The organism is Acinetobacter towneri, assembly GCF_001758345.1.
Lineage (GTDB): Bacteria > Pseudomonadota > Gammaproteobacteria > Pseudomonadales > Moraxellaceae > Acinetobacter > Acinetobacter towneri_A.
In genome coordinates, this window is record NZ_MKQS01000022.1 from 1 (window position 1) to 41,491 (window position 41,491).

Consider the following 41,491-nt stretch of genomic DNA (forward strand, 5'->3'; position numbering starts at 1 on the left):
TCGCTGAGTTTGGCTTGATAGCGGTAGCAGGTTTCACTAATGCCAAATGCTTTACAAGCCAAACGAATACTAATGGCATGCTGGGCAACTGCCTGTTGTGCCATCTTACGCCGGCAAGATGGCTTTACCCTTGCGCAGCAGTGCTGCTCATTGCCATCGCTTCCTGGATGATTTCGGCCTTTAATCGCTCTTCCGCATACATCTTTTTAAGTCTGGTATTTTCGGCTTCTAGCTCTTTCAGTCGAGCCATTAATGATGTATCCATACCACCATATTTGGCACGCCATTTATAAAAGGTATCATTACTCATGCCGTGTTCACGGCAAAGGGTCGCTACAGGTGTGCCAGATTCTGCCTGTTTCAAGATGGACATGATCTGACTGTCAGTAAATTTAGATGTTTTCATGCAGAATCTCCTGCTCGTATCTTAAGAGAAAATTCTACTTTTAGATCCTATTATTTTTAGGGGGGATTACCCTGCCACATCAGTGGCAACCCGATCAAAATCAAAAAATAGGTTTGAGGTTCAGCACACGCTTACACTTAAGCTTATAAATCATAGTATGTAAATTGACCAGAAAAAGAGTAAGACATAAAAAAAGCCTCTCAAAATGAGAGGCTTTTTGTTCTGAAAATCAATTAACGATTATTCTCGTCTTCTTGAGATTCTTCAAATTTAGAATCGTTGTCAAAGCCACCTGCAGATTGACCACCGAAGCCACCTTGACCACCGAAGCCGCCACCTTGACCACCGAAGCCGCCGCCTTGACCACCGAAGCCACCTTGACCACCGAACCCACCTTGACCACCAAAGCCACCTTGACCGCCGAAGCCACCTTGACCGCCAAAGCCACCACTTTGACCACCGAAGCCACCACCTTGACCACCGAAGCCTGCGCTTTGACCGCCTGCTGGAGCACCCGCTGGACGTGGGTTACGTGCAGGAACAACTGTAGAAATTGCGTGTTTGTAAACCATTTGGCTTACTGTGTTTTTCAATAAAACAACATATTGGTCAAAAGATTCAATGTGACCTTGTAGTTTAATACCGTTCACAAGGAAGATGGAAACAGGAATACGTTCTTTACGGAGAGAATTTAAGAACGGATCTTGTAAAGTTTGACCTTTAGACATGTTATAACTCCAAAAATAATTAAAAATCAGCGCAAAAACTATCTTTATTTTTCAATTAAAAATTATAAAAAAGACAGTGTGTAAATTTTGCTTTATCCGTACCAGTTTCGCAAGTCTTCTTGAGCCTGCTTTATCGTAAAATATGTGTGAAATTTATGCGATTCTTGCAACGATCTGAGCCAAGTATATTGACGTTTCGCGAGTTGTCGTGTTGCGAATAGCGCCTTATCCTCCATTTCCTGCATTTTTTCGCGACTTTCATCACCTTTTTGCAAAAACTCTAAAGCTTGACGATAGCCAACTGAACGCATAGAGGGTAAATTAGCATCTAAATCGTAATTTTCAATAAGATGTCGCACCTCATTCAAAAAACCCATTTCCCACATAATCTCTAAGCGTTTTTGAATACGCTGATGTAATTCTACCCGATCAGGCATCAAAGCGTGGTTATGAAAAGTGTAACGATATGGTACATTTTTGGGTTGTTCTGCCTGAAGCAGGGTAATTGGCGTTCCTGTTAATTTATAAACTTCTAGTGCACGAATAATACGTTGTTTATCTGACMCCTTAAATTTTTCMCCCGCCAGTGCATCTACTGCACATAACTCTGCATAGACCGCTTCCCAACCTTCGCGTGCAGCTTTATCTTCAATTTCTGCACGGACGTCGTAATTGGCACTGGGTAAATTGGAAGATAGTCCTTCAAGCAAAGCTTTAAAATACAGCATAGTTCCACCCACTAAAATTGGGGTTTTGCCACGTGCGTGCATATCATCAATTAAGGCGCAGGCATCTTCCACAAACTGCGCAGCAGAATAAACTTCAAGCGGGCTAATAATATCAATCAAATGATGCGGATAACGCGCCTGTTCCACTTTAGTTGGTTTGGCTGTACCAATGTCCATATCTCGATAAACCAGCGCAGAATCGACTGAAATTAGCTCAAAATGACCTAATTCATAGAGTTCACATGCCAAAGCAGTTTTACCACTTGCAGTTGGTCCCATTAAATTGATGACCGGCAATTGTTTTGACATGTAACACTACTCTCCTCGAGCAAAAAGTTTATCTAATTGAGCCAATGGAAAAGCACGCCATGTTGGACGACCATGATTACATTGGCTGGCAAATTCAGTTTGTTCCATTTGACGTAACAAGGCATTCATTTCAGAAAGACTCAGCATCCGATGTGCACGCACCGCGCTATGACACGCCATACCCGCCAAAATATGATCACGTTTTTGCAGTAATGCCTGCGCTTCATCATTTGGGTCTAAATCATTCAGTAATTCAGGAATCAACTCTGCAAAATCTGCTTTATGCAAAATGGCTGGCACACCGCGCACAATGACTTGCTCATCGCCATATTGGTCAACATCCAAACCTAAACGTGCCAATTGTGGTTTTAAATCATCTACGCGCATGGCCTGCATACGACTAATGCTGATGACTTTGGGAATGAGCAATTGCTGCGAAGTCCAAAACTCTGGTTTATCCCACGCAGCTTTCATCTGCTGTAAAACGATACGTTCATGCGCAGCGTGCATATCTACAATAATCAAGCCTTCACTGTTTTGCGCCAAAATGTAAATACCATGCAGTTGCGCAATTGCGATGCCGAGTGGATGCTCATCCACCGCAGGTGATGTGGTTGTTTGTGCAAGATTAGCTGAGTCTTGATCCAGTTCACGTAAAGGCGCGAGATAGTTTTTTAAAGCATTGTTGAGCTGTTGCGAACCTTGATAATTACTCTGCACAGGTCGGTTATATTGAACTGTCTGCGGTTGGCTCTGATTAAAATCAGTAAGTAGCTCATTTCCCGCTTGTAAGTCAGACTGCGTAATGTGCGCATCAACTGAATATTCTTCGGAATTGTGAGGGTTCGCTTCGGTATGTTTGTGCAGCAAAAATTGTTCCTGATAACGCGGTTGCACTACATAAGGCGCAGCTTGTTCTACAGGATCGACTTTCATGGCTGTGGCTAAATCTGCTGTTGCAGTCTGAAATTGCGCCAAGGTTTCTTTGGCATAATGTCGTACAAATTCATGCACTTCCCGCTGATTTAGAAAGCGAATTTCATGCTTGGTCGGATGCACATTGACATCAATATTTTCAGGCTCAACTTCTAAAAACAGCAAATACGCAGCATGTTGATGTCCATGCAAAATACCTTCGTATGCCATACGCAACGCATGCGAGATAGTCTTGTCTTTTACAATACGTCCATTTACATACACATACTGCAAGTCGGCTTGTGAACGTGCATCGGAAGGGTGTCCCACCCAACCCGATAAGCGCATGGTGACACTGTCAGCATCAATCCAATAAGCATTTTCAACAAAGTTTCGCCCTAAAAGTTGCTGCACGCGCTGAAAACGCAATTCGCCACTATCTGCAATGGGTAGATTCAGTTTGATACTGTCGTTGTGTTCTAGCACAAAACGAATATCAAAATGTGTCAACGCCAAACGACGGACAATTTCTTCAATATGTCCAAATTCTGTACCTGCTTTTTTCAGAAACTTACGTCGTGCAGGCACATTAAAAAATAAATCCTGCACCCGAATATGTGTGCCTTTTGGTGCAGCGACAGCTTGAATTTGTTGGTGATCAAAAGCAGTACCATTGACTTCAACCTGATAGCCTACACCATCTTCAGTTTGGCTACTAACCAAAGTCAAACGCGATACAGCAGCAATTGAAGCCAACGCCTCACCACGAAAGCCTAAACTAACAATAGCGTGTAAATCATCGGCCGTTTGAATTTTACTGGTCGCGTGACGAGTCACCGCCAGAGGTAAATCTTCGGCATGAATTCCACGACCATTATCAATAATTTCAATGAGTGTACTACCGCCTTGAGCCACACGAATAATCAACTCGGTTGCCCCTGCATCTATCGAGTTTTCGAGTAACTCTTTGACCACAGAGGCAGGGCGCTCAATCACTTCACCCGCAGCAATTTGGTTGGCTAAGGCAGGTTCAAGCGTGTGGATCCGACGTAGTAACACATCATTAGGCATGATTAAATTTTTGCTCCAAAGCTTGTTGTAATACAGCCGAAGATGAAGTTAGGGTGGCGGTACGGCTGAATTCATCTTCCGATTTTTTAATTGCAATGATCAGATCTGCAGGTGGAATTTCATCACCACCTTTTGATGGCCATTCAAATAAAAACAAGGCATTTGGGGTTTCTAAATAATCACGGATGCCCATGAGCTCTAATTCATAAGGATCATTTAAGCGATATAAATCAAAATGAAAAATATCTTGTCCTTGTATTTGATAAGGTTCCACCAAGGTGTAAGTTGGGCTTTTAACCGCGCCCTGATGCCCCAAATGCTGTAGAAAATAACGCGATAAAGTGGTTTTTCCTGCGCCTAAATCACCAATTAAATAAATCACACCCGACCGAAAATGCGTTGCCAAAACCTGCGCCAGATTTTGGGTATCTTGCTCATTATTTAAAGCCAAATTAAATGAATACTGCATAACGCTCACGACATGATTCAAAAGACCAATTATGATAGCATCGCACTGCTTTAAAGCCTATGTACTGATGGATAAATCTGTGTAAATGTGGACAATTTATAACAAGTTTAGACAAGGCAATGAATCAATATTGTTAAGCTTAGCACCCGAACTGCTTAGGCTATTTTCAATATGATGAAAAAGAAACTCTCCCACCTGAATATGAGCAATTTGTAGATGACGTTAACTCATTCCAACACCTTTGTTCCACCTATGCTCGATGGTGTGAGCGCCAGCAAATTACATTTACCCAAATTAAGCACACAACCTGACTCAATTTTTCATTATTTATGTACTCAGTTTGCCCATATTTCTATACAGGAATGGCAACAACGCTTTGAGGATGGTTTGGTTTATGATGCAGAAGGTAAGCGTTTAAATTTAGACACACCTTATAGCGCGCATCAGGATATTTATTATTATCGCTTTTTAGCGCATGAATTTGCTGTACCTTTTCAGCATCAAATTTTATTTGAAAATGAACACTTATTGGTTGTAGATAAACCGCATTTTTTGACCATGAGCCCTACGGGACAATATGTGCAAGAAACCTTATTAGTACGCTTAAAAAAACAAACACAGAATGAGCAGCTCACGCCTATTCATCGTTTAGACCGTGAAACTGCAGGTGTAGTACTCTTTTCAAAACAACGTGAAACTCGGGCGGTATATCAGCAATTATTTGCAGAACGTCAGGTGCAAAAAACCTACCATGCCATTGCGCCTTATCAAGCAGATTTATCCCTACCATGTACCGTGCAATTACGCATGGAAAAAGGCAAACCTTTTTATTTGATGCACGTCGTGGCAGGAACACCAAACAGCAAAACAGAAATTCGTTTGCTTGAACATAATCAGACTTGGGCAAAATATGAATTAAAGCCTACAACAGGCAAGCAACACCAACTACGTGTGCATTTAAATAGCTTGGGTATTGCGATTAAAAACGACCCGTTTTATCCCATTTTAAAGCACAAACAAGCAGATGATTTTTCTGCACCGCTACAACTGCTTGCTAAGCATTTAAGTTTTTTTGACCCGATTAGCCAGCAACAATTCCACTTTAGCGCACAGCAAGAACTGACATTGTAATATGTTTGTCATTACAAATTAATGGATTTTCGTTGTAGTCATATTGAAATTACAAATGAATTGTTTACAATATTGCTAAAATTTAAATCTATTTCCTTATATTAAAAATTATGAGAAAAACTGAAGTCTACCAAGTACGCTTGGACTCTCAAGAGAAAAAACAGGCCTTTGCTGTGTTTAAACAGTTGGGGATTACGCCTGCACAAGCAGTACGTTTGTTTTTTAAGCAAGTCGTGCTGACTAAATCAATCCCCTTTTCAATTGAAAATCAGAATATTAATCTGGAACAATTGATTAAGTTACGCAAATTAAAGCAAGAGCAAAAAGCAACGCTAGTAGATGTAAATCCAAATACTGAAGCAGCTGTAACTGGCAATAATAGTGTGGAAGATTTTGAACTCGATGATGAACATTTAGACTTGTTTGATGAACTCAATGCTATTTTGGGTGAAACTGACAAAAATTAACAGTGTTGCATTTTTAAACAATTCTTTAAAAATTTACTTTAAAAACTTAGCTATGCTTCATGCAAGGACAATAAAAAGCATGGAGTATCGTATGATTGTAAAACGCGCCACTTTAGAAGACTTAGACCAACTTGCTGTATTGTTCGATGAGTATCGTCAGTTTTATGGTGCATCCTCGAATCTAAACCTTTCAGCAGCATTCTTAAAACAGCGTTTTGAAAATCAGGAAAGTGTGATTTTCATTCATATCAAAGATCAAAAAATCACTGGATTTGTATTGCTTTATTTAGGCTTTTCTTCAGTTGCCTGTTCGACCTACTATATTTTAGATGATGTTTATGTCACCCCTGTTTTTAGACGACAAGGCTCGGCCAAACAACTCATTGATACTGCAATTTTATTTGCACGACATGAAAATGCGCTGCGCATTAGTCTTGAAACACAAAAAAGTAATTACCAATCCCACCAATTGTATGAAAAGATGGGCTTTGTCAAAGATGATGAATTCCAAACTTACCACTGTTTTTTAAAATAGTCACCTGACCTAACGATTGCGGCTTTAGACAAAAGATTAAATTTAGCCTAGCGCAAGCGATTGATAAAAACTCAGCAGAAATTCATTTATTCCATACGGCTTTTTGCCAACTCGACTTGTTCAGTGCTTAAATACATCCATTCACCTACATCTAAAGCCAAATCATTCAAGTTTAATGTACCGACTTGCTGACGATGTAATTTTTCAACTTTATTGCCCACCGCTGCCAGCATCCGCTTAACTTGGTGATAAATGCCTTGATGAATGGTCATCTGCAATTCATGTTCTGCCAATTGCTGTACCTCTGTTGCAGCAAATATCCCAGATTCATCGCGCAATGCGACGCCCTGCTCAAGTTGCTGAATTTGTGTTGCATTAATCGGGTCTGCGGTGTGCATAGCATATACTTTTGCTACGTGTTTTTTAGGATGGGTCAATGCTTGTAGAAACTGCCCATCATCCGTCAGCAATAACAGCCCTGTTGTATCCTGATCTAAACGTCCGACACACTGCAAACCGCGATTCAGCAATACATAATCAAACAAGTCAAACACACTAAAATGATGGGTCGCCTGATGCGAACACTCATAGCCTTGTGGTTTATGTAAGGCGATATAGACCTTTTCGCGATATTGATAATTTTGCCCATACACCGAAAATTGCAAAACCGTTTCAGGTGCAATTTTTATTGTGAATTTAGGATTGGTTTGGGTTTCGCCCATAATGGTGACTGCACCATTTTTAATGAGTTGCTGGCAATGTTTACGTGATCCAAAGCCTTGTGATTGCAACATTTTTTCCAACAACATGATGAGCGACCTAATGATAAAAAGTATAAGTACATTTGCTGTAGCTATTCTAAACCAAATACACCGTAAATTCTGAGCACATTGCGTACATTGTCCGTTTGCAATTGAAAACCGTTACAATAGCTAAACTTTTCCAGGTTCCCCTTTATAAATCACAATGCTCTCTCAATTAGACCTTAACCTAATGGTGCTGATCGTCCTACTAGCTTGCGGTGTTTTCAGCCAAAATACTGCTGTGACCATTGCTGCAGCAGTATTGATTGTTTTTAGAATTACCCCGCTCAGTGAATTTTTCCCACTCTTGCAACAGCATGGCTTAAATCTGGGCATTATCATTCTAACCATTGGTGTACTGACACCCATTGCCAGTGGCAAGCTTCCAGGTGAAGCAATTCTAAAATCATTCCTGAGTTGGAAGTCTTTACTTGCGATTGTAATTGGTGTTTTTGTGGCATGGTTGGGTGGACGTGGAGTAAAACTCATGACCAATCAACCTGATGTGGTGGCAGGCTTATTGATTGGTACAGTCGCAGGTGTTGCTGTGCTACGAGGTGTGCCTGTTGGCCCACTGATTGCTGCAGGGATTCTCACATTGTTTATTGGCTATTCTTAACATTGATTTGGGTCGCTCGGTTTAGATGATTATATTTAGATTAACCGTCTTATATCACCCAATTTCAATAAATGCAGGGTCACTGAGTGTAGTCAAGAAAAACCTGCTTGAACAAGACTAACTCCGCGCTCAGCACGTAGGTTGGGCACAATCGGTGGCAATTTGCCAATATGCAATGCTGCCATAAAACCCGTAGCAACAATCCAAAATCCTTTGTCAGCCTACATACCAAACTCACTACGCTCTACCATAATTGTCGCAAGGCAAGGTCAGCAAGAACATCTCACTGATTTTAATCAAGATTTAGATGAGCTCTGTGTTTTTAGGGATTCATTCGCAGCCACTTTACAATGCGGATATTAGTACATCTAACTTGAATAATACTGCGTGCGTTTTTGGGAAAATTTCTCTAATTGCTTCAAAAAGCCTTCAAAATAACTCTTTTCTTTTTCTTCGCTACGATAACCCGCATACAAAGTACGACGTAATCCTCCCGCAGCAACACAGTCTAAACGACGTGAAGTCACCCAGCCTTTTTGCTCATATTCATTCACCACCCAATCTGGTAATGCACCAATCCCTCGCCCACTCGCCACCAGTTGAATCAACATTTGGGTTAAATCTGTGGTGCGAATTCCTTTAGGCTGAATATTGGCTGGAATGAATAGCTTAGACATAATATCTAAACGATGTTTATCGACAGGATAAGTAATTAGGGTTTCTTCTGCCAACTCCTGCACAGTAATGCGCTCGGCACGTACTAAAGGATGGGTATTTGACAACACCAAACGCGATTCATATTCAAAAATTGGAAAATATTCGATTCCTTTTAAGGCAATCGGATCTGCAGTAATCAATAAATCAAATTCTGCGGTTTGCAATAATTCATGCGGATTGGCTTCAAAACCTGAAGCAAAATCTAAGTCTACATCTGGGTATTGCTGTCGATATTGATTCAGTAGCGGCATCAACCAGTCAAAACAACTATGACATTCCGAAGAAAAAATAATCCGTCCCGTTTGCCCATGCACAATGCGGGTAATATCGGTTTGGGTAATTTGAATTTGTGGCAAGACGTCATCGGCCAGTTTCAATAAACGCTGCCCGACATTTGAAAATGTCACAGGGCGACTACGGCGATTCACCACTTCTACACCATACCAATGATCTAACTCTTTGAGTTGATGAGAAATGGCAGATGGCGTCAGACATAAATCATTGGCGGCAGCAACCAAAGAACCATGTTCACGCAGGGCTGACAGCGTTTTTAAGTGGCGAATTTCAAGCATTGCTTGTTCCTAGTTTTCAACTTATTGACTACATGTTTAGACCTAGGTCGTATTTTTATTTTGCCAAATAAAAAAACAAAGCCAAACATGATTCAATTTAATAATGAATTAATTTAATCTTAGCATGGAAATAATGAGTTTTCTTCATCTTTATTTTTATTCGATGATATTTACTACGAAATCAATACAATTCCATAAAAATAGTATGGCATTCAGTATGCAGATTAGTGTGTCAAACCGTAAATTTTTAGAGTCATCATTCACATTGTCACAATAGATAAATAAATACTGAAATTAATTCGCTGTTGTATTATTATTTGTATTAAATTTCATTAAAAACAACCAGTAACACGCACTTGGCAGTAAGACCATTAGAATAGTAATGATATCACGATACATCTTCCACCACTCGCTCGAAACCGTACCTGTATGTGCCCATCCCAGTAACATAAAAAAGGGGCTGGCGAAAACAAAAGCACTGATACAAATCGTCAATAAATTCAAAGCGTGGTAACGGTTTAAAAGTAGAGAAAGTAAAAAAGTGAATGGCACAATTAAAATGCAATACACTAAATACACAAGCAAATGCCCAAAAAAAACCACCGAAATAGCGTATAAGCTATATTCACGATTCACCACGATGAAAAACAGCGCTATACAAAAAAGTAATGGCAAAGGGGCAAGAAACAAAGCCTTCGCTATCGTATTTTTTGAATATTGCATACACCCTCCCTTTGCTTGCCTAGTTCAGATATTAGCTTATTCCAACAACTTCTCTCCACAATGTGGGCAGTATTTATAAGGCTCCTGTTCTAAACGCAGCTCTTCTTCACGACGTTCACGAATTAACTGCAATAAAATATCTTGGGTTTGTTCAGTGGTTAAACCGACTTGTTTGCGTAAATCTTCAATTTTTTCCTGATCATTTAACAAATCAATCTCACTATTTTGCAATAGCTCTCTAAATTTCAACCCTAAATGCTGCTTGCGTTGTTCAAGTTCGTTGGCTAAACCTGTGGCTAAAATACCTGCAGGCAATGCTGCCAAACCGACACCCAATACCGTAATTAACGCACCTAAAATTCTGCCCCAAGGCGTAATTGGTGTGACATCGCCATAACCAACAGTGGTTAAGGTCACTACTGCCCACCACATCGAAGCAGGAATCGAGCTAAAGGCTTCAGGTTGTGCCTTACTTTCCACGACATAGACACCTGCTGCAGACATTACGATCATAATAGAGAGAATAAAAATAACTGCCTGAAATGACCCTTTTTCCCGCTCGATCACTCTTAATAGAATTTGCAAAGATACAAAGTAACGTGTCAATTTTAACAAACGCAGCAAACGTAAAATTCTGAGGAAACGTAAATCTAGATGTACGAAGAAGTTAATATAAGCAGGTAAAATTGCCAATAAATCTATAATTGCTCCACCACTGGTCAGCCATTTTCCCCGCTGCTTCCATGGCGAAACAAAGGGATCTTTTTCGGCAATACTCCAAATCCGCAGCAAATATTCAAGCGTAAACACCGCAATGGAAAAGTTTTCAAAATGGTCAAAAAATACCTGATAGGCAAGATAGACATCATTCACTGACTCTAAAATAACCGCACTGGCATTACCTAAAATCAGTAAAATTAAAAAATAGTTAATGCAACGACTAAACCATGTTTCATAATCATCGTCGTGTAAGTTGTTATAGACAAATTTTCGTAAGGTGTACCACGGTGTAAATGCCATACCGAATATTATATTTAAGGCTTACAGTGATGGCAGTTTAACCGAAGTTTTTCGTCAATCGAAATTATTTTATGTACTGTTTTACTGTGCAAAAGACCACTCCGCAAAAGCCTGTAGTCTTTACAGCCATCCTCAACTACTGAATAAACAACAGTGCCAAGCGCACTTGGTCATAGCCCATGCGTGGACTAGTCGCTTCAACAATCGGGCGCAGTTTAATTGCGCCATCATCGCTGAAGTGCTCTGCATTTTGACGTTTCATTAAACGCTTATAAATTTTACGAACTTCTTCCACCACTTCTTCACCTGGATGTGCCACTGAAATATCCAGATTTTGTTCTTTTTGCAAACGTGCCAAATGGTTGATAATGGTTGCAGGAGTTAAACCACGCTCTACTGCAATATCCTGAATATCATAGCCTTCTTCAAATAGAGCACGGGTTTCATCCAATGTAGCAGTTGCATAGTTGGTTTTGCCACCTTTGGCAATTTTCTTTTCATTGCGCAAAATTTCGGTTTCGTTCAACGTGCCACCACAATGTCGAATAAATGCATTATGTTGTGGTGTTAAATCCATCAGCGCATAGTGTGTTTCAGCTTCTTCAGACAATTCCTGAAAACGGCGGTCTGCCTTAATCGACAAACTGTCGAGTTCCAAAGCTTGGCTATTAAAGCCCAATAAACGCAAACCGCTTAACGATTTTAATCGTGACAACGCCACATAACCCTGCCCTTTTTCAAAAGTATGGCTAAGATTGATTTCTGCCGCTTCTAAGGTCATACCTTGTGATTTGTGGATGGTAATTGCCCATGCCAAACGCAGCGGAATTTGCTGGAAACTGGCAATGGTTTTGCCTGCATCATTATCCACCGACCAAGTTTCAGGCTCGACCAACAATACTGTGCCATCGGTCAATTTTACTTTAGGTAAAATGCCGTGATCATCATCTTCTTCAAAGCCAATCACTTCGCCCAAACTGCCGTTGATATAGCCCATATCGAAGTTGTTTTTAACAAACATCACTTTGGCATGTTTTTTTAGATTTAAAATTTCAGGCGCACGTACGGATGATTTCAGCGTTTCAATCAACTTTTCATTGCCATCACACACGGCATCAAACTGCTTGCTCTCAGTTTCAATTTCATTCAGATGCTTAAAGTTGATATTGTCCACGTCCATATTGTGCGTATATAAACGTGTGAAAGTGTCGCCAATATCTTGATGGCGGGTGTGCTCCAAAGCCTGAATATGTTGATGATCAATACTTTGTGCACGAATTGCATTGAGAATGTCATTTAAATAATCGTCGCCCTGACGGTGCTGCTCAGTTAAATAACAGACTCGAAATTTAGCTTCGACCCACGCCTCTGACATAAAACAGAACTTGTCACGATTGCGCTCATCGTTTTTCCCCACAGGCGGTAACTGGAAAAAATCTCCCGCGACAATCACCTGAATACCACCAAAAACGTCATCACTGTCTTTAAAATATTTTAAAACCTGATTAACCAAATTCAGTTGCTTGGCATGCAACATCGAAATTTCATCAATAATGAGCACTTGCGCATTTTCTAAATGTTCTTTCAGATATTTGCGCTCTTTCATATTTTTCAGGTCAGCATCGGACAAAAAATCTTTAATACCAATGCCTGCCCACGTGTGAATGGTCATGCCATTCATGTGTGTTGCAGCAATGCCAGTAGATGCAGTGATGGCTACAGGTACTTTACGCGCTTTTAAATAATTGATGTATTGATTCAGGGTATAGGTTTTACCCGCACCAGCCGAGCCTGTTAAAAAGACATTTTCGCCTGCTTTTAAAAGTTTAAGTGCAGTTTCCTGTTTCATAAGACCTATACCATTGCTGAACGGCTATAGCCTAACGAGTTTTTGCCCAAAAGTTAAGGCTCAAGTCTGCGAATACGACAACTGTTTTCTTATGCTTTAGCTGGCAATTGTGGATTCAGCCATGCAATAAACTGCTCTGCAATGGTTACCAGCAACTGTTCCGCTTTTTGATTATTCGGATATTCCAACTGATCAAATTCAAGCTGTCCTTGCCGAAAATGACAACCCAAGGTCAATTGCTGCGCATAATGTGGCGATGCCATGTGAAACGCCACATATTGCCCTTCACTCATTAGCTTGGCATAGCTCAGTGCCAAACAGTGTTTAAAGTTTTGTGATTCTTCAATAATACGGTCTAGATGAGTCATTTCTTCAAAGCACCAACCTGAAAACTTCAGCATCGGCATAGGGCTTTTGGCCTGCCATGCACAGCATTGAATTTCCTCTTTTAATTTGGCCATCAGCTCTGCTTTGTAGACCTGTTGATGCCAACGCACCGCCTGATGAAACAGCCCCAACCAACTCAGACTTTTAGGAATATGCGTATGCGCTGCAAAATATTCTAGTAAATAGTCGCGCACATAACTGTCAAACACTGAAACTCGCGTATGCTGCGCCCGTAAATAAAAACGCTGCCGAAAATCATCAGGTTGAAGCTGATAACGCTGTAATACTGTATAAAAGTCACGCTGCTGCTGACTCTCGGGCTGAATATAATCCAACAAAGCGGGTGGTAAATCCTGTGTGATTTGCTGCAAATAAGTCATATAACTTTGCATGACACGACTTAAACGCCGAAATACATGCTTGACCAAATGTTCATCGTGTTGCGCCACGGTTTTAAGTAAATTCATCCATTCATCCAAATACAAAATAGAAGGACTAATCGCAACGCGTGGATCATCTACAGATTGTTTTTCGCCATGTGGCATTAGACTGACATTATGTGCATGCGCAAACCACGCCTGCTGTGTCGCATACACATTACAGCTTTGAATAAACATACGCGCCGCAGAATATTGAAAATATTGAAATGTCGCTAAAATAATCCGTGGATGTACCTGACTACAATCGACAAAACTGAGCGCAGTCACTGCGACCCGCACACTGGTATGATGAATATTTAAACTCAGCCAATCCAACACTTGTGCAGACTGTTTAAACAGCCAATTCACCGCACGTGGATAATCAAATAATGGAAGTTTGGCGACTTTCTTTTGCCAAATTAAAGGGCAAGATTTTAAAAAATGCGATTTCGCCAAAGCATCAGAACGCTGCCACACTTCACGGTGCATTAAACGTGCAAACCCCAGTAAATGACTATGTTCTTCGGCATGTCGATACAACAGCCGAATATCGTCCTGATGATCGATTAAATCCTGCAAATTAAATCGTTCAGGAAATGAAATACTTAAAATACGATGCATGGCTTTAGGTAAAAATTCTGCCGCACTAAAACAAAAATCATCATAACTTTGCATCAGTGCTTGCACTGGCAAAAAGGTTTCACCCTCTACAAATTCCAAAGCGCATAGTGTCGATAAAGCAGTTAAAACATCTTCAGGAATCGGCTGCCCTTGCTGAACAAATTTGGTCAATACGGGCTGATACTGATCGTCTGCCTGCATTAATGCCTGATCTAAAATTTGCGCCTGCATTGCATCTAAATGCAACAACAATTGCTTGACCCGTGCTGCACCATTCACCCACAAATACACTTGCTGCAGAATTAATTGCCGCAAGTGCTGCACCTGATTACGCAAAAACAAGGAATGCTGTGGTTTTAAATCGCCTGTCAAAAAATGCACGTCATGTAAGAAAAAATCTTCTAAGACCTCTTGCTGTTGTCCCGCAAATTCAAACTGAGTTTCTATTAAATGTGTATGCGATTTTGGTGGATAAAATTCAAGACTAAACAGACCATTTAGTAATTCGACACGATGCAGTATAGGATCAATCCGAAACATATTTTGTGAAGTGAAATTCCCGACCAGATCCATTTGATCTTTATAGATTTCTGCGGCCACACTGGAAATACGAACCAATTGCTGTGCAACGGCATGCAACTGGCTATGCTGGCAAATTGGCTGCATATACGCTCCTCATGCTTAAGTGCGGTCTATCTAAGTCTCATCTTATTTTTATTTGATTGCACCGACTAGACCCATCACGTGATACATCCCTATTTTTTGTTTTTTATTTCCATCTGCAAAAAGTGGACAATTCTTCAATCGAGCTTAAGCCACTTATTAATTGAATTACACCTGAAATTTATGTGAACGGTATCTACACCTTAAAATTAGAGATACAAAAACACTATAAACAAGATTTAAGCCCTTGCCTATAGCCTGCGCACAACTTCAGAAAAAATAAAAACCCATTAAAAAACAAATAAATTTCAATTGATTAGTTTGCATTATTTACTCAGAAAATAGGGTTGGTGTTTGGTAGGTAGGATTTCACCACAAAGCATTGAATACTCAAATCACGGTTCAACACCGCGATAACAACACATTATTCCAATACCCAATGCAAGAAGGAATCTGAGCATGGCTTTTAAAAATATTGCAGATCAAACCAACGGTTTTTATATTCCTTGTGTGTCTCTCTTCGGCCCTGGTTGTGCCAAAGAAATTGGCGTAAGAGCGCAAAATTTAGGTGCTAAAAAAGCCCTGATTGTGACAGATGAAGGACTGTTTAAATTTGGCGTAGCCGATACCATTGCAGGCTATCTCACCGAAGCAGGCGTTGCTAGCCATATCTTTGCAGGTGCTGAGCCAAACCCAACCGACATTAACGTACATAAAGGTGTCGATGCCTACAATGCCAATCACTGCGACTTTATTGTGTCCTTAGGTGGTGGTTCTTCCCACGACTGTGCCAAAGGCATTGGCTTAGTGACCGCAGGTGGTGGGCATATTCGTGATTATGAAGGCATTGATAAAAGTACCGTGCCAATGACCCCACTGATTGCCATTAACACCACTGCAGGTACAGCTTCGGAAATGACCCGTTTCTGTATTATTACCAATACAGACACGCACGTTAAAATGGCAATTGTCGATTGGCGCTGTACACCACTTATCGCCATTGATGATCCAAAACTCATGATCGCCAAACCTGCAGGTTTAACCGCAGCAACAGGCATGGATGCCTTAACCCATGCTGTAGAAGCCTACGTTTCAACTGCAGCCAATCCTATTACCGATGCCTGTGCTGAAAAAGCTATTCGTATGATTAGCCAGTGGCTCAGCCCTGCCGTGGCAAATGGTGAAAATATTGAAGCACGTGATGCCATGAGCTATGCGCAATATTTGGCTGGTATGGCATTTAATAATGCCTCATTGGGTTATGTGCATGCCATGGCGCATCAACTCGGTGGTTTCTACAACTTGCCGCACGGCGTCTGTAATGCAATTTTACTGCCGCATGTTTGCGAATTTAACCTGATTGCCTGCCCTGAGCGTTATGCAGATATTGCAGAATTGATGGGAGTCAATACTGACGGATTAACCACCACAGAAGCCGCTTATGCCGCGATTGATGCTATTCGTGAACTATCTAGCTCGATTGGTATTCCAACAGGTTTAGCAGAGTTAGGCGTGAAAGAAGATGACTTGGCGATTATGGCTGAAAATGCACAAAAAGATGCCTGCATGCTCACCAACCCACGTAAAGCCAATCATGCACAAGTGGTCGAAATTTTTAAAGCCGCGATGTAATTTGAATCTCCTGCTGAGTGAATCAAGATTTGCTCAGCATCTCCCATCCTTTTTTTCAATTTTCCTCTTTTGCTGTTTTATTTTTATCCTTCCCTTTGGTAGAACCATCTCAGATGCGTTCTGCTTTTTTTGCTGTTCAGAACAAAATGAACTCTCAGCATAAAACTAAACCGTTATAGATGCAGAGAGTTTGCATAATTCAATTTGACAAATGCGCACAGCTCATCAAGGATATAGACAAAATAAAATGGATGACGAGCACCTTATGCTGTTAAGCAAAAAACAAAAAACAACACCAAGCTATCAACCTGATATTTTGGGTGCAGATTACCAACAAATGACGCTGGATTTTCCATCTGATTATGAAGGCAAAGTGATTGCTACCTTGGTACGCAAAAAAGCTGAACAAGAAACCCGTAAAGCCGTACTTTATATTCATGGTTTTATTGACTATTTCTTTCAAACTGAAATGGCAGACCAGTTTAATCAGTACGGCTACGACTTTTATGCCTTAGATTTGCGCAAATACGGGCGTTCGCATTTGTCACATCAGCATTGGTACAACGTGCGCAGCTTGTCTGAATATGATGCAGAAATTTCCGCTGCACTTGAGCAAATTGCCGCAGAAGAACATGACTCAGTGATTTTGGCGGGACATTCAACAGGTGGATTAATCACCACGTTATATGTGGCACATCATCCCAATCATCCACTGATTCGTGGTTTATGGTGCAACAGCCCTTTTTATGATTTCAATATGAGCGAAATTGAGAAAAAAGTCGGTATTCCGCGCTTAAGCCAATTGGGCAAATTGCTGCCAGAAATGAAATTTCCAAGCCGCCTCAATCCATTTTATGTACCAAGTCTACACAAGCAATATCATGGTGAATGGTTATTTAATTTGGAATGGAAAAAGCCACGCTATCCTAAAGTACGATTAAGTTTTGTACGTGCAATTCATGAAGCGCAAAAAGAAATTCATGCTAGCGTAGTACATTTGGGTGTACCAACCTTAATTATGCATGCGAGTCAAAGTAGTTATCCACGCCAATGGAATGAGATTGCGCAACGCACTGACGTAATTTTGGATGTTGCAGATATGCAAAAATATGGGCATCACATGCATGGTGATATTCAGCTTTGCCAAATTGAAGATGGCGTGCATGATTTGGTGCTTTCTGCGCCAGAAGTCCGCGCGGAAGTGTATCAGTCCTTGTTTKACTGGTTAAACCGCAAGGGGCTATAAAACTAAAAACTAGAACTAAAGGAAGTGAATTAACGGCTAAATGACTTGATTCATCCCTTAAGCTGTGTATTTTAATAAAATTTGATGTGCAGGATGCCCCTTGGGCATCAATTCAATTAAACGCTCCACTGCGTCAATCGCTTCAGGGCTGCGTGCCAAATGTTTTAGCAATACATCGGTATCTTGTGCATTAAAAATGGCATCACTCAGGCGAGATTCTAAGCAATCTCGCCATGCACATAAAAATGGACTTTCAGTTTTCGCCAAAAATACTCCTGCACACGTTTGTAAGGCAGACTGCACATAACCAGCATCTAAAGCCTGCTCGGCTTGTAAAAAATCGGCTTCTATATGCGCCAAAATTCGGTAAGGACGCGAACCAAGCATCCCGCCTAGAATATCACGTAATTGAGACATCTCAGCTTTAAGCGTGCCCATACTGACTTTACGCTCACCATATAGAGCTTGGTGTAAAGTATCTAAACTCATGCCTTGTGGACAAAGTGCTAAAATCACCAATATTTCAATTTGACGCGGTGTCATCACCACCACTTTGCCATTAAATAACACCTGTGGCACGCGAAACGCGCGAATATAAAGCTGCTGTTTTTGCTGATCAAGCAGTGCATTTTGAATCAAAGAAGCACAGCGTTCTGCTGCCAACATCCCCAAACTGTTATGGTTTTTCCAAGTAGTCGATAAATCAATTACACCCAATACTTGTTTGGAATAAGGGTCTAAAATAGGCGCTGCATAACAAACCCAGTCATGTAACGATGACATAAAGTGTTCACTGGAAAACACACAACTTGCTTGCTGAGTTTTAAGTGACAAAGCCAAAGCATTGGTACCCACCAACTCTTCACGCCACTGCCCGCCTTCTACAAAATGCACCTGTTCCGCCACATTACGCATTTGCGCACTCGCTGCCGTCCAAATAATTGTACTGCCCACATCGCCCACGGCTGCCACCATGTCGGACTGCTGTGCGATATGTCTTAAATCTTCTGCACAGTTTTGCACAGCACGTTGTAAGGCCGAACCACCATGTGTATGCGTTAGACTATAATTTAACGGGGCTGCCAACCGATCAACAGGAATTTCAGCAATTTGAGAGCGTTGCCATGATTTTAAAATACTCTGCTGAATTTGCTGCGCATGCAGCGGCGATAAACTGCTGCTTTGTCTAAATTGTTCAATATGCTGTCTTTTTTCCAATAGGTCTTGTTTTTTCATCATTATTGATTCTCACAATCCTGTGGGCATTACATCCATTGTACCGCTTACTTTTGTAAGGATTTGTTCATTGCTTGTAAACCTGCAACTTTCCAACCTTTTTCCAACCTTATATTGGTATGCTAAACAAATAGCGTACCAAAGTACCTTATACCTTAGCCGTAAATTTAACCTGATTTTAGACACAGGATTGTGCTAAAAGGTAAAGATGACGGCAGATTATAAAAAACCATCAAAGGAAGAGAATTATGCGTTACGTAGATCCCAATCAACCCGGTTCAAAAGTTCAATTCAAAGCACAATACGAAAACTTTATTGGTGGCGAGTGGGTCGCCCCTGTAAAAGGTGAATATTTTGAAAATATCTCTCCTGTGGATGGCAAAGTATTTACCAAAGTCCCACGTTCATCGGCAGAAGACATTGAACTGGCTTTAGATGCAGCCCATAAAGCCAAAGCGCAATGGAACAGCTCATCTCCAACAACGCGTTCTAACATTTTGTTAAAAATTGCAGATCGTTTAGAACAAAATCTAGAGTTATTGGCAGTTGCCGAAACTTGGGATAATGGTAAGCCTGTTCGTGAAACATTGGCTGCCGACATTCCATTGGCGATTGACCATTTCCGTTATTTTGCGGGCTGTATTCGTGCCCAAGAAGGCGGAATTTCTGAAATTGATGAAGATACCATTGCCTATCATTTCCATGAGCCATTGGGCGTTGTAGGGCAAATTATTCCATGGAACTTCCCTATTTTAATGGCAACATGGAAACTTGCACCTGCTTTGGCTGCCGGTAACTGTATTGTACTTAAACCTGCAGAGCAAACCCCTGCCAGCATTTTAGTTTTAGTCGAACTGATTCAAGATTTATTGCCTGCTGGCGTACTAAACGTAGTCAATGGTTACGGCGTAGAAGTTGGTCGCCCATTGGCAACCAATCCACGTATTGCCAAAATTGCATTCACAGGTTCGACTCAGGTCGGTCAATTGATCATGCAATACGCCACTGAAAACATCATTCCAGTGACTTTGGAGCTTGGTGGTAAATCTCCAAATCTTTTCTTTGAAGATGTTATGGCGCAAGAAGACGACTACCTAGACAAAGCACTCGAAGGCTTTGCTATGTTTGCGCTGAATCAGGGTGAAATTTGTACTTGTCCATCACGTGCGCTCGTACAGGAAAGTATTGCTGACCGTTTCCTTGAAAAAGCCATCGAACGTGTTAAACGTATTAAAACAGGTCACCCGCTTGATACTGAAACCATGATTGGTGCGCAGGCGTCACAAGAACAACAAGATAAAATCTTGGGTTGTATTGCGACAGGTCGTGCCGAAGGTGCGCAAGTCTTAACGGGTGGCGGTGAACGTCATGAAGTTGGCAGTGGTTTCTATATTGAGCCGACAATTTTCAAAGGCACCAATGACATGAAAATTTTCCAAGAAGAAATTTTCGGCCCAGTGCTTTCTGTGACTACATTTAAAGACTTTGATGAAGCCATTAAAATTGCCAATGACACCATTTACGGTTTAGGTGCAGGTGTTTGGTCACGTTCTGCGCACACTTCTTACCGTGCAGGTCGTGCTATTCAATCTGGTCGCGTTTGGACGAACTGTTACCACATCTACCCTGCGCATGCCGCTTTCGGTGGTTATAAAAAATCAGGTATTGGCCGTGAAAACCACAAGATGATGTTAGAACATTATCAACAAACCAAAAACTTGTTGGTGAGCTACTCAACTAAACCTGCTGGCTTCTTCTAAAGACTTGTCTTTAAGATTCCAACAGCGTTGAAGTTACTGTTTCAAGCTGCGCCCGATGTATTTGCATCGGGCGTTTTTATTGCGACATAAAATGCTATGACTTTCGCAGCACGCTCTTTCAGCGTGGTATAAACCGGAAGATCAAATTAAAAATCTATCCTTTATTAAAGTATTACACTTTAGTTCAGGATTATTTCACGTTACATTAAATCTCCCTTTCAGCCTAAAGTATCTGCCATGTTCGATTTACCCGACACTGTCTATGCCATTCAACATCTTGCATTTGAAGACCTCGGCGCGTGGGAAGATGTCCTGTATGAACAAGGTTTACGGGTACGGTATTTTGAAGCTGGTGTGGAAAATCTAGAAAAGGCGTTTGCACATGAAGGATTAGTGATTATTTTAGGTGGCCCAATTGGCGTTTATGAAATCACAGACTATCCTTTCTTACAACAAGAAATAGACTTACTAAAAGTACGTTTAGAAAAGAAGTTACCCACTATTGGTATTTGTTTGGGTGCACAGCTCATTGCTCATGCCTTGGGTGCCAAAGTCTATGCCGGCCATACCAAAGAAATTGGCTGGAGTACGCTCAGTCTGGCAGATGCCGTCCATCATCCACTGGCGGCATTAGCCAACACACCGGTTTTACATTGGCATGGTGATACTTTTGATTTACCAGTACAGGCTGAATTACTGGCCAGCTCCGACCTGTATCCGAATCAGGCCTTTCGGGTCGGACCACATATTCTGGCATTACAATTTCACGCTGAAGTTGCTGCAGACAGTTTAGAAAAATGGCTGATTGGCCATACCTGTGAATTACGTCAGGCCCAGATTGATATTCCCACCTTACGCGCCAATCATCAGCTATACGCGCCGCAACTGCAACAGGTCAGCGCGACGGTTCTGAGCCAGTTTCTAGCCGGCTTAAAATCTCAAAGCTGACCGGAAGCTTTAGATTGCCCTTACATTTATCATCGTCATAAAAAAAGCACCCTGAAGCGGGTGCTTTTTTAGCTGTTCTTGCGATTATTTTTTCGCAGCAACAGAAGCTTCAGTCGTGATGTTTACAGTAATTTTATCACCTACATTAGGTACAAAACCAGCGATACCAAATGCTGAACGGTCAAATGACGTGGTAGCATTAAAACCAACCGTTGCCGCTTTGGTCATTGGATGTGGACCTTGTTTGTTCAGTACCGCATCCAGAACTACAGGTTTCGTTACACCTTTCACGGTTAAATCACCTGTGATTTTAAAGTTCTTTTTGTCCTGAGTTACAACTTTGGTACTTTTAAAAGTAATGGTTGGATATTTTGCTGCATCAAACCAATCTGCTGCCATTAAGTGCTCATCTAAAGCTTTTACGTTGGTGTTGATGCTGCTTAATGGAATCGTGACATTCACAGATGAGTTCGCTGGTTTTTTCTCATCAATGTTGATGGTACCTTGAATGTTTGAGAAGTTACCTGATGGCGTAGAAAAACCAAAATGATCCCAAGTAAATACAGTAGCCGTATGCGTTGGGTCAATTTGATAAGCCACTGGTTTAGCCATTGTCATGGTTGCTGCAGATGCGATAGCCAAACCTAAAGCAAGTGATTTCATGTTCATATTGTTCATCTCTAATAGTGTTGATAAGTTTCAATGAGGTTTAGTTTATAGATTTTTGCTGCAAATACAGGATTAAAGATAAAACGATATGTTGCATGACTGAAACGATAAATTTTTAAAATATGCGTGTGTATTTTATATCGAATTTAGAAGGCAATGATATTGAATAAAAAAGCTTTACCCTACGCATAGAATAAAGCTATTTTGGATGATACATCCACTAATGTCTCGAATGCATCGCAATAGATTAAAGTTTCTCAATCAAAATGCGGTCAACCTGCTTTAAACCTGATTGCTTTTCATGGTTCTTACGGCGAATTTTGATTTGCTGATCTTCAGCTAAATCCTGTAATAACAACTCTACTGCCACCATAGCTTCAAGTGGTAAGTCTTGTCCAATCCACTTTTGCTCACCCGCATCCATTAAAGTGACTTCATCATTAATTTGCTCGTACAAACTCATTTATCATCTCACTCAATTACACAGAGGTTTATTCACAAACCTGACTTACACTGACAAAATTTGTTGGATCATCGGATTGACCACCCAACAAATTTGCAAAATAAAAGACGTCCCTTTGCAGGAACGCCTTTAGAAACACTTAAATTAAAAAATTAAGCTGTTAATTCTTTTACTGCAGCAACAACCGCTTCAGTGGTAATGCCAAAGTACTGATACAAGTGTTTTGCAGGTGCGGATTCACCATAAGTTGTCATACCAATCACTTTACCGTCTAAGCCGACAAACTTCCACCAGTAGTCTACATGCGCTGCTTCAACCGCAACACGTGCACGAATTTGGGATGGCAATACCGCTTCACGATATGCTGCATCTTGCTTCACAAATTCTTCTGCACACGGCATAGACACGACACGTACACCTTCAAGCTGTGCGTATGCTTCCATTGCCAAGCCCACTTCTGAACCTGTTGCAATAATAATGGCTTTCAATTCACCTTTTTCTTCAGCCAAGACATAACCACCTTTTGCCACGTTCTCAATTTGAGCTTGAGTTCGGGTTTGGAATGGCAAGTTTTGACGTGAGAAAATTAATGCCGTTGGGCCTTCTGAACGCATTAAAGCAGATTTCCAGGAAATAGCCGCTTCAACGGTGTCTGCAGGACGCCATGTATTTAAGTTTGGCGTAGTTCGTAAAGATGCAATTTGCTCAATCGGTTGATGTGTTGGACCATCTTCACCCAAACCAATCGAATCGTGAGTATACACATGAATAACACGTTGCTTCATTAATGCAGACATACGCACAGCATTACGCGCATACTCCATAAACATTAAGAATGTTGCTACGTAAGGAATAAAACCACCGTGAAGTGCTATACCATTTGCAATAGCAGTCATACCAAACTCACGTACACCATAGTGCACATAGTTGCCTGCTGCATTGTCCTGAACGCCTTGGCAACCTTTCCAAAGAGTTAAGTTTGAACCTGCCAAGTCTGCAGAACCACCCAATAACTCAGGCAATAATGGACCAAATGCTTGCAACGTATTTTGGCTGGCTTTACGCGTTGCAATAGTTTCAGCTTTGGCATTGGTTTCAGCAATAAAAGCATCTGCCTGCGCAATAAATTCTGCTGGTAATTCACCACTTAAACGGCGTTTAAGTTCAGCAGCTTCAGTTGGATATTTTGCTGCATAAGCGTCAAAAGTTGTATTCCATGCCGCTTCTACTGCTGCACCTTTCGCTTTACCGTCCCAAGCAGCATATACATCTTCAGGAATAACAAACGCTTCATCTGTCCAGCCTAATGCTTGACGCGTCAAAGCAATTTCGTCATGGCCTAATGGGGCACCGTGACAGTCTTCTTTACCTTGTTTGTTTGGTGAACCTAAACCGATCACAGTTTTACAAATAATAAGGGTTGGTTTTTGTGTTTCAGCTTTTGCTTCGACTGTAGCAGCACGAATTGCATCGGCGTCGTGACCAGCAACTTTCAGGACTTGCCAACCGTAAGATAAGAAACGCTGTTCTGTATCGTCAGAGAACCAGCCTTCTACTTCACCGTCAATAGAAATGCCGTTATCATCATAATAAACAACCAGCTTGCCTAAACCTAAAGTACCTGCCAAAGAACATGCTTCGTGAGAAACACCTTCCATTAAGCAGCCATCACCCAAGAAACAATAAGTGAAATGATCTACAACTTGAATATCTTCTTTATTAAATTGTGCAGCCAATGTTTTTTCTGCTAAAGCAAAACCAACAGCATTGGCAATCCCCTGACCGAGTGGACCAGTGGTGGTTTCAATCCCTGGTGCATAACCTAATTCTGGGTGGCCAGGTGTTTTAGAGTGTAACTGACGGAACGCTTTTAAATCTTCGATTGAAAGATCATAACCTGTTAAATGTAACAACGCATATTGCAACATTGAACCATGACCATTAGACAGTACAAAACGGTCGCGGTTTGCCCATTGTGGATTGGTTGGGTTGTGATTCAAAAATTCACGCCACACCACATCGGCAATATCTGCCATCCCCATCGGTGCACCTGGATGTCCTGAATTTGCTTTTTGCACAGCATCCATTGCCAATACACGAATTGCGTTTGCAATACGACGTTCGTTAAGCGGGGTCGTCATAGGTCAGAGTCCACAAAAAATCGTTAAATAGAAGAAGATGAATAGAATTCAAAACAGCCGCTATTCTCTCAAAAAAACGCCTGAGGGGTAAAGCCTATGCAACAATATTTCCGCATTAATTCCCATTCAGAGTATTTTTCGTGCAAATTCAAAGACGTTTTATCACGTTTATAACAACAAGAAAATAGCTAATTGCCGTGTTAAGCTCTATTCTTGGCAAAATTCTAAAGTATAGATATTTCAATTTATAGACGCAGGATGGAATTGTGATGTCGCTCTTGCAGCAACTCCAATCAAATGCCTAGCAACAAGTTAAAACACAACAGTATTCTGTAGAAATAATAGACAGATTTTAACACACCTTGAATTTTATTCACTTTTCACACAATAAATTGAATCACAGCCATCGTCCAAAATTTTAAAACAGCTTTTGAAAATGCAGCTTGATGCAGATAAAGTCAATTCAAAGTCTTTAAATTACCCATCTACAATATTGTTTTTAAAAATGATTCACCACTTAAAAACAAGGTGCTCCTTAGTTTAAAATTATGACAGCATACTTTAGCCAACATGAATATTTTTGAGTCACAATATAGTCATACCGATACTTTATCTATTTTTTAGCTAAAGATATGCGATAAAAAGTCATTGAATTGAAATAAATTCAGCCAATTTAGTCGTAATGCGCTAGTCCTAAAGTCTAACTCGATGTAACATATTGCGTCTTTTGAATTTAACTGTGATAGGACTTATGCGCGAGTACGCTGTATTTACCTCGGAATCTGTAAGCGAAGGCCATCCAGATAAAATGGCTGACCAAATCAGTGATGCCATTTTGGATGCAATCTTAAAAGAAGACCCTTATGCGCGGGTTGCTTGTGAAACGCTTGTAAAAACGGGTGCGGTTGTACTGGCAGGTGAAATCACAACAACTGCAAATGTCGATTTTGAAGCCGTTGTTCGTCAAACCGTAAATGGCATTGGTTACCATCATTCTGACTTAGGTTTTGATGGTTCAACTTGTGCGATCATTAACATGATTGGTAAACAATCACCTGAAATTGCACAAGGCGTAGACCGTCAAAAGCCTGAAGATCAAGGTGCGGGGGACCAAGGTTTGATGTTTGGTTATGCCAGCCGTGAAACTGATGTGTTAATGCCTGCCCCTATTTCTTATGCACACCGCTTAATGGAAAAGCAAGCTGAGTTACGTCGCAGTGGTGCATTGCCGTGGTTACGCCCAGATGCAAAAAGTCAGGTGACTTTTGCTTATGAAAACGGTGTGCCTGTTCGTTTAGACGCGGTGGTGTTATCTACTCAACACGATCCTGAAATTTCGCAAATTCAGCTTAAAGAAGCTGTAATTGAAGAAATTGTGAAAAAAGTGATTCCTGCAGAAATGTTCCATGCAGACACCAAATTCCACATCAACCCAACAGGTAAGTTTGTGATTGGCGGCCCTGTAGGTGACTGCGGTCTAACAGGTCGTAAAATCATTGTCGATACTTACGGCGGTATGGCGCGTCATGGTGGCGGTGCATTCTCTGGTAAAGACCCATCTAAAGTTGACCGTTCTGCTGCTTATGCAGGGCGTTACGTTGCCAAAAATATTGTCGCAGCGGGTTTGGCAGACAAATGTGAAATTCAGGTGTCTTATGCTATTGGTGTGGCAGAGCCGACTTCAATTTCCATAAATACTTTCAATACTGCAAAAGTAGCAGATGAGTTGATTATTGCTTTGGTGCGTGAACACTTCGATTTACGCCCATACGGCATTACCAACATGCTGAACCTGTTACAGCCGATGTATAAACAAACTGCGGCTTATGGTCACTTTGGTCGTCAAGGTTCTGACACTGCATTTACATGGGAAAAAACCGACAAAGTTGAAGCCTTGAAAGCTTCTGCAGGCCTGTAATGTAAAACTTTTCAGATGTATTAAGCTCACTTCGGTGGGCTTTTTTATATCTAAAATTTAGCTGCCAAACCATAATATCCAATAATAGGTTTTGGTAAATCACTCATGAAATTTTAAAATGCCAATCTAAGATAATGATGTAGGAGCTTAACATGGCGGTTATTCTTCAACTAGATTCCCTTATGGAGGCTCATTTAGCGAGAGCATGAGCGTAGCGTAGCGTGAAATTGCAGAAGGTATTAAGCTAGAAACTGGCATGCTTTGGAAAATTTGGACATTGAATAGTCAAGCTCTGGAAGCAAGCGGAATCTATCTATTGAATAATGTGGCTAATGCTGAACGCTATTTACAAATGCATCGCGCACGTTTAGAAAGTTGTGGCGTGAATAATAGACATGGAAAGATTTTTGAGGTGAATGCTTCCCTGTCTGCCATTAACCAAGTTGACTTTGAAATTCGCTCATTTTTTTTAAATCATTCATCTAGATTGAAGAAAAAAAGGGAATTCTTTTGAATGATGAATCAAAAAAGCAGTTCAATAAATTCTGAGACATTTTAAGACTCAGAATTCTTTAGAATCTTGTATAGACAAAATAAGCGTTAAGTTAGACACATCACTTATTGTGTACGAATCACTTCAAGCACCGTTTGTTGCACAGGCACTTCTTGATAATCTTGCAAATAAATATGCACCACTTTAAAGACAACGGCTGCCGCTAAACATGCCAAAATACACAACAACCAGATACTAGACGGGCTGCGAATATTGTGTGAACCACAAGTACCACATACTTTTTTTGATGATTCCACCGCCCGATTGCAACATGCGCAACGATACTGATGATATTGCATAGGTATTCTCCTACTTCACTGTAATTCTTGTTTTTATTGTTACACTATCTACCCTGATGCAGTGTAATTATGATTAAGCAACTGTGAATTGTAGCCTACATTTTTTTAGATGATTTAGCCGACACAATTGTTTCTAAATTAGAATGTCAAAGTTCTGTTCTTCACGCAAATCGTATTTTTGAATAATCAGTCACTTTATCCATCTAAAATAAGTATGCCATGCTAAAATTATGCATGCTCGATTACTTGAAGTTTAGACTCAAGCTTGGCTTTCAGCACATATTTTTATCACGCGGAGTAAAATTAAAGTGATACAACTCATCAAAAAAGGCGGCTTGAGAGAACGTGCCAACCGTAGCCGTAAATACCATGGTTCAGAAAATACAGAAGCAACTTTGCGATCAAATCGTATTTATCAACCCAATCATTTGGATAAAACTGAAAATACGACTGCCACCGAAATACCGAATGAAAAATCATCAAATTTAGTTTTGGACGATATCAAAGAGTCTGATTAATCGGCATCAAAACTTATTTTTAAAACATACGCAGTGCATCTAAGCACAACCACACAGCAAACAATAAAAATAATGCACCCGACACCATATCAATATAACTACCTGAATGCTGATATAACTTTTTCATTTTTGGTATAGAAAGTAGCAACATAAATAGTGCAAATGTCACAAAGGTTTGGATTGGAATAATCACTGCCAATTGGGCTTTTAAAGATGCACTTGCCGATGAACTGAGCGCCAAGACGAATACACTACTAAAATAAATTAAGGTTTTCGGATTAGATAAATTGGTGAATAGACCCATTAAAAAGTAATTTTTTGCGGCTGGAATTTGTACTTGAGTATCATCAAACTGTTTGCGCTGCTGCCAACTCTGCCAACCACCCGACAACATGCCCCATCCCATTTTGGCAAGAAATAAACCGCCAATCAGCATTAAGACTTGCTGAATCCAAGGAAACTGCTGCACCAAAACCGTAAAACCCAATAGGGTCAGTACCACCCATATTACAATCCCAGATGAAATACCCGCAATAATCTGCAAGGTATTACGACGGGTATTGCTGGCTGCACTTTTGGCAATTAATAAAACATCGGGGCCTGGACTAAGCTGTGCCACAAAATGCAACGCACAAATGGTGAATAACAAAGACATAAATACATCAGGAGAATTGAAATTCCGATTAAACCTTGTGCAGCAAGAGAATGAATAAAGCTTTAAATAGCCTCTCAATATTTGAACATTCATCAAAAAACATACATAAAAAAACCGAATCAGCGCGATTCGGTTTTATCTCAAGCGTCATCCATATTATTTAGGTGGATTAACATCTTTCATTTCAATTTTTTTCGCCTCAGGGGTAATTTCGCGAGCCTCACCATCAATAATACTGGAATCACGGCCACCGCTCTGCTGATTTTGCATGTCTTGCACTTGGCGCATTAGATCTGCAAACGGGTTTTGACCTGCTCTACCCGTGCTATTCATATCGCCCATCATGCCACCCATCATTTGATCCATCATGGCTTGCTGACGTTTCATCATGGCTTTCATCATTGCCGCTTTAAAGGCATTTTGTACGGCAGGAATCATCACCAGCAATGCTAAAACATCGCTAATTAATCCTGGAATCATCAATAAAAAACCCGCAAAAATTTTAGGTAAATTATTGCTCAGCGCAGGATCGGCACTCATCTGCCCCATTTGCATTTGCTGCATTTGCGGCATCACGCCTGCAGAATATTTACGAATCAAGTTCAAACCAATGAAGAAAGCAGCAACAAACCAAAAGAACACGTACCACATGCTCCCCACTAGGTCGCCCACACCAATCCAGACGAAGACTTCAAGAACTAAGCCAATTAGAACAATAAGAAATAATTTCATGAAAATTAATCTAATCTCAATAAAATAAATAAAATGCAGTAATCAAGTGCTTCATCGGGATCAAGCTTTTTTGATTCGCTGTTGTTTCAATATGGGCATTATTGTATTTTTAAAGGTTATGTCTGTCATTAATATTTTCATCATTACCTAATAACAGAGTCAATACGTCTATATATTTGAACGATAAAGATAAAAATACGCGGCATATGCTAACAGTAACCTCAACGCAATAAAAACCGATGCTGCGATATAACTCCTTGGATTTTTGACTGATCGCAACGGTTCGTAAACAACAGCGCTGCATTACTTCGGCAGGCACTAATACCAACATGATGCCCAATTGCACTAAAATCAGGTCATCTAAATAGCCCAAAACAGGTATAAAATCTGGAATCAAATCAATGGGAGAAATGGCATAAGCAGCGACCAACAATGCCAAAAGCTTTACCTTGAAAGGTATTTCAGGATGACGTGCTGCAAAGCAAAACGCATAAACACCTCGTTTAATTTACTTCACACACTATTTAGACTATTGATCCGCTTCATGGCCGCTCTCATTTGCTACCATATATAAGATATACATCTCAAAACTTAAAATAAAATGAAGTCCAAAATTGAAAATGTGGCGAGGTAAACATTCTAATTGTTTAAATGGCATCTTACTGACCGAATGTTTTGAAATTACTCCACACAAAAGAGATTTAAACTCCTATAATTCAACTTGATGTAATTTTTAAGGCTTGGCATGTCACTTATTATTGGAATCGACCCTGGTTCTCGTCTAACGGGCTACGGCATTATTGAACGTGATGGTGCTAAATTACGTTTTGTAGATGCAGGAACCATTCGCACCGAAACCAGTGAAATGCCTGAGCGCTTAAAACGAATTTTTGCAGGGATTGAACGGATTGTGAAATTTCACGGCCCGACTGAAGCTGCAGTTGAACAAGTGTTTATGGCGCAAAACCCAGACTCAGCCTTGAAATTGGGACAGGCTCGTGGTGCAGCGATTGCCGCTTTAGTAAATTTAGATTTACAAGTGGCTGAATATACCGCACGCCAAATTAAACAGTCTGTCGTGGGTTATGGCGCTGCCGATAAAGAACAAGTGCAAATGATGGTCATGAAATTATTAAATCTAACCATCAAACCCCAACAAGATGCTGCCGATGCTTTGGCTGCTGCAATTTGTCATGCTCACGCATCGGGTAGCATGACCAAGTTCGCTGTGCTAAACGCCCTGGGCGGTATGGCACGTGGACGTAGTCGCTCAAATTCCAGACGTCGATAAATCAGTGTCGTCATCGCTTATATTTTACTGATTTACAACCTGATAAATCGCTTGGCTCATGTGCTGTGCCTGCAAACCGCGCATACCCTGCTGTGCCAACATATCCCCTGCCAAGGCATGTAACATGACAATTTCATGTAATTGAATTTGATTGTGAAACTGAGCTTTTAAACTGGCGATCATACCTGCCAACACATCGCCCATACCGCCTGTACCCATACCAGGATTGCCTGCGGTACAAATCCACAATGCGCTAGTTTGCGGTTCTGTAGATGCTGCTTGCAAAGTCAAACTGCCAGAACCTTTTAACACCCATTCGCCTGCATAGCGTTGCTGCAATTGCTGAATCGCAGTAATACGGTCTGCTTCAATGGCTGCAACCGTAGTATTCAGCAAGGTCGCAGCTTCACCTGAATGAGGTGTGGCATAACTATTTAGTTTTAATTGGGCTGGTTGATGCAATGAATGCGCTTGCTTGGCCAAAAACCATAAGGCATCGGCATCGTAAACCACTTCTACCTCGGACTGATTGAGTGCAGCAAACCAGTCTGCATAATGCTGTTCCGCCCAAGCATCTCGTCCTAGTCCCACCCCTAAACTCACGGCATCGACCTGTGAAATTAAATGTTGAATTTCTGCACCTGTCAGTGCATCTATATCCCGCAACATTAAATTTGGCGCACGGCTTAAAATCGCCACATGATGTTTAGCATGACAAACTACGGTCACTTTCCCTGCACCTGCGCTCGATGCGGCTTCTGCAGCCATCATTACCGCACCACCCATTTGTGCATGCCCGCCCACAATCAACACATGCCCATAACTGCCTTTGTGTCCAAAAGCCTGCCGCGCGGGTAGTTGAATCGTCGTTGAAGTGAGTTTTGCCAAAGCTTTGAGTTCTGCATCAACGGGAATCAAATCCAACACATCGACTTGCCCCGTATATTCCTGTGCTTGCCCTGTAAATAGGCCTGCTTTCAAGCCTAAGGCTGTAAAGGTGTAATCAGCTTTAATCGCGCATGGCAATGGCTGCCCCGTGTTGGCATTTAAACCGCTTGGAATATCAACCGCAATTTTTAAGCCTGCTTGTTGATTCATTGTGTGAATAATCGACTGCCATTCATCATTTAAAGGACGATCTAAACCAATACCAAATAATGCATCAATGTAGCAGTCATATTTTTTCTGGAATGCAAAACCTTGAATTATATTAAATTGTTCTGGCTCAGCTTCTAAAAAAGCCTGATGTAAATCTGCCGATGTACCGCGCGTGGCAGCATAAATATCGACTTGAAAACCAGCTTGTTTTAAATATTTTGCAGTTAAATAGCCATCACCTGCGTTATTGCCTTTTCCACAACACACGGCAATTTTTTGTATTGTAGATGGCTGTGCTGCAAAAATTTTGCGAAGTTGTAAATGCAGTGTCCACGCTACTTGCTGCATTAAACCATAAGAACTGTTTTGGCGAGCAAACCAGCGTTGCTCCCACGCTTGAATACTTTGGCTATGATAAACAGGGCTATGGTACACTTGCTGCGGCATTTTCTTCCCTTCTATTTTGTTATGGCAAAATCCACCACTTCAGCACAAATTTCTCTGTATCAAGACGATCCAGTCGCCTTGAAAACGTGGATTAAAGCGCAAGCTTTGGCGCTTGGTTTTGCTGATTGTGTCATTGCCAAACCAGATGCTCAAGCAGAATTAGCACGTTTTCAGGAATATTTAAAACGTGGCTATCATGGCGATATGAAGTTTCTAGAAGAAAATTTAGACAAGCGCGCCAATCCCACACTATTAGTCCCGAATACCAAAAGCATTATTTGTGTGCGCATGAATTATTTGGTGGAAACACCACGTCCACGACATATTCCCGATGCACCTAATTCTGCAATTATAGCCCGTTATGCACGTGGACGCGATTATCACAAAGTCATGCGCGGACGCCTAAAAACCCTTGCGACACGTATTCGTGAAAAAGTGGGCGAGTTTGAATCACGCCCTTTTGCCGACTCAGCCCCAATTTTTGAAAAGTCGCTTGCAGAAAGTGCAGGCATGGGTTGGACAGGCAAACACACCTTACTAATTCATAAAAAATCTGGATCTTTTTTTGTATTGGGTGAGTTGTTTACTTCACTAGATTTACCTTTTGATGCACCTGCAACTTCGCATTGCGGTTCTTGCACAGCCTGCATCGACATTTGCCCAACACAGGCCATTGTTGAACCTTATATGTTGGATGCGCGCAAATGTATCGCTTATTTAACCATTGAATATCAAGGTGTCATTCCTGAAGAATTACGCCGTGGCATTGGTAATCGTGTGTTTGGTTGTGATGATTGCCAACTGATTTGCCCGTGGAATAGCTTTGCCCAAGTCACCACGGTGGATGATTTTCATCCTCGACATGCCTTAGATCAGGTCAGCTTGCTAGATTTATGGCAATGGGATGAAAGTACGTTTTTAGCCAAAACTGAAGGTAGTCCATTGCGTCGCACAGGCTATCAAAGTTTTATGCGTAATATTGCCATCGGGCTTGGAAATGCCCCTTTTTCAGCACAGATTTTGCAAACTTTGCAGCAAACGCGAGCACAGCATGATGAGATTGTGCAAATCCATATGGATTGGGCCATTCAGGAACAATTGCTTAAACAGCCTAAAATTTAAACAAAAATAACAACCAAAATAGTGCGATATTTTGAGTGCAGCTTTCTTGCCAATTTATGCAATTAACTAAATTTTAGCAACCAATTCATAGCAAAATAATAATCCATAAAAATAAATTTTGCAGCGAAATATCAGAAAAATTGCTTAAGTTTGCAACTAAATAGACTGCATGATTTTATTTTTATTCTGTTGAATATTTACTATGAAATTGGGAGATTATGCCTTTCTGATTCAAACTATTTGTGTATGATACAGACTATGAATAATAGGGATCATGGACTTTTACTTATGTCAGTACGCAATGATTGGACTCGAGAAGAAATTCAGCAGTTATACGAACAGCCTTTTCTGGATTTAGTCTTTGAAGCACAGCGTGTGCATCGCCAACATTTTGCTGCCAATACTGTACAAGTCAGTACCTTATTATCGATTAAAACAGGTAAATGCCCTGAGGACTGCAAATATTGCTCGCAGTCTGCACATTATGATTCACAGCTTGAAGCTGAAAAACGCATTGCGGTTGATAAAGTCATTCAAGAGGCTAAAGAAGCTTTAGCATCAGGTTCTTCACGTTTTTGTATGGGCGCTGCATGGCGTAATCCGCATGAACGCGATATGCCGTATGTTTTAGAAATGGTGCGTGAAGTCAAAGCACTCGGCTTAGAAACTTGCATGACTTTGGGGATGTTAAACCAATCTCAGGCAGAACGTTTAAAAGATGCAGGCTTAGATTATTACAACCACAACCTAGACACCTCGCGTGAATATTATCCTAATGTAATCAGTACCCGTAGCTTTGATGACCGCCTAAATACATTGGATATTGTCCGTCAAACAGGCATGAAAGTGTGCAGTGGCGGTATTGTTGGTTTAGGTGAAGACACTCAAGACCGTATTGGTTTATTGCATGAATTGGCAACTTTGCCGTTGCACCCTGAATCTGTGCCAATCAATATGTTGGTTCCAATTGAAGGCACACCACTGGCTAAAGTCGAAAAACTGGATGTCATTGAATGGATTCGTACTATTGCAGTGGCGCGTATTATTATGCCAAACAGTTATATTCGTTTATCTGCAGGACGTGAATCGTTGTCTGACTCAGATCAGGCACTGGCATTTATGGCAGGTGCGAACTCGTTATTCTCAGGTGAAAAGCTGTTGACCACACCAAACGCAGGCGAAGGCAAAGACAAACAATTGTTCCAAAAACTAGGTTTAGTTCCTGAACGTGCCAAGCCAACGGTTTCGGAATTGTCGGTAGATGCGATGGCAATGGCTTAAAGTTCTTGGCTTCCATCCAAATATAAAAGTCCCGTAAAGGGACTTTGTTTTTTGTGTCACATTTAATCTTTATGCAGCAAAATAAGTCTGTTCGGCAATGCTTTTAAGAAGTGATTAAAATTCCGTAACTGGCATTCAAATACTGCCCTGCTTTAATGATATCTACCCCGTTGGCATGTTCTACCGTCAGTTGTTGCTGAATCGCATCATAATAAAACCGATCGTAACAATCCTGATGATGCAGCAACCAAGTCAAAGTATCTGTCAGATTGTCATCTACAATATACGTTTTTTCTTGAAAGTTTTTAGTCATAGATACGGTCGGTGCAATATTTCTGATTACGAGATTTTAAGCGGAATACTTAGTCGGATAAAGTATGCAGAAGATAGAAAATTTAATCACGCTTGCATAAACCAAACCGCACAGGATAAAAAGTATCTCTAGCAAAGCTGCGGGAATGATAAATCTAGTTTTAAGATGAATAAATGCAGGCAAGATTAAACAAAATATTCAAGCTGTTAGCCTAAAATAAAAAAGTGAGCCATAGAGACTCACTGGGTGTTAATACAGATTCAATACTTAACATTATTGTGTCTTAGAATCCCCACACTTGCGACACTCTAAATGCGCCCCGATTTCTTCCATTGCGTCATATTCATAAATATGGATACAGAAAATTTTCTTTAACAGTTTGATCATAAATGACATTCCTTTTGAAATTTATACATCACGTTTGTGATCTCATCCTGAGATACAAATGCCATCAAGGCTGATAGATATAAATTACTATTATCATAATTTAAAAAAATTGCAAATCTAATTTAGAAACTTTCCGACAAATGACAAATTCATCTACATGTTGGCTAAAATTGAGTGCATAAATACATGCAAATTCAATCACTTAATTTATATAAATTTTTAACGCGCTTGAAACAAGAAAAAAATGTTTAAAAGCTAATGTATTAAAAACCAAAGAATCGCAATAGCCAATAACATCATGCTTTCTGTTATTTCAATACTCGCGCCAACGGTATCGCCTGTAATTCCACCTAAACGCTGCATAAATTTATATCGCAAATACAAGGTGCTGAGAATAAAAGTCAGAACGGCCACCAAGCCCATCCATCCCCAAAACACAGTAGCAAACAAGGTCAATGCAATCACAATTTTTGTGCCTATTTTGGGTAAATTCGCCTGAATAGAAGTACCCAAACCGTTGGCACGCAAATAAGGCGTGCTTAAAAATAAAACCAAAGCACTTAATCGTCCTAATACAGGTACAAACAGCAAAAACGCTAAATACTGTTGCTCAAGCAATACATACAGTGCAGACCATTTTAATAAGCAGCAGATCAGCAAACTCAACACCCCAATCGGGCCGCTGCTTGGATCTTTCATGATGTCTAAGCTACGTTCAGGATCGCCAAAACCGCCGACCCATGCATCGGCAGTATCCGCCAGTCCATCTAAATGTAAACCGCCTGTTAGCCAAATCCAGAGCACTAAAATTAAGCTGCTACTGAGCACCAAAGGCAGAAATTGCAATAAATGCGCCATTCCCCAAAGCAAAGCCCCGATTAATAAGCCAACAAGCGGATAAAACAACAATGATTGTGCGTTTTGCGCTGCAGTTGGCATCTGTTTTAAAGAAACAGGGAAAGTACTCAGGAATTGCAAAGCGATCCAAAAAGGTGTCATGTTTGTCCCTGCATAGCAATCGTGCCATTGGGATGTAATTGGAATGAACTCAATTGCCCCAACGCTGCAGACATTTTTAAAATATCATCTAAGGGGTGTTTCTGCGCCAATACTTTGAGCAGTTTAATTACCCCGCCATGCGTGACCAATAGCACACGTTTAGGTTGTTGCTCAAGTTGTTGTAAATATTGGTTTAGATCGGACAAACCTTGCAAAACACGCTGCTGAAAATTGAGTAAAGATTCTGCTTGTGGTGGAGCAAACTGGGTCGGTGTGATCCAAAATTTAGCTAAATCTTCAGGGTATTGTTCATATAAAGCTTGGGTGGAAATTGCTTCCCATTCACCAAAATGCATTTCCTGAAATTGTGCATCAATATACAGTGGTAATTGTTGTGCTTGAGCAACGAACTGGGCAACTTGTAAGCAGCGCTGTAAAGGTGAACTCGCCACCATATCCCATCGTTGCCCTGTAGATATTGCCGTGTCTAAAGTCCGCTGCATGTCTTGCCAACCTTCTAAAGTCAAAGCATCATCGGTTGAACCACGCAAAGTATGTCCCAACTCAGTTTCGCCATGTCTTAACAAATCCAACATGATCATGAAGATACTTTCTCACCTATAACCGCGGCTTCAGCAAAAGTCGCCATTTGATTATGCAAGGCGCAGGCCAGTTGAATGATGCCCAATGCAGCTCCCGCGCCACTCCCCTCACCTAAACGTAAATTTAGATGCAGCAAGGCTTGTGCATCTAAGGCTTCTAATAAGCGACGATGTCCAAATTCAGCCGATTGGTGCCCAAATAACATCCATTCACGGACTTGAGGATTTAAACGCACGGCAACTAATGCAGCAGCACTGCTGATAAAACCATCGACCACCATCGGCAAGCCCAACTGTGCACAGCGAATATACGCACCTACCATTGCAGCGATTTCCAATCCACCCACTGCACATAAAGCTTTAAAAGCATCATGTTGTACATAATTTTGATGCAGAGCTAAAGCAGCATCAATCACCTGTTTTTTATGTTGCAATTGCGCAGTGTCAATTCCTGTGCCTACTCCAGTCAAGGCTTCAGCAGGTTCTTGTAATAAAAAGCAAGATAAAGCTGATGCCGAACAAGTATTTCCGATGCCCATTTCACCTGCGACATAAATCGAGGCCTGCTGTGCAATGGCATCTTCCACACTTTGGCGTCCAAGCGCCATCGCATCTGCACACTCTTGTTCAGTCATGGCACAGGCTTTGGCAAAATTCGCTGTGCCTGCACGAATACAATGCCGTTCGACTCCTGCATATTCGTAGGCATCCCCAACCGTACCGCAATCGACCACTTGCAAATGCGCCTGATATTGTCGGGCGATGACGCTGATACATGCCCAACCCGTAGCAAAATTTTGTAGCATCTGCCTAGTCACCGCTTGTGGATAGGCAGAAATATTTTCCTCCATCACGCCATGATCGCCCGCGAAAATACATATCCACGGACGTTTAATGTGTGGCTGCGTTGTGCCTTGCAAAGCTGCCAATTGAATCGCAATATTTTCCAATATTGCCAGTGAACCTGTGGGTTTGGTCAATTGAAGTTGACGTGCAATTGCCTGCTGTTTCATGTGTTCGTTCGGCTTTTGACACGCTGCAAACCACCAAGTCATTAATTCTCTCCTTTTAAAAGCATTGGAAAACCTGCCACGCAAAACAGGACTTTGTCTGCAATCCCCCCTAATTGCTGATGTAATCGCCCTGTTTCATCAACAAATTTTCGGGTTATCTCCCCCATAGGCACAACGCCCAAACCTGTTTCATTACTCACTAAAATAATATCGGCTTGTAAGTGAGGTAAAACTTCTAGCAATGCTGAAATTTGTTGTTCGGCAAAGTTTTCTGCAGATTGCATCAACAAATTACTCATCCACAAGGTTAGGCAATCCACTAAAATCACAGTATTAGGATGATCCAACACCTTTAATTGCTGCGCTAAATACAAAGGCTCTTCGCACAACTGCCAAGTCTGCGGACGCTGTTGTCGATGATGCTGAATCCGCGCCTGCATTTCTGCATCGCCCGCTTGGGCGGTTGCCACATAAATGACGGTTTTGCCAAGTTGCTGCGCGATTTGTTCAGCCAAACGGCTTTTACCCGAACGTGCACCACCCAAAATAAATTGAATCACATTTGCTCCAAAGGAAATTGATGCGTGCTAAATAACCGACCTTGTAAAGTGTGTGCCTGATAATAACCAAAATTTAAATGCTGGATATCTAAATCGAAATAGTGCACAGGGAGATTTTGAATACGCTGCAAAATCAAATTAGTTGAACACGCTGTTTGATATAAGCCCAAAGTAATATGTGGATGATACTGCAAGGCTGCGATTTCAGCCCCGCCAACGCCAAGTGCCTGACGTATGTGTGCCAGTTGCTGTGATTGGTCCCGCACCTCTACAAATAAAGCACTGTCAAAGCTATTAATGCCGCCCACTTTTAGTTGAAAAGGCTTGAGTTGCATCTGCTGTAAGGCCTGAACTTGTTGTTGAAATTGTGATTCGAGAAAGTCATCTTCCCAATATTTTTTTGCTGCATAAAACCCACAAATATATAAAGTGATATGAAACTGACGTGTGTTTGGGCGAAATAACACGTCTGAAAATTGCTGTTTTAATTCTTGTAAATAGCGCTCTAAATCTAGATTTTGAACAGTCAAATACCAAAGTGCATAACACTCACGCCCACGATGCCATTCAGGATAATCGTGCTGCTGTGTTGGAATAACGTACTGATTGGCTTGAATAAACACGGAATAATTCAATGAATTTAAACGGCTTATGGTAAAACATTCACAACTGAATAGACATGAAAATCATGCAATTTATGGTGAATATTTTTTCAGTTTGGTATTTTTAGCCATCTACGTTGTTTAAATAATTTTAGTTTTAATGAGATGAATAAAATTCAGAAGATAGCTGAAACAGGTCTGCAATGTTATGCTGAGATGTGGATGATATTTACCCATCTATATAAGACCCGAATCAGTATGAAGTTTTACCTCATCAGAATTGGCTCAACTGGAGTTTATGATGCAACAAGAATTGATCTGTTATAAGCAACTTCCAATTTGGAATTATGACTCAATTCCACAAGGGTTCAAAAAACAACACAATACCCAAGTCGGCACATGGGCAAAGTTGACTATTTTAAAAGGCAAATTGCATTTTTCGATGCTGCAAGAATCTGGTGAAGTACAATCTGAGCATATTTTTTCTGTGGAAAATCAACCACCTTTTATTGAACCACAAGTGTGGCATAAAATTGTATCTGCCAGTGATGATATTGAATGTCAGCTCAGTTTTTATTGTTTGCCTCAAGATTATTTTGTTAAAAAATACAAATTAAGCCCAACACATTCTGAAATTTTAGAGGCGCTTCCGCAGTTAAACGCGGGTAAAGCTTTGGATGTTGGCTGTGGTACAGGCCGAAATGCACTGTATTTGAGCCAAAATGGTTTTCAAGTGGATGCTTGGGATGTGAACCCAGTGAGTATCCAAAAATTAAATGAAATTATTGCTGCAGAACAGATTTCATCTATTCAAACTGCTGTTCGGGATTTCAACCAGGATGCCACTATTACTGGTGAATATGACTTCATCAACTGTATAGTAGTAATGATGTTTTTGGCGCCTGAAACTATCCCTCCCCTTATTCAGCATATGCAGCAAGCGACCAAACCTCAAGGCTTTAACTTAGTTGTTTGCGCGATGAATACTGAAGATTACCCTGTGCAACAGGACTTCCCTTTTAGTTTTAAAGCGGGTGAGTTAAGTGCTTTTTATGCTGATTGGGATATTGTGAAATACAATGAAAATGTCGGTGAATTGCACCGTACGGATGCAGATGGTAATCGAATTAAACAGCGTTTTGCGACATTGTTGGCGAGGAAAAAGTAGAATTACAAAAGAAATTTGAAATAAATGATCTTTTTTAGCTGCTTGCAAACGAGGAGTTGTTTGTCCTTGATACTGCCTAGGATCAAGGCTTCATATGTTATTATGTAGTGAGGTATACAAATTATTAAGGTAACCTTATGAAAATAGCGAATACGAAATTACTAGTTGGTGCTTGTATGGCCCTAACTTTAACTATGCTTAGCCCTGCCGTACTTGCAAATGATAACAATGATATACGAAAGACTGTTGTAGTTAAGTTTGCAAAAAAAGCTTACTCTGCAAATTATTACGGAAGGATAGATGGATACAAGTATGATTCCTACAAATTTTATGCTAAAAAGGGCAAAAGTTAAAAGTGACGTTGACTGGAGGAAATGTTGAAACTTGCGTAAGCGTCCGCTGAATCCCATGCCTATTTTTTAATTTTGGTCGGATTTCCAGCGGTGTGGCAGTAATTCTTCTATTTGGGTCACTTTATGCGTCGGCAGCCTTTTCAGCACATCACTTAAATAGGCATACGGATCCAGGCCATTCAGCTTTGCTGACTGGATTAAAGTCATGATATTGGCAGCTCGTTGACCACTGCGCAGCGAGCCTGCAAACAGCCAGTTCTTGCGTCCTAAGGCCCAGGGACGCATCTGATTCTCGACCCAATTATTGCAAATCGGTAGATTGCCATCATCCAA

40 protein-coding genes and 3 pseudogenes are annotated in these 41,491 nt (G+C 40.9%); 16 read left to right on the forward strand and 27 right to left on the reverse strand.

Annotated features, from left to right (window positions below; all coding sequences use genetic code 11):
- From BJN41_RS10815 to tsaE, 5 genes and pseudogenes are all read right to left on the reverse strand, one after another.
- Positions 1-406: pseudogene (locus BJN41_RS10815) on the reverse strand (transposase); the annotation flags it as partial.
- Between the two features lie 233 nt (positions 407-639).
- Complete coding sequence (hfq, locus tag BJN41_RS10820; protein WP_070155177.1) at positions 640-1,134, reverse strand: RNA chaperone Hfq; 495 nt, start codon at positions 1,132-1,134, stop codon at positions 640-642.
- A 92-nt stretch (positions 1,135-1,226) separates the two neighbouring features.
- Positions 1,227-2,171: a tRNA (adenosine(37)-N6)-dimethylallyltransferase MiaA gene (gene miaA / locus BJN41_RS10825; RefSeq protein WP_070155179.1), complete on the reverse strand. Its 945-nt coding sequence runs from the start codon at positions 2,169-2,171 to the stop codon at positions 1,227-1,229.
- A 6-nt stretch (positions 2,172-2,177) separates the two neighbouring features.
- Positions 2,178-4,157: a DNA mismatch repair endonuclease MutL gene (gene mutL, locus BJN41_RS10830; RefSeq protein ID WP_019837416.1), complete on the reverse strand. Its 1,980-nt coding sequence runs from the start codon at positions 4,155-4,157 to the stop codon at positions 2,178-2,180.
- Positions 4,150-4,626, reverse strand: a complete 477-nt coding sequence (gene tsaE / locus BJN41_RS10835) for a tRNA (adenosine(37)-N6)-threonylcarbamoyltransferase complex ATPase subunit type 1 TsaE (protein WP_019837415.1) — start codon at positions 4,624-4,626, stop codon at positions 4,150-4,152. The genes mutL and tsaE overlap by 8 nt, the downstream gene beginning before the upstream one ends.
- A gap of 216 nt (positions 4,627-4,842) precedes the next feature.
- Here tsaE and BJN41_RS10840 point away from each other — a divergent pair, with 216 nt between their 5' ends.
- From BJN41_RS10840 to BJN41_RS10850, 3 genes are all read left to right on the forward strand, one after another.
- Entirely contained in the window at positions 4,843-5,757 is a 915-nt protein-coding gene (locus BJN41_RS10840; protein ID WP_070155181.1) for a pseudouridine synthase, read from the forward strand.
- Between the two features lie 110 nt (positions 5,758-5,867).
- On the forward strand, positions 5,868-6,224 hold the full coding sequence (locus tag BJN41_RS10845) for a type II toxin-antitoxin system RelB/DinJ family antitoxin (protein ID WP_070155183.1): 357 nt from the start codon (positions 5,868-5,870) through the stop codon (positions 6,222-6,224).
- Between the two features lie 91 nt (positions 6,225-6,315).
- The gene (locus BJN41_RS10850; RefSeq protein ID WP_026438150.1) at positions 6,316-6,759 is read left to right on the forward strand and encodes a GNAT family N-acetyltransferase; all 444 of its coding nucleotides are present in this window, start codon (positions 6,316-6,318) and stop codon (positions 6,757-6,759) included.
- Positions 6,760-6,845: 86 nt separating this feature from the next.
- On the opposite strand, the gene BJN41_RS10855 is transcribed toward BJN41_RS10850, so the two are convergent.
- Entirely contained in the window at positions 6,846-7,568 is a 723-nt protein-coding gene (locus tag BJN41_RS10855) for a pseudouridine synthase (RefSeq protein ID WP_070155185.1), read from the reverse strand.
- Between the two features lie 157 nt (positions 7,569-7,725).
- Between BJN41_RS10855 and BJN41_RS10860 the strand changes: the two genes are divergently transcribed.
- Positions 7,726-8,181, forward strand: a complete 456-nt coding sequence (locus tag BJN41_RS10860; RefSeq protein ID WP_026438149.1) for a DUF441 domain-containing protein — start codon at positions 7,726-7,728, stop codon at positions 8,179-8,181.
- Between the two features lie 368 nt (positions 8,182-8,549).
- Here the strand turns inward: BJN41_RS10860 and BJN41_RS10865 are convergent, their stop codons facing one another.
- The 5 genes from BJN41_RS10865 to BJN41_RS10885 form a co-directional block, all read right to left on the reverse strand.
- Positions 8,550-9,470 (reverse strand): LysR family transcriptional regulator, encoded by a 921-nt coding sequence (locus BJN41_RS10865; protein WP_070155187.1) that lies wholly within the window; start codon positions 9,468-9,470, stop codon positions 8,550-8,552.
- 294 nt (positions 9,471-9,764) lie between these two features.
- Positions 9,765-10,193, reverse strand: a complete 429-nt coding sequence (locus BJN41_RS10870) for a hypothetical protein (protein ID WP_019837407.1) — start codon at positions 10,191-10,193, stop codon at positions 9,765-9,767.
- A gap of 36 nt (positions 10,194-10,229) precedes the next feature.
- The gene (locus tag BJN41_RS10875) at positions 10,230-11,213 is read right to left on the reverse strand and encodes an ion transporter (protein ID WP_070155189.1); all 984 of its coding nucleotides are present in this window, start codon (positions 11,211-11,213) and stop codon (positions 10,230-10,232) included.
- Between the two features lie 136 nt (positions 11,214-11,349).
- On the reverse strand, positions 11,350-13,062 hold the full coding sequence (locus tag BJN41_RS10880) for an AAA family ATPase (RefSeq protein ID WP_070155191.1): 1,713 nt from the start codon (positions 13,060-13,062) through the stop codon (positions 11,350-11,352).
- A gap of 89 nt (positions 13,063-13,151) precedes the next feature.
- Positions 13,152-15,155, reverse strand: a complete 2,004-nt coding sequence (locus BJN41_RS10885; protein WP_070155193.1) for a hypothetical protein — start codon at positions 15,153-15,155, stop codon at positions 13,152-13,154.
- Positions 15,156-15,611: 456 nt separating this feature from the next.
- Here BJN41_RS10885 and mdh point away from each other — a divergent pair, with 456 nt between their 5' ends.
- Together mdh and BJN41_RS10895 are read left to right on the forward strand one after the other, a co-directional pair.
- Positions 15,612-16,784, forward strand: a complete 1,173-nt coding sequence (gene mdh / locus BJN41_RS10890) for an iron-dependent methanol dehydrogenase (RefSeq protein ID WP_070155194.1) — start codon at positions 15,612-15,614, stop codon at positions 16,782-16,784.
- Positions 16,785-17,031: 247 nt separating this feature from the next.
- Positions 17,032-18,030, forward strand: coding sequence for an alpha/beta hydrolase (locus tag BJN41_RS10895; RefSeq protein WP_070155196.1), 999 nt, complete (start codon positions 17,032-17,034; stop codon positions 18,028-18,030).
- A 57-nt stretch (positions 18,031-18,087) separates the two neighbouring features.
- Here the strand turns inward: BJN41_RS10895 and BJN41_RS10900 are convergent, their stop codons facing one another.
- Positions 18,088-19,269 (reverse strand): transcriptional regulator, encoded by a 1,182-nt coding sequence (locus BJN41_RS10900; RefSeq protein WP_070155198.1) that lies wholly within the window; start codon positions 19,267-19,269, stop codon positions 18,088-18,090.
- 245 nt (positions 19,270-19,514) lie between these two features.
- On the opposite strand from BJN41_RS10900, the gene BJN41_RS10905 reads away from it, so the two are divergent.
- Both BJN41_RS10905 and BJN41_RS10910 read left to right on the forward strand, forming a co-directional pair.
- Positions 19,515-21,026, forward strand: a complete 1,512-nt coding sequence (locus BJN41_RS10905; protein WP_019837400.1) for an aldehyde dehydrogenase family protein — start codon at positions 19,515-19,517, stop codon at positions 21,024-21,026.
- Between the two features lie 237 nt (positions 21,027-21,263).
- Positions 21,264-21,974, forward strand: a complete 711-nt coding sequence (locus BJN41_RS10910) for a glutamine amidotransferase (RefSeq protein WP_019837399.1) — start codon at positions 21,264-21,266, stop codon at positions 21,972-21,974.
- Positions 21,975-22,058: 84 nt separating this feature from the next.
- On the opposite strand, the gene BJN41_RS10915 is transcribed toward BJN41_RS10910, so the two are convergent.
- The 3 genes from BJN41_RS10915 to tkt all read right to left on the reverse strand — a co-directional run bounded on the left by BJN41_RS10915 (position 22,059) and on the right by tkt (position 25,247).
- Positions 22,059-22,643, reverse strand: coding sequence for a YceI family protein (locus BJN41_RS10915; RefSeq protein ID WP_070155200.1), 585 nt, complete (start codon positions 22,641-22,643; stop codon positions 22,059-22,061).
- A 247-nt stretch (positions 22,644-22,890) separates the two neighbouring features.
- Positions 22,891-23,106, reverse strand: a complete 216-nt coding sequence (locus BJN41_RS10920; RefSeq protein ID WP_004976879.1) for a hypothetical protein — start codon at positions 23,104-23,106, stop codon at positions 22,891-22,893.
- Between the two features lie 152 nt (positions 23,107-23,258).
- Complete coding sequence (tkt, locus tag BJN41_RS10925; protein ID WP_070155202.1) at positions 23,259-25,247, reverse strand: transketolase; 1,989 nt, start codon at positions 25,245-25,247, stop codon at positions 23,259-23,261.
- A 751-nt stretch (positions 25,248-25,998) separates the two neighbouring features.
- Between tkt and metK the strand changes: the two genes are divergently transcribed.
- Together metK and BJN41_RS10935 are read left to right on the forward strand one after the other, a co-directional pair.
- A complete protein-coding gene (metK, locus tag BJN41_RS10930; protein WP_019837396.1) occupies positions 25,999-27,165 on the forward strand; it encodes a methionine adenosyltransferase in 1,167 nt (388 codons plus the stop codon).
- Positions 27,166-27,421: 256 nt separating this feature from the next.
- Positions 27,422-27,679: a YdhR family protein gene (locus BJN41_RS10935; protein WP_264754241.1), complete on the forward strand. Its 258-nt coding sequence runs from the start codon at positions 27,422-27,424 to the stop codon at positions 27,677-27,679.
- Positions 27,680-27,783: 104 nt separating this feature from the next.
- On the opposite strand, the gene BJN41_RS10940 is transcribed toward BJN41_RS10935, so the two are convergent.
- Positions 27,784-28,017, reverse strand: a complete 234-nt coding sequence (locus BJN41_RS10940; protein ID WP_070155204.1) for a hypothetical protein — start codon at positions 28,015-28,017, stop codon at positions 27,784-27,786.
- Positions 28,018-28,325: 308 nt separating this feature from the next.
- On the opposite strand from BJN41_RS10940, the gene BJN41_RS10945 reads away from it, so the two are divergent.
- Positions 28,326-28,535 (forward strand): hypothetical protein, encoded by a 210-nt coding sequence (locus BJN41_RS10945; protein ID WP_070155206.1) that lies wholly within the window; start codon positions 28,326-28,328, stop codon positions 28,533-28,535.
- Positions 28,536-28,554: 19 nt separating this feature from the next.
- Here BJN41_RS10945 and BJN41_RS10950 read toward each other — a convergent pair whose 3' ends face one another.
- From BJN41_RS10950 to BJN41_RS15995, 3 genes and pseudogenes are all read right to left on the reverse strand, one after another.
- Positions 28,555-29,190, reverse strand: coding sequence for a LysE family transporter (locus BJN41_RS10950; protein WP_070155208.1), 636 nt, complete (start codon positions 29,188-29,190; stop codon positions 28,555-28,557).
- Positions 29,191-29,346: 156 nt separating this feature from the next.
- Positions 29,347-29,922: an FxsA family protein gene (locus BJN41_RS10955; RefSeq protein ID WP_070155210.1), complete on the reverse strand. Its 576-nt coding sequence runs from the start codon at positions 29,920-29,922 to the stop codon at positions 29,347-29,349.
- A gap of 168 nt (positions 29,923-30,090) precedes the next feature.
- A pseudogene (locus BJN41_RS15995) lies at positions 30,091-30,430 on the reverse strand (YkvA family protein).
- A 237-nt stretch (positions 30,431-30,667) separates the two neighbouring features.
- On the opposite strand from BJN41_RS15995, the gene ruvC reads away from it, so the two are divergent.
- Positions 30,668-31,213 carry a crossover junction endodeoxyribonuclease RuvC gene (ruvC, locus tag BJN41_RS10965; protein ID WP_070155212.1) on the forward strand — a complete coding sequence of 182 codons (546 nt, stop codon included), beginning with the start codon at positions 30,668-30,670 and terminating at the stop codon, positions 31,211-31,213.
- 24 nt (positions 31,214-31,237) lie between these two features.
- Here ruvC and BJN41_RS10970 read toward each other — a convergent pair whose 3' ends face one another.
- Positions 31,238-32,758 carry a bifunctional ADP-dependent NAD(P)H-hydrate dehydratase/NAD(P)H-hydrate epimerase gene (locus tag BJN41_RS10970; RefSeq protein WP_070155214.1) on the reverse strand — a complete coding sequence of 507 codons (1,521 nt, stop codon included), beginning with the start codon at positions 32,756-32,758 and terminating at the stop codon, positions 31,238-31,240.
- A gap of 21 nt (positions 32,759-32,779) precedes the next feature.
- On the opposite strand from BJN41_RS10970, the gene queG reads away from it, so the two are divergent.
- Positions 32,780-33,880, forward strand: coding sequence for a tRNA epoxyqueuosine(34) reductase QueG (gene queG / locus BJN41_RS10975; RefSeq protein WP_070155216.1), 1,101 nt, complete (start codon positions 32,780-32,782; stop codon positions 33,878-33,880).
- 288 nt (positions 33,881-34,168) lie between these two features.
- Positions 34,169-35,161, forward strand: a complete 993-nt coding sequence (bioB, locus tag BJN41_RS10980) for a biotin synthase BioB (RefSeq protein WP_070155218.1) — start codon at positions 34,169-34,171, stop codon at positions 35,159-35,161.
- 103 nt (positions 35,162-35,264) lie between these two features.
- On the opposite strand, the gene BJN41_RS10985 is transcribed toward bioB, so the two are convergent.
- The 6 genes from BJN41_RS10985 to BJN41_RS11010 form a co-directional block, all read right to left on the reverse strand.
- Entirely contained in the window at positions 35,265-35,474 is a 210-nt protein-coding gene (locus BJN41_RS10985; RefSeq protein WP_070155220.1) for a hypothetical protein, read from the reverse strand.
- Positions 35,475-36,116: 642 nt separating this feature from the next.
- Complete coding sequence (locus tag BJN41_RS10990; RefSeq protein WP_070155223.1) at positions 36,117-36,860, reverse strand: adenosylcobinamide-GDP ribazoletransferase; 744 nt, start codon at positions 36,858-36,860, stop codon at positions 36,117-36,119.
- On the reverse strand, positions 36,857-37,462 hold the full coding sequence (locus tag BJN41_RS10995; RefSeq protein WP_070155225.1) for a histidine phosphatase family protein: 606 nt from the start codon (positions 37,460-37,462) through the stop codon (positions 36,857-36,859). The genes BJN41_RS10990 and BJN41_RS10995 overlap by 4 nt, the downstream gene beginning before the upstream one ends.
- Positions 37,459-38,517 (reverse strand): nicotinate-nucleotide--dimethylbenzimidazole phosphoribosyltransferase, encoded by a 1,059-nt coding sequence (cobT, locus tag BJN41_RS11000; protein WP_070155227.1) that lies wholly within the window; start codon positions 38,515-38,517, stop codon positions 37,459-37,461. The genes BJN41_RS10995 and cobT overlap by 4 nt, the downstream gene beginning before the upstream one ends.
- Positions 38,517-39,035: a bifunctional adenosylcobinamide kinase/adenosylcobinamide-phosphate guanylyltransferase gene (gene cobU / locus BJN41_RS11005; protein ID WP_070155229.1), complete on the reverse strand. Its 519-nt coding sequence runs from the start codon at positions 39,033-39,035 to the stop codon at positions 38,517-38,519. Before cobU ends, cobT begins: the two co-directional genes overlap by 1 nt.
- Positions 39,032-39,658 (reverse strand): 2'-5' RNA ligase family protein, encoded by a 627-nt coding sequence (locus BJN41_RS11010; RefSeq protein ID WP_070155231.1) that lies wholly within the window; start codon positions 39,656-39,658, stop codon positions 39,032-39,034. The genes cobU and BJN41_RS11010 overlap by 4 nt, the downstream gene beginning before the upstream one ends.
- A 280-nt stretch (positions 39,659-39,938) precedes the next feature.
- Here BJN41_RS11010 and tehB point away from each other — a divergent pair, with 280 nt between their 5' ends.
- Positions 39,939-40,805: an SAM-dependent methyltransferase TehB gene (gene tehB / locus BJN41_RS11015; protein ID WP_070155233.1), complete on the forward strand. Its 867-nt coding sequence runs from the start codon at positions 39,939-39,941 to the stop codon at positions 40,803-40,805.
- Between the two features lie 137 nt (positions 40,806-40,942).
- Positions 40,943-41,187: pseudogene (locus BJN41_RS11020) on the forward strand (hypothetical protein); the annotation flags it as partial.
- Positions 41,188-41,224: 37 nt separating this feature from the next.
- Here BJN41_RS11020 and BJN41_RS11025 read toward each other — a convergent pair.
- The coding region (locus BJN41_RS11025) for a transposase domain-containing protein (protein ID WP_057073203.1) at positions 41,225-41,491 on the reverse strand (267 nt) is incomplete at its 5' end.

Coding starts and splice junctions, on each gene's coding strand:
- hfq (WP_070155177.1), bottom strand. CDS start 1,134: ATGTCTAAAGGTCAAACTTTACAAGATCCGTTCTTAAATTCTCTCCGT.
- mutL (WP_019837416.1), bottom strand. CDS start 4,157: ATGCCTAATGATGTGTTACTACGTCGGATCCACACGCTTGAACCTGCC.
- tsaE (WP_019837415.1), bottom strand. CDS start 4,626: ATGCAGTATTCATTTAATTTGGCTTTAAATAATGAGCAAGATACCCAA.
- BJN41_RS10840 (WP_070155181.1), top strand. CDS start 4,843: ATGACGTTAACTCATTCCAACACCTTTGTTCCACCTATGCTCGATGGT.
- BJN41_RS10845 (WP_070155183.1), top strand. CDS start 5,868: ATGAGAAAAACTGAAGTCTACCAAGTACGCTTGGACTCTCAAGAGAAA.
- BJN41_RS10850 (WP_026438150.1), top strand. CDS start 6,316: ATGATTGTAAAACGCGCCACTTTAGAAGACTTAGACCAACTTGCTGTA.
- BJN41_RS10855 (WP_070155185.1), bottom strand. CDS start 7,568: ATGTTGTTGGAAAAAATGTTGCAATCACAAGGCTTTGGATCACGTAAA.
- BJN41_RS10860 (WP_026438149.1), top strand. CDS start 7,726: ATGCTCTCTCAATTAGACCTTAACCTAATGGTGCTGATCGTCCTACTA.
- BJN41_RS10865 (WP_070155187.1), bottom strand. CDS start 9,470: ATGCTTGAAATTCGCCACTTAAAAACGCTGTCAGCCCTGCGTGAACAT.
- BJN41_RS10870 (WP_019837407.1), bottom strand. CDS start 10,193: ATGCAATATTCAAAAAATACGATAGCGAAGGCTTTGTTTCTTGCCCCT.
- BJN41_RS10875 (WP_070155189.1), bottom strand. CDS start 11,213: ATGGCATTTACACCGTGGTACACCTTACGAAAATTTGTCTATAACAAC.
- BJN41_RS10880 (WP_070155191.1), bottom strand. CDS start 13,062: ATGAAACAGGAAACTGCACTTAAACTTTTAAAAGCAGGCGAAAATGTC.
- BJN41_RS10885 (WP_070155193.1), bottom strand. CDS start 15,155: ATGCAGCCAATTTGCCAGCATAGCCAGTTGCATGCCGTTGCACAGCAA.
- mdh (WP_070155194.1), top strand. CDS start 15,612: ATGGCTTTTAAAAATATTGCAGATCAAACCAACGGTTTTTATATTCCT.
- BJN41_RS10900 (WP_070155198.1), bottom strand. CDS start 19,269: ATGATGAAAAAACAAGACCTATTGGAAAAAAGACAGCATATTGAACAA.
- BJN41_RS10905 (WP_019837400.1), top strand. CDS start 19,515: ATGCGTTACGTAGATCCCAATCAACCCGGTTCAAAAGTTCAATTCAAA.
- BJN41_RS10910 (WP_019837399.1), top strand. CDS start 21,264: ATGTTCGATTTACCCGACACTGTCTATGCCATTCAACATCTTGCATTT.
- BJN41_RS10915 (WP_070155200.1), bottom strand. CDS start 22,643: ATGAACATGAAATCACTTGCTTTAGGTTTGGCTATCGCATCTGCAGCA.
- BJN41_RS10920 (WP_004976879.1), bottom strand. CDS start 23,106: ATGAGTTTGTACGAGCAAATTAATGATGAAGTCACTTTAATGGATGCG.
- tkt (WP_070155202.1), bottom strand. CDS start 25,247: ATGACGACCCCGCTTAACGAACGTCGTATTGCAAACGCAATTCGTGTA.
- metK (WP_019837396.1), top strand. CDS start 25,999: ATGCGCGAGTACGCTGTATTTACCTCGGAATCTGTAAGCGAAGGCCAT.
- BJN41_RS10935 (WP_264754241.1), top strand. CDS start 27,422: ATGCTTTGGAAAATTTGGACATTGAATAGTCAAGCTCTGGAAGCAAGC.
- BJN41_RS10940 (WP_070155204.1), bottom strand. CDS start 28,017: ATGCAATATCATCAGTATCGTTGCGCATGTTGCAATCGGGCGGTGGAA.
- BJN41_RS10950 (WP_070155208.1), bottom strand. CDS start 29,190: ATGTCTTTGTTATTCACCATTTGTGCGTTGCATTTTGTGGCACAGCTT.
- BJN41_RS10955 (WP_070155210.1), bottom strand. CDS start 29,922: ATGAAATTATTTCTTATTGTTCTAATTGGCTTAGTTCTTGAAGTCTTC.
- ruvC (WP_070155212.1), top strand. CDS start 30,668: ATGTCACTTATTATTGGAATCGACCCTGGTTCTCGTCTAACGGGCTAC.
- BJN41_RS10970 (WP_070155214.1), bottom strand. CDS start 32,758: ATGCCGCAGCAAGTGTACCATAGCCCTGTTTATCATAGCCAAAGTATT.
- queG (WP_070155216.1), top strand. CDS start 32,780: ATGGCAAAATCCACCACTTCAGCACAAATTTCTCTGTATCAAGACGAT.
- bioB (WP_070155218.1), top strand. CDS start 34,169: ATGTCAGTACGCAATGATTGGACTCGAGAAGAAATTCAGCAGTTATAC.
- BJN41_RS10985 (WP_070155220.1), bottom strand. CDS start 35,474: ATGACTAAAAACTTTCAAGAAAAAACGTATATTGTAGATGACAATCTG.
- BJN41_RS10990 (WP_070155223.1), bottom strand. CDS start 36,860: ATGACACCTTTTTGGATCGCTTTGCAATTCCTGAGTACTTTCCCTGTT.
- BJN41_RS10995 (WP_070155225.1), bottom strand. CDS start 37,462: ATGATCATGTTGGATTTGTTAAGACATGGCGAAACTGAGTTGGGACAT.
- cobT (WP_070155227.1), bottom strand. CDS start 38,517: ATGACTTGGTGGTTTGCAGCGTGTCAAAAGCCGAACGAACACATGAAA.
- tehB (WP_070155233.1), top strand. CDS start 39,939: ATGCAACAAGAATTGATCTGTTATAAGCAACTTCCAATTTGGAATTAT.